Consider the following 57,671-nt stretch of genomic DNA (forward strand, 5'->3'; position numbering starts at 1 on the left):
GATCGATCTTCACTGCGAATAGATTCGGATCGAAGCTGGGACGCGAGACCATCGCCAGAATCTCGCCATTGCGTGGATCCATCGCGACGACTGCGCCGTTGCGATCGCCAAGCGCGAGTTCCGCCGCTCTCTGCAGGTCGTTGTCGATCGTGAGCTTCAAATCCTGGCCCGGAACGGCGTGCTGGATGCCGAGGAAGCCAACTTCGCGGCCATGGCTATCGACGATGACGTCGCGTGAGCCGTCCTGCCCGCGCAGAACCTGGTCGTACATCTCCTCGACGCCACCCTTGCCGACAACATCGCCAGGCTCGTACGCGGCGTAACGCGTCTGGTTGAGGTCTTCTTCGCTGACTTCGCCAACATACCCGATCAAGTGCGATGCGTAGCCATCTCGCGGATAGAGGCGGCGCTCGCCTTCAATGGTTTCGAGTTCTGGCAGTTCGTTGCGGTGAGCTTCGATGAAAGCCTGCTCGTCCGCGGTCACGTCTTCCTTGATAGGAATCGGCTGATATCCCGGCGCCTGCCGGTAGTGATGCAGCGTTGCCTTGAGCTGATCGAGGTCGAGATGAAGGCCGCGGGCGATCATCGGCAGGTCGGCATCGACGTTGCGGTTCTGCTCGCGAACGAGGAAGCAGGACACTGATGGATAGTTGTCGACGACCGGCCGGTTCTCGCGATCGAAGAGCTTGCCGCGGGGGGCAAGAATCGGCACCTTGCGGATGCGGTTCTGCTCGGCGAGCATGCGGAAGTTCTGCGCGCCAAGAATCTGCAGACGCCAAAGCCCGGCCGAGAGCGCCAGGATGAGCGCAAGAATGGCGTACTGGACCACCGCGAGCTTGAGGGTGGAGAGCTTTTCGCCGCGTGTGACCTTGTCAAAAGCCATGGGAAGCTACTACTAGGATACCCCTATCCTGAATTGTTCTCTGGATGTGTTGCCGGCGCCAGCCCCGTTCTTTTCGACCCTGAACCAACGTACTCAACCAAGGATCGGCGGAACGAACCCCGGCGTCTCAGTCCCGGATTTTCGCTCGATCGAGAATGGGGAAGAGCACCAACGCGATCACCGAGTTGCCGATGGCTTTGTAAAGCTCCGCCATCCAGTTTGTGTCAACCGACATGCCCAGAAGAAAGCGCACGACAAAAAAGTAGGTTGCGCTGCCGACCAGGGACAGAACGAAGGTCATGATCAGCCGCACCGCGTGATTCTCAACGTTAACGAGAATGCCGACAGTGGCCGCGAGATAGCCGACCAGGGTCTTCGCGATGCCGTTGATGCCGATCGGGTGCCCGGTCAGCGCGTCTTCAAAGATGCCGAGGATGCCGCCAAGAATCGAACCTTGAATCGGGTTGCGGCGGCTTAGCCCAAAGAACACGGTGACAACCAGGGGCAAGTCGAAAGCCGCATACCGGTGCAACAGCCGCGGCAGCCATGCCTGCAGGACTACGGCGAGCACAGGCACCAGGGCGTAGATCAACACCGGGTAGCGGTGGATCTCGTAGTCCCGACGCGCATCGGCAGATAGCACTGACATGGCTATTGCTTATCCCCCTGCGGCGCGGGTGCTGGTCTGGAGTGATCGGGCGGCTTCCCGGTCGTCTTCGGGGAAGACTGGAGGTCCTGCGCCGGCGGGGCCGCTGGCGCCGTGTTGGCCGGCGTGAAGCGATCCGGATGCAGGGGAGCGGTCGGCCGGCTCGGGAACCCGGGGTTGGACGTGTCGTTCAGCGGCTGCTGGTCTGGCGGAAGCTTGGGATCGATGAGCCCGGGGAGTTTCTCAGCCATGCCCTCCGAGGTCTTCTGCTTTTCAGCCTCTGCGCCCTTCAGGGTCTCGCTCGTCGCGATGTCCTGCTGCTGCTCTTGCGAGAACTGCGGTTCGGTCGCGGTGATGACCAGGACCTCATCAAGCTGGTCGAGATGCGCGGCCGGCTTGAGGACAACATCGACAAACCCATCGCGCTCAGGATCGTTGACAACCTTGTCGACCACGCCAACCGGAAGCCCGCGGGGGAAGATCTGATCTCCGCCGGCGGTCAGAACGCTGTCGCCTGGCCTGATGCGCTGGTCGCTGATGACGTCGACGATTTCAGGACGGCCCTGTGCGTTGCCGCGGAGGACGCCGCGGATGCGCGTCGACTCCATAATGACCCCGGCCCCGCTGGACTGATCGTTGATGGCGAGCACCTGGGCGGTGTGGCCGAAGACATCGCGTACCTTGCCGACGATCCCGTCTGGTGTAATGACGGCCATGTCGCGATCAATGCCGTCTTTCTTTCCCTTGTTGATGGTGAAGACGCGCGACTGCTCGGTGCCGCTGGTGCCGATGACCTCGGCCGTGACGGTCTTGTAGATGTACTTCTGCTGGAAGTTGAGCAGCGCCTGCAGACGCTGGCCTTGCTTCGCATCTTCGAGCAGCGCGGCCTGTTCGAGGCGCAGCCGGTCGATCGTCTTTTGCAGATCAGCATTCTGCTCGCGGACGTGGCGAAGGTAGAAATAGTTGTTCCAGATCCACGAAATTCCAGAGCCGGTGTTGTGCAGGGCTTTCTCGGGCGGGCTGACGATGCCGTTCGCCCATAGCCGAATCAGCCGAACTTCCTGCCCATCGCCCTGACCGGTGTTCGCACGCCGCACCTGCATGGCAAGACCCAGAATCTGCGCCACAAGCAGGGCCAGCAGCACGAGCAGATTTCGGTAGCGAACGACGAAGGATTCCATGGGGAGTACAGTTTCCAGTCATCAGTTGCCAGTCGCCAGTAAGCTCATCAGCTGACAGCTGGTAACTGGAAACTGGCGACTGCTTCAGTCGATTTTGATTTTTCTCAGCAGGCGGAAGTCGGACAGCATCTTTCCGGTTCCGAGCACGACGGAGGCCAGCGGGTCGTCGGCGACGGAAACGGGCAGGCCGGTTTCTTCACGGATCCGCTTGTCGAGGTTCTTGATCAGCGCGCCGCCGCCTGTCAGCACGATTCCGCGATCGGAGATGTCGGCGGAGAGTTCCGGAGGCGTCCGCTCTAGCGCTACGCGAATCGCGTTCATGATGACTGCGATGCACTCGCCCAGCGACTCGCGGATTTCGCTGTCATCGATCGTGATGGTCTTCGGCACGCCTTCGATGAGGTTGCGGCCTTTGATCTCCATCGTGAGCGGCTTATCCAGCGGGTAGGCCGAGCCGATTTCAATCTTGATCTGCTCTGCGGTCCGCTCGCCGATCAGCAGGTTGTACTTGCGCTTCAGGTAGTTGGTGATGGACTCGTCCATCTGGTTGCCGGCCATGCGGACCGAACGCGAATAGACGATTCCGGAGAGCGAGATGACTGCGATGTCGGTGGTGCCGCCGCCGATGTCGACGACCATGTTGCCGCCGGGCTCGGTGATGGGCAGGCCGGCGCCGATAGCCGCCACCATGGCCTGCTCGACGAGGTAGACCTCACTGGCCTTGGCGCGATAGGCGGAGTCTTCAACGGCGCGCTTTTCAACCTGCGTGATCTCAGAGGGCACCCCGATGACGATGCGGGGGTGGACGAGCATCTTGCGATTGTGGGCCTTCTGGATGAAGTAGTTCAGCATCTTCTCGGTGACTTTGAAGTCAGCGATGACGCCGTCCTTCATCGGCTTGATGGCCACGATGTTGCCCGGGGTACGGCCCAGCATGTCCTTGGCTTCCTTGCCGACGGCCTCCACCTCACCGGTGTTTTTGTTGATCGCCACGATCGAGGGCTCGTTGACCACGATGCCCTTGCCGGCGGCGTAGACCAGTGTGTTGGCGGTGCCCAAATCAATGGCGAGATCGCTCGAAAACATCGAGAAGAGTGAGCGCAGGCCATGCGACCGCGAAGTGCGCGAAGGATAACCGTTCTGGGACATTTAAAAGGTACTCTACCTCAAAAACATTGTACGGTGACTCTTCCTGCTAATAACAAACACCGCAGGTAATAGGAAGCGGGGGGACATTTGTAAATACCCCGTTCGCATCACGGTGAGAGGGGAAAACCGGAAGCCGATAAGGTCATTCTAAGGCAGCTCTGGCTGTCTGTACGTGACGCTTGGCCATCAGACGCGCGTTAACCCAGATAGGCTAAAATCAGGGGGCTTCGAGAAGAGAAAACCCCTCTATCCGGCCACCCTGCTGCGAATACTGTCCCAGGCCGAGTTTTATAACTGATAACTGGCAACTGATAACTGAGCACTGACTATGACCTACCCCACGTATCACAATCTGATCGGCGGTGAGTGGATGCCCGCTGCGAGCGGGAAAACCACCCTCAACGTGAACCCCGCAGACCACGATGACGTCGTCGGCTCATTCCCGTCTTCAGGTCCCGAGGACGTAGCCAAGGCCGTCGCCGCCGCAAAGAAGGCCTTCGCGACCTGGCGCTTGGTGCCCGCGCCCAAGCGGGCGGAGATCCTCGTCCGCGCCGGAAACCTGCTGCAGCAGCGCAAGGAGCAGTTTGCCCGCGACATGACGCGCGAGATGGGCAAGGTGCTGGCCGAAACACGCGGCGACGTCCAGGAAGCGATCGACGAAGCGTTTTATGTCGCAGGGGAGGGTCGGCGGCTCTTCGGTCAGACGACTCCGTCGGAGTTGCAGAACAAGTTCGCGATGTCTATCCGGATGCCCGTCGGGGTGGTAGGCCTGATCACGCCGTGGAACTTCCCCATGGCGATTCCCAGCTGGAAGCTCTTTCCTGCCCTCGTCGGCGGCAACACCTGCGTCATCAAGCCCGCGACCGATACGCCGCTCTCGACCTACAACCTGGTGCAGACGCTGGTGGATGCCGGCCTGCCCGACGGGGTGGTCAACATTGTGAGTGGCAGCGGCGGCTCAACCGGCAACGCCCTCATCGAGCATCCCGATGTTCGGGCCATCAGCTTCACCGGCTCGAGCGAGGTTGGCTCGCACGTGGCGCAGCGAGCGGCAGCGACCTTCAAGCCCGTGTCATTGGAAATGGGCGGCAAGAATGCGCAGATAGTGCTGGATGACGCAAACCTCGAGCTCGCGCTGGAAGGCGCTCTGTGGGGTGCATTCGGCACGACGGGCCAGCGCTGCACGGCGACCAGCCGAATTCTCTTGCAGAAGGGAATCGCAAAGAAGTTCACCGACGAATTCGTGGCCCGTGCCAAAGCGCTGAAGATCGGCAACGGGCTCGACGAGTCGGTGCAGGTGGGCCCGCAGGTAAACAAAGGCCAGATCGAGACATCGACGCAGTATGTGGAGATCGCCACAAAGGAGGGCGGCAAGCTCCTCTGTGGCGGACACGCGCTCACTGCGGGCGACTACGCCAAGGGGACGTTTTTCGAGCCGACCATCTTTGCCGGCATCACGCCCAACATGCGCCTGGCGCGCGAAGAAGTCTTCGGCCCGGTTGTCGCGATTCTCGAGTTCGATACCTTCGAGCAGGGGATCGAGATCGCGAATTCGATTGAGTACGGGCTCTCGAGTTCGATGTATACGAAGGACCTGAACCGCGCCTTCGCCGCTATTCGCGACCTCGAAGCCGGCATCACCTACATCAACGCCCCGACGATCGGCGCTGAAGTGCATCTGCCCTTCGGCGGAGTCAAAGCCACCGGCAACGGCCATCGCGAAGGAAACGGCGCCATCGACTTCTTCACGACGTGGAAGGCGGTCTATGTCGATTACAGCGACAAGTTGCAGCGTGCACAGATCGACAACGCAGAGTGACAATCCTCAGCACGCAAAAATCGGGGTGCCCCAGGTCTCGATTCTGAGACCTGGGATTCAACCCTCGTCTTCCGCCTCATCGTTTCGATGCTCAAACGACACATGCCGCGGAATCAGCCGGTACTCGTATACTTCCCGCTCCAGCCCCTCACGAAAATCCGGATGCGCCAGCTCAATAATGCCCTTCGCCCGCTCTGCGACTGATTTTCCCTTAAGGTTCACCATTCCATATTCGGTGACGAGGTACATCACGTCTGATCGCGGAGTGGTCACGATGTTGCCAGGGGTCAGACTGAACACGATCCTGCTCTTGCGCTCGCCGTGCTTTTCGTATGTGGATGAGAGGCAGATGAACGACTTGCCGCCTTTCGATGCGTAGGCTCCACGCACAAACTGCAGCTGCCCGCCAGTTCCGCTCAGATGCCGCTGCCCATCCGACTCCGAGGCCACCTGTCCCTGCAGGTCGACCTGTGTCGTGTTGTTGATCGAGACGGCCTTCTCGTTCTGCATGATGATGTACGGCGAGTTGGTGTAGTCGACCTGGTGGCAATACATGTCCGGGTTGCGATTCATCGTCGCGTAGAGCGCGTGCGATCCCAGCGCAAAGGTGTACGCCACCTTACCCGGATCGAGGGTTTTGCGCGATCCGGTTACGCGTCCTGACCGGTAGAGCAGCCCGATGCCATCCGTCATCATCTCGGTGTGGATTCCGAGGTCTTTCACGCCGGTTTCAAGCAGCAAGCTGCAAACAGCATTCGGCATCCCTCCGATCCCGATCTGCAGGCAGCTACCGTCTTCGATCTCGGCTGCTATGCGCCGCGCTACGGTCTTATCGATTTCGCTCGGGTCGGGGTTGGGCAGTTCGGCGCCGGACTGGTCGTCGCCTTCGATCACGTAATCCACGTCGCGCAGATGCACGCCGTTCTCTTTGCCGAAGGCGTACGGCATCTCGCGATTCGTCTCGACGATCACCATCTTCGAGCGCTCGACCACCGCGCGCAGCCAGAGGTTCGTCGGGCCGAAATTGAAATAGCCGCCCTCATCCATACGGCAGGTCTTCAGAATGGCCACATCCGGCGCTTCGAGAAATCGGCGATAGTAGTCGGGCACCTCGCCGAGATTCAGGGGCACGTAGTTGCACCGACCCGCGTCGTGCTTGCGGCGGTCGTAGCCGGAGAAGTGCCAGCTGAACATGTGAAAGTGCCGGCCCTCGCGATCCTCTTCGATCACCGCGCGAGGCCGCATCGACAGGCACGAGCGGATCTTCACATTCTCCAGCTCTTCTTTGCGCGCTGCCAGGGCCCGGTCGAAGACATCAGGCTGGCAGAGCGCTGCGCCGTAGTCCAGCCACATTCTGGACTTGATGAGGCCGGCAGCGTGCTCGGCAGAAACGGTTTCCGGCATGGTGACCACCTGGGAACGGGGTTGGAGGCTCGCAAGGAGTCTACAACGAGGGTTGAGAGACCGCGGCCGGATTCTGCCCGGTTTCCTTGATCTTCATGATCTGATCCACCGCGGGCTGCTCGACACGCTGCACGATTCTGCTGGGCCACCGAATCTCGACGTAGCTGATCTTGCTCTCCGCTCCAAGCCCGAAATGCACGCGGCGATCGCTTGACGACATGAAGCCGACGCTCGTGGTGACGTGGTTGTAGAGCTTGCGGCCGGTGGCAGTCACGAGTTCGATCAGCGCCCCGATTCCGTCCCGATTGCTCTTGGTTCCTTCGAGATCAAGCATGAGCCAGTGATTCTTTGTGAGCGCGTTGTTCATCAGGATGCGCGGCTTTTCGTTGAGCGATGTAACGACCAGATCCATGAAGCCGTCGTTGTTCAGGTCAACAAAAGCCGACCCGCGCTGATAGCCGAGATGTGCGAAGTCAGGCCCCATCTCGTCCGAAACATCCGCCAAAGTCTTTCCATCCAGATTGCGAAACATCGTGTCATGCTGCTTCGCGTTGATGGTGAGGTTGTCCACGTCTCCGTTCGCGGAATACAGGTCTTTCCAGCCATTGTTGTCGTAATCCACAAAGCCGACGCTCCAGCCCGAGAGCCTTCTGCTCAGTGTGCCGAGCTTCGAGGTCCACGTCACATCCGAGAACGCCTTGCCGCCCTCGTTCTTCAGCAGCCCGAAGAGCTGGCCCGACAGATCGTTGTAGACGATGTCCACCCAACCGTCGTTGTCGAAATCCTTCGGGTCAGAGCCCATGCCGGACACACTGTCGCCCTGCATGTTGTAGGCGACGCCAACCTCCAGCCCGCGCTCCTTGAACGTACCGTCGTGCTGATTCATGAACAGGAAATTCGGCTCCGTGTCGTTCGCAACGAAAATGTCCATCCAGCCATCGCGATCGAAGTCGGCAATCGATACGCCCATTCCCTTGCCGAGAGCCTTGCCGATCCCGCTTGCATCGGTCACATCTTCAAACTTGCCGCCGCCGAGATTTCGATACAGACGCGAAGCAACGCTCTTGTAGAGCGTAGGCGTGCAGTACTCTTCGTGTTCGGGATCGCGTAGGCACCTCTGATCCGTCTGCGGAGTCCACACCGTGTAATTGGTCACGAACAGATCGAGCCGACCGTCGTTGTCGTAGTCGAACCAGGCCGCTCCCACGCTCAGCAGGTTCTCCGGCTTGCGATCGAGACCAGATCCAGCCGTTACATCAGTAAAAGTGCCGTCGCCATTGTTGTGGTACAGCGCATTGCAGCCGGCGTTGCAGATGAAGATGTCCTGATAACCATCGTTGTCGTAATCGCCGACTGCAGTTCCAAAGCAGAAGCCAAGATCCGCGCCGAGGAGCCCGGCCCGTTCGGTGACATCGGTGAACGTGCCATCGCGATTGTTACGCAGCAGACAGTTGTAATACTCAGGCCCGGTCTTCTTTAATTCCGGCAGCTTCGCGCCATTGGTAAAGAAGAGATCTATCCATCCGTCGTTGTTGTAGTCGATTGCGGCCACACCGCCGCACATCGGCTGTGGGAAGTACTTCCTGCCCGTGAAGTTGTTGTTGCTTTGATAAGAAAAACTCGAGCGTACCGACACGTTGGTGAACCAGGGTCGCTGGGCTTCTTGCCCGGAGAAAGCAGCGAAGGCCCTCGCCGCGCGGGAGGCAGCGGGCAGCGCTGCTGTCAAGGCAGCCAGCAGGGCTCTTCGAGTGACCAGAGGCATTTGGCTAGGATCGTAGCAGGCTCGAGCCCGCCGGGTGTAGCCACCGAAGCAAGGCTCTGTGCCGGAACAGGTCCCAATTTAATTGACGCGCGCGTGCAGCACAGCAGATCCACCGGGAGCGGTCAGCGCGCAGTTTGCCTGCTGATCGCAGCGGTAGTGAATGAGCGTATTGCTATTCGCCCACGCCATCGCTGTCGCCTGCCCGACCATGCGGTCAATCCGGAACGTCCTGCCCTGCGTCCATAGTTGTCCGCTCGCGGCGTCATACTCCGTTACGCGTTCGTCGCCCTGGAAGACAAAGCCTGTCTGAGGCTTGTTCGACGTGCGTTTGGCGGCATGCGCAGCGGGTTCAGATCCTTTCGCCTTGAGCGCCGCCGCCTTCGGGTCCAGCAGCGCAGCCTGCTCATCCAGCGTGGGGAAGTTCGTGTTCATATCCCAGTAGCTGGCCTTCTGGTATTGGTCGGGAGAGCAGGGAAGGGAGCCCTGCACATTCACCGCCGAGACAAGCCCGTCGGGTCCGATCTGATTTTGAAAAACGTCTTTGCCCTGTTCGCGCACCGCCGCTGCGGCCTGCATCTGCGCAATCGCGCTCTGCTTTGCTGCCTGATATGTGGCGTTGCGTTCGGAAGCCGAGAGCTTCTTCCCGTTTGCGCCCACAGTCGGCATGGGTACCTGCACCTGTGCGTTCTGCGCGTCGAAGTGGAACGGAATCTCTTTTCCGCAAAGCGCAAAGCCTGTCGCATCGAGGAGGCGGATGTTCATGGACAGAGGCTGCGGTGGATTGAGAACCGCTCTCGAGAATCCTGCCTGCCAGCGCTCCTCCATCGACTCGACATGCAGTTGATATACAAGCCTGCCGGCTTTCCGGCTTCCATCCCAACGTGTGTTCAAGTGACCTCGCAGCCCGGCGGCCTGAACGACTCCAGGACCAAGGTCGCCTGGTGGCGGCGCGTTGTCTTTCGGCCTCGTCGCTGTGTAAACCACGAAGATGGCGAAACCGATCAGCACCGCGAATCCACCGATCATCCAGATGGGAATCTGCCGCTTCGGCGGCTGGGGCGGAATGGGCGGTTCGAGTGCGTGCTCCGCAGGATCGGTGAATTCCTCTGGTTCATGCTCCTGCTGCTGGTCGTAGTTGTACTCGTCCTCTTCCTCGTCTTCCTCTTCTTCTTCCTCTTCGATTGCAGGCGGCTCCGCTACTGCCACGGAAGCGGCATTCGCCTCAGCAGACGCACTCGCTGCCGCCCCCGAGATGGGCGAGGGCTGCGACTTGAGCATGGCTCGCAGTTCATCGGCTGTGCTCTGGTCCTGCGAAGGGACTGGAACAGCTGCCTGAGGAGCTGCTGGTTTAGCAAGAGGAGGAGGTGGGGCGACGTGGCCTAACTCGTCGTACCCTTCGTCAAATTCGTGTTGATCGGACTCAAACATAAACTACGCCTTTTCGCCGGGTGCCGGACTGCAGATGCTCAACATGGGCCGAGGCCATTGGGAATTGTCCCACGTTGGTAACTTAAGGGCAAAGTACGGGCGTAACCCCACTTTACAGCTGGATTGCCCTTCTTCAGCTACTTACAAATTGACTAACAAGGTTCGCTGCTAGCTCCGGCTTTCATCGAGCACATCGCGCAGGGCGAAGCTTGTCTCCAGCCGCGTCACTCCCGGCAGCCGCGACAGCTCGTTCTGATGAAGGCGGCCGTAGTCGTCGATTCCCGCGACGCGCGCTACAAGCATGTAGTCGTACTGGCCCGCCATCAGGTGGCAGCTCACGACATCGTGGCAATGCCGCACTGCGGTTTCAAACGCGCTCAGCACGGGCGCCGACTGCCGCTCGAGTGTCACGCGGATATAGACGGTCATCCGCTTGCCCAGCACGCGCTCATCGATCATCGCGCGATAACCGCGGATTACGCCTGCCGCTTCGAGAGACTGGATCCGGCGCGAAGCTGCTGAGGCGGACAGCCCCACGGCCTCACCCACTTCGAAGTTGGTAGCGCGTCCATTCCTTTGCAGGAAGCGGAGGATCGAAGTGTCGAGATCATCGACCTCGGCTTCCCCGGCTTTCAGCCTGACGGCAGAAGATTCTTGCGCAGTGTCGGACCCTTTTTCATCTTTCGTGCTCATGCAAGCGTTTTAACACGATGTTTGCACACATTGGAACTCAATTGCGCCGTAGGATGTTTTTCATCAGGAAACGTGCGATGAGCCGCAGCGCCGGATCAGCCCTCCCCCAACATCACCCGGAGATCCGGCGCACCCGTTTCCAGCCCTCCCCCGCATTCATCCGCATCAGAGAGTCTGAGCCAGGAGCCAGTCATGATCATCGGCGTTCCCAAAGAGATTAAAGACAACGAAGCGCGAGTCGGTGTCACCCCCGCTGGGGTTCGAGCGCTCACTGAAGCCGGTCACAAAGTGCTGGTGGAAACCCACGCCGGCGAACTCTCAGGGTTCACCGATGATGACTACCAGAACGCTGGCGCAGAGATCGTTGGCGATCGAGGCTACGTCTGGGGCAAATCCGAGACCGTGGTCAAGGTGAAAGAGCCGATCGAGCCCGAGTACGCCTATTTCCGCGAGGGCCTGGTCCTGTTCACCTATCTCCACCTCGCTCCCATCCCCGACCTGACCAACAAGCTGCTCGAGGCCAAAGTCACGGGAATCGCTTATGAGACTGTTCGCGACCGCCAGGGCACGCTGCCTCTGCTTACGCCGATGAGCGAGGTTGCCGGCCGCATGAGCGTCCAGGTGGGTGCTGCCTATTTGGAAAAGGAACACGGCGGTCGCGGCATTCTGCTTGGTGGCGTACCCGGAGTTCCGCCTGCGCATGTAACGATCATCGGCGGTGGAATCGTGGGCACCAACGCCGCCAAGATCGCGCTGGGCTTCGGCGCAAAGGTCACGCTGGTGGATCTCAACCTGAACCGTCTTCGCGAACTTGACGATTTGTATCAGGGCCGTCTTTACACGCTTGCTTCGAACAGCTACAACCTGGCCAACGCTACGCGCGAAGCCGACCTCGTGATTGGCGCGGTCCTCATCCCCGGCGCCACTGCTCCCAAACTCGTTACGCGCACGATGGTTTCGCAGATGAAGAAAGGTTCGGTCATTGTCGACGTCGCCATCGACCAGGGTGGCTGCGTCGAAACCGCCAAGCCGACATCGCACTCCAATCCCAGCTATGTTGTCGATGGCGTCGTGCACTACTGCGTCACCAACATGCCTGGCGCCGTGCCGCATACGTCGACTCTGGCCCTGACCAATTCGACATTCCCCTACCTGATGCGCATTGCAAACCTGGGCGCACGAGAAGCCCTGAAGAAGGACCCGGGCCTCGCCGAAGGCCTTAACACCTACCAGGGCAAGGTGACCTACCGCGGGGTGGCCGAGAGTCAGCAGCGCGAGTGGACACCCGCCGCCGACCTGATCTCGTGACATCAGCGGCCGGGGAATCGCCTCTTCCGGCCGCCGTTGATTCGGCTCCCTATCCGGCCAGACGAAGTCGTTCGAACCGTTTGTTCGCTCGTCCCCTTCTATAATCCCCCCATGCTCTTTGAAGGCGACTCGCGGCGCAGAACCGTACTCCTGCTTGCTGCCGGCGTGTTGCTTTTCTTCCTCCTGCTGGGCGGGTTGAACGCCTTCAACACCTCCAAAGTTCCGTTTCTGAACCCCGAAACCTCTGGGGAGACGCTGGCCTTCACTGGGCTTACCGTTGTCGTCTTCCTTCTGCTGCTCGTGCTGTTGCTGCTGCTGCTGCGCAACATCCTGAAAATCTACGCAGACCAGAGCAGCACGGCGCTGGGAACCCGGCTGCGCACGCGCATGGTGGTGGGAGCTGCGCTGATCGCCGTCACTCCTGCAGTGTTCATGTTTCTCTTCAGCTTCGAACTGATGAACCGCTCGATTGATCGCTGGTTCTCTCCCAACACAACGGAGTTGCGAGAAGACTCGACCAAGGTGGTGCTGGAACTCGCCGAGTACGTCACCAGCAACGCGCGCGGCGAAGCGGAATCGATTGCCGCCAGCGGCGCCTTTGAGGGCAATCCCGGAGATTTGCAGAAAGTCTTTGCATCGCATCGCGTCACGCTTCAAGGCGGCTTCGTGCTCATATACGACCGCGATCATCGCGTGGAGGCCAGCTTCGGAGCGCCGCCGGAGAGCAGCGCAGCGAGCCTGATTCCCTGGCTCCCGGAAAGATCTGGTGACACCCGGCTCCAGTCCGTGACCCCTTTGCAAGGACCGCTCTCAGCCAGCATCTTCGCATCGGCGCAGCGCAACGATGAGCCAGTAATCCGGATCATGGGGCAGGACTATGCACTGGGCAAAGCCAAGGCGGATTCCGGTGAGTGGGTCATTGCAGCGCTCCCCATGCCTCAGGGCCTTAGCCAGACGATGGCACGCATCCGCGCCGGCGCCACCGAGTACTGGAATCTGTTCCGCTCGCGCCGCAGCATCCGAAACACCTTCTTCCTGATGCTGCTGCTGATCACGACTGTCGTATTCTTTTCGAGCGTGTGGCTCGCGCTCTTTCTCTCCAAGCAGATCACGCGCCCGGTCGAGGCGCTTGCCGACGCCATGGATGAGATCGCAGCGGGAAAGTACGAACATCGCGTTGCGCAGGTATCCACCGGAGAGATGGCCGAGCTCGTTCGCTCGTTCAACCACATGGCGGAAGACCTTGATGCCAGCCGCAAACTCGCCGAGACATCGTCAGCCCAACTCACCGCGGCGAATCAGTCGATCGAAGAGCGGCGGCGCGAACTCGAAATTATCCTCGAGACAATTCCTTCAGGAGTCGTCACGCTGGATTCATCAGGTCTTGTTCTCCAGGCGAACCGCGCCTTTGCAGTCCTCATCGGTCAGGAAGACAACGCGCGCGTGCGCGGTCAGAAGCTCGACTCTCTTCTGCCGCCTGAAATGCTCGATGACTTATCGCGCCTGATTCGCCGCGGTCAGCGCATGGGCGCGGCATCCACCGAGGTCGAAGCCCATCTTCGCGGACGCAATGTGCATCTCGCCGTGACCAGCGCGCGCCTGGAGCTTGCCAGAAAGCGCCCGGGCAATGTGCTCGTGGTGGAAGACACCTCCGAACTGCTTCGCGCCCAGCGCCAGCTGGCGTGGAAGGAAGTGGCGCAGCGGGTAGCCCACGAGATCAAGAACCCGCTCACTCCGATTGCGCTCTCAGCGGAGCGCATTGGGCGCCATTTGGATCGCAGCCAGCCGGATTCTCCTTCTGTCATTCGCAAATGCAGCGAGGTGATCCTGACCTGCGTGGGAACCTTGCGTAACCTGGTGGATCAGTTCTCGGCGCTCGCGCAGTTTCCCGCGCCGCAGCCCCGGTTGTGCGACATGAATCAGATCACCGACGAGGCGCTGGCTCTCTTCGCGGGCCGCCTTGATGCCATCACCGTGAAGCGCAACCTTGAGCCCTCTCTCCCCCCCGTTCTGGCCGATCGCGAGGCAATCCGGCGAGCGCTCGCCAACCTCATCGACAATGCCGCTGAAGCCATGCAGGGCAGTCTGCTTCGGGTCCTCTCAGTGGAAACTTCGCTCAGCGATGACGGAGCCGGGGTTGAAGTGCAGGTATCCGATACGGGTCACGGACTCACCGAAGAGATCCGCGAGCGACTCTTCCTGCCGTTTTACTCGACAAAACAACGTGGCACCGGGCTTGGGCTCTCCATCGCAGCCAAGATCGTACAGGAGGCCGGAGGCACTCTGCGCGCGGAGAGCAACGCGCCCAAGGGAGCGCGCTTTGTCATGCGGCTTCCCATCAGCGAGCACGCCGAATCCGCAAGCCACGATAACGCCGTCGCAACCGCCGTACCCGAGGTGCGTTCTTGAATCATGTACTCGTGGTCGATGACGAAGCGGAGATCCGCTCCTCCCTCGAAGAGATTCTTGCGGAGGAGGGCTACGGCGTGGCAACCGCGGCAAGCGCTGCCGAAGCTAAAGTGCTAATTGAAGACGCTCCGTATGACGTGGTGCTCCTCGATATCTGGCTCCCCGATCGCGACGGTCTCGATGTGCTCGCGGACGTGCACGCACTCGAGCCTGAGAAGCGCCCAGAGGTTGTGATCATCTCTGGTCACGGCACCATCGAAGCGGCTGTGAAGGCAACGAAGCTGGGCGCGTACGATTTCCTCGAAAAGCCGCTCTCACTCGACCGGACACTCATCGTTCTGAAGAACGCTGTGGAAGCGCGCCGGCTCCGCAATGAGAACCTGGAGTTCAAGCGCCAGTTCAGCCTCAGCGCGGTGCTCACCGGAGAGAGCGTGCCGGTGAAAGCTCTTCGCCAGCAGATCAGGCTGATGGCGCCCACCAACGGCCGCGTGCTCATCTATGGCGAGTCCGGCACCGGCAAGGAACTTATCGCGAGAGCCATCCATGCAGAAAGCCTCCGCCGCGATGGCATCTTCATTGAGCTCAACTGCGCTGCGATTCCAGAAGACCACATCGAGTCGGAGCTGTTTGGCTACCGGCATGGCGCGCAGCCCGGCGGTCCGCCGGAACAGCGCGGAACCCTCGAGCGCGCCGATGGCGGCTCGCTCTTTCTGGATGAAGTCGGCGACATGAGCCTCAAGACGCAGGCCAAGATGCTCAGCGCTCTCGACGACCAGATGTTCACGCCGGTGGGCGGAACGCAATCGATTCGCGTCGACGTGCGGTTGATCGCGTCCACGAACAAGGACCTTGAAGAGGAGATCGCGAAAGGCAACTTCCGCGAAGACCTCTTCTATCGCCTGAACGTGGTGCCGTTCTTTGTACCGCCGCTGCGCGAACGCAAGCAGGATATTCCGCTGCTTGTCCGCGAATTCCTCTCCGAGTTCGGAAGACAGTACGGCCGCCCGCGCATGGAAATCAGCGAAGAGGCGATCGAGCTTCTGCAGCAGTACCACTGGCCGGGCAATGTACGCGAATTGAAGAACGTGATCGAGCGCGTGCTCATCTTGAACCCGCGGACGCTGCGCATCGAGCGCAAGCAGCTTCCGCCGTTGACGCACAAAAGCGCAGCGCGGGCCAAGGAGGAGTTCTCCACTCTGCAGCAGGCCCGCGATGCGTACGAGCGCGAGTACATCCTTAAGAAGATCGAGGAAGCCCGCAACAACGTCAGCCGCGCGGCTGAACTCCTCGGCCTCGAGCGCAGCCACCTCTATCGCAAGATGAAGGCGCTCGGTATCAGCGTGCGCGAATAGGCTGGGAGTCCAGTTCCGCGACGATAAGCCCCGTTAGTGCAGCAGAGCTGGATTCACGGCGCGAGCGATCCGATGGTATGTCTCCACAATCGGCTTCGTGTCGCCGGTGAGGGCAAAGACCAAATCCACATCGGGCGGATCGACCAGTGGAACCTTTCCGCTCGCCACCCAGTTGATGCCCGTCCATGGCGTACCGGGCTTCCATATCTGTGAACCGAAGTAAAGCCCGTAGAACGGAATCGTGTTTGTCAGAGAATTACAGTCAATCATTTCTACGGAGAACGATCCTGCCGCAATGTCCGGAAGATTCTGATACGGCGGAGCACCCGTATAAGCCGGATCTTGCGTATTGAGAGCCATCAGGGTGCCTTCGAATTTGTTGCCGGACTTCGTCATCTCGCCGGCATACATGGTGGTCAATACACTGTTCTTGTACATCCCCTCCGCCAGAGTCACGTAGTGTCCAGCCGGGCCGGCGGGCATGATGGTCATGCGGTAAGCCACGACGCTGCCGCCGTACCAAACGCCTGCCGGTGTGCATTCGTTGCCCTTGCCTTGCTGAGCGGAGGACATGATCCCAGCTGATATGAGAAGTGCACTTATGAGCCAGTTTCTTGAAGCAAACATACGAACTCCTTTCGTGTTCAGGTTGTGGAGTCTGCCTGCAGGGAGGAAGTGTGCAACGTATTCAGCGGAACCTGCGGGACTGCAGTCGGCCGCTACGGTGGGATCGCCGCAGCGAAAGGTAGCACAGCTCCGGATCAGAGTCTGTGATTAACCGCCGAATTCTTCTTGCAACAAATTTTGGTGTGAGCAGCTCGTCACGGAGAAGCTTCCCTTGAAAACTGCAGCAAGCGAAAACCGTAGAACCTGCATCACAGGAAGCGCTGAGGTACTCACCGTTTTCCGATCCTGATCGCTAGCGGTGTTTCACCGGTGCAAGCTCCCGCACCCCAAGCCTGACAGGGTTCGGCCGACCAGCGTACGGAAGGGGCCCTGATCGTGCGGAGAAAACTCCGCAGCCAACATCAAGCAATCGTCGAACGGTTCTTTAACTGAAAACCGTACCGGAGAGGTCTTGCCCTGCGGCGCAATCGGTTGTGCAGCGACAAGCCCAAGCTCATGAGTATGTCTGCACTCTCCTTCCCAGGGAGTGCCAATTTGAGGAGTCCATCCATGCAAGGGAATATCTTTCGTGCGCCATCGCACCGTTCAGCCATTCATCAACTCAGCGTTCCTCTCCTGTGCGTGCTCATGGCCATCGCCATGCTGCCGGCTTCGTCTCGCGCTCAATACGCCGCGAGTCTCTCGGGCACGGTTGCCGATCCCACCGGAGCCGTTATTCCAGACGCGACCGTTACCCTGACGGATAAGGAAACCAATCGTACGTTGACCGCGCAGAGTAACGGATCCGGCACGTACACCATTGGCGCGCTGCAGCCGAGCACATACAAGGTCTCCGTCGCGCGGAGCGGCTTCAAAAGTCAGGTGGTCGATAACGTACGCATCCTCGCCAATCAGTCGAACTCGTTGAATGTGACCTTGCAAGTGGGCACCACAAGCACGGAGACAGTAACTGTGAATGCGGCGACACAGCCGGTGATCGACACCGCCACGGGCCAGTTAGGATCGACGATCTCGCAAAACGAGATCGGAAACCTGCCCTCATACGGACGAGATCCGTATCAGCTGGTGCAGCTCGCGCCCGGCATGTTCGGCGACCAGAGCCAGGCGGGCGGCGGCGGTACCAACAACCTTCCGGGCAATCAGGGACCCGGCGGATCGAGCGCGACGTCAGGCATCTTCAGTACGGAAAATCGGCCTCAGGCATTCGCGAGCGGCGGTCGCAACGACACCAACAACATTACCCTCGACGGGGTCGGCGTCACCAGCGTCACCTGGGGCGGAGCAGCCGTGATCACGCCCAATGAGGACTCCGTGAAGGAGATCAAAATCGTCTCCAACAGCTACGACGCGGAGTGGGGCCGGTCGAGCGGAGCTCAGGTTCAGGTCACATCGCAGAACGGCACCAACGCGCTGCATGGGTCCGCGTTCATCCAGGGCGAGCGTCCGGGCCTGAACGCCTATCAGCGCTGGGACCCGAACAACAATCCGCAGCGCAACAACTCGCGTTTCAATCAGATCGGCGGCAGCCTCGGCGGCCCCATCATCCACAACAAGCTCTTCGCGTTCTTTGCATACGAGACGATCAGGAATAACTCGACCACGACCGGAGGCGGATGGTACGAGACCCCGCAGTTCGACAAGGCCGCGGGAGCTGCTCCGATTGCCAGCCAGTATCTGACGCTACCCGGCGCAGGCGCCGTGTACACCAACGTCCTTGAAGGCCCGTCCGATCCGCACCAGTGCGCGGATATAGGGCTGGTGCAAGGTGTGAACTGCAACTTCATCGCCGGCCAGGGGCTCGACATCGGAAGTCCGCTTACCATCGGCGCCGGCCGTCCCGACCCGTCATTCAAGCCGCCGGCGGGCAGCACCTATACGCCGGGCCTTGGCGGAAATGGCACCGGCAGTCCTGCAAACCTCGACGGCATACCCGACATTATGTTCGTCGCTACGCGCGGACCGAGCGATCAAGTCAACGAACAGTACAACGGCCGTCTCGACTTCCAGGCGACCAGTAGCGATCTGATCGCCTACAGCATCTACTACGTGCCGGTCACGCAGACTTCGTTCAACGGCCCGTCGCGGCAGTCGAACTTCTTCCACCACAACGCTCTCAATTACTCAACCGGGCTCATGTGGGATCACACCTTCAGCCCCAGCGTGCTGAACCAGGCGCGCGCCGATCTGGCCGGCTGGAAGTGGAACGAGCTTACCTCAAACCCGCAGACCCCGTTCGGTCTGCCCGTTGACAAGATCTTCTCCGTGAATTCTCAGCCGACGTTTTCCAGTATCAGCGGCGACGCGACCGGCGATCTCGCGCAATTCGGCCCGAATGTCGGCAGCGTCTTCGACCAGTGGACTCTCAATATTCGCGACACTGTCACCAAGGTCGCGGGCGCACACAATATGCGGTTCGGTGGAGAAGCAACACGGCTGGCATACCTCGACGAGCCCACGTGGAACGGACAGCCAACCTACTACTTCAACAACCTCTGGGACTTCCTGAATGACGCTCCCAATGCAGAGAGCGCCACTGTCGATCCCCGCACCGGCATCCCGTCCAGTTTTCGAAAGGACGATCGCGAACAGCTTTGGGCTGCCTACTTCCAGGACGACTGGAAGGTGCGCCCGAACCTGACCGTCAACCTCGGGATGCGCTACGAGTACTTCGGCGGCATGACAGAGAAGAACGGGCACCTTGCCAATCTCCGTCTCGGCTCCGGCCCCAATACGCTTACCGGAATTCACTTTCAGCTGGGTGGATCGGAGTTCAATCCTTCCAAATTCAACTTCGGCCCGCAGGTAGGATTCGCCTGGACGATGCCTCACGATCCGCGATTGGTTTTACGCGGCGGCTTCGGCATCGGCTACACCGCGCTAGAAATGGCGATCACGACGAACACGCGCAACAATCCGCCATACCTTGCGCAGGCTTCCACGCTCACCGGATCGCAGGTCGTCTACGGGACTGGCAGCAACATCTACCAGTACGGCACCTTTCCCTCCAATCCGAACCTGATCACGAGCTTCGGACCCGATAACCTGCCGACTGCCAACGTGCAGTTGAATGTGACAGGTCTGCCGGGCAATCTTCCCACTGCTCGCCTCGCACGCTACTCGCTTGAAGCGCAGTACGATCTGGGACACCGGTGGGTCGCCACGGTGGGCTATGACGGCAGCACAGGACGCCATCTGCCTTTGCAATACAACCTCAACAACAAGCTGGCGCCCGCTGTGCTCGCCGGGCAGATCGCCTATAACCCCAAGCTGAGCTTCATCGACTGGTATGAAGACAGCGGCGTCTCCAACTTCAACGCGCTGCAGACCGAGTTGCAACACCAGTTTGCGCAGCACTACGAGATCGACATTCAGTACCGCTGGTCCAAGTCGCTCGACAACGGTTCAGGACCTTACGCCATAGCGGACTACCAGTTCCTGCCCGGCAGCAACTGGGGTCCGTCAGACTACGACGTTCGCAACATGTTCAAGGTCTGGGGGCAATGGTCGCCGGTTCTCTTCCGTGGAAACCACAACTTCCTGGAGAAGCTCGCGGGAGGGTGGACGTTCAGCGGCATCATGAACCTGCACTCTGGATTCCCGTTCAATCCTGTGTACAACGACGCGTGCTCGATCACCAGCACGAGCGGCGCGTGCAGCTACCGGCCCACGGCGTATCTCCATCACGTAATCCAGTCACAGAGCACCGATACCTTCAAGCAGACGCGAGGCTACTTCAACAATCCTGATCCTACTTACTATTTCGACATTCCCGCAGAGCCTGTGGGAACAACTTGGCCACCGGACGGTACGGCGCCTGCTCCCGGGCTGCTCCCCACCGCTCCGGGAATTCGGCGCAACGCATTCTTCGGCCCGCGCTACTTCAGCACCGACTTCACGGGCGTGAAGGGTTTCGGACTGCCGAAGATGAGAGTGCTCGGCGAGAGTGCACGCCTGGAGCTTCGCGCCAACGCCTACAACGTTTTCAACCAGCTCAACCTCTTCGCCCCCGTGAATACCATTACCGATCCGCACTTCGGCCGGGCGGGCAGCGTACTCAGTGGCAGAACGATAGAACTGGAGGCTCATTTCAAGTTCTAGCTTCTGCAACTCTCGCAGCAAAACAGAAGGCCCGGATGCAGAGTCCGGGCCTTTTACTTTTGCGGTCTTCGAATTTTGGCGTCGGGTTTGACACAATCTATACGGACGAGTTGCACTTCAGGGAGATATCAGGGACATGGTTGAAGCGCCGGTAATCGCAAAAGGGACTGACGAGATCTCACTTCTGCCAGGCATGGCCAATCGGCACGGCCTGGTTGCAGGAGCCACGGGCACGGGAAAGACCGTTACGCTGCAGGTGATGGCGGAGGCGATGAGCGCTATCGGGGTTCCAGTGTTCGCCGCTGACGTCAAAGGCGACCTCTCCGGCATCAGTCAGGCAGGGAAGAGCTCTCCGAAACTCGATGAGCGGCTCAAGAGTCTCGGGCTCGGCGACTGGCAGTTCTCTGGCTGCCCGGTCGTCTTCTGGGACGTCTTTGGCAAGCAGGGACATCCGGTGCGCGCCACCGTGAGCGAGATGGGACCGCTTCTTCTCAGCCGCATCCTGAACCTGAACGATACCCAGACGGGCGTGCTCACTCTGGTCTTCAAGATCGCGGACGATCAGGGACTTCTTCTGCTCGACATGAAAGACCTGCAGGCGATGCTGCAACACGTGGCGAACAGCGCGAAGGACTATCAGACCGAGTACGGAAACATCTCTGCAGCCAGCGTCGGATCCATCCAGCGCGGCCTGGTTGCGCTTCAGCAGCAGGGAGGCGACCAGTTTTTCGGCGAGCCGGCGCTCAACATCGAGGACCTTCTCCAGGTGGATAGCCGCGGCCGAGGTGTGGTGAACATTCTTGCCGCCGACCAGCTGCTTCAGTCGCCGCAGCTCTACGCCACCTTTCTGCTATGGCTCATGAGCGAGCTCTTCGAAAAACTTCCTGAAGTTGGCGATCCCGAGAAGCCTAAGCTCGTCTTCTTCTTTGACGAGGCGCATCTGCTCTTCAACGATCTGCCGGCTGTCCTGCAGTCGCGCATCGAGCAGGTAGTGCGCTTGATCCGCTCCAAGGGCGTCGGCGTCTTTTTCGTCACGCAGAACCCGATCGACGTACCCGAAACTGTGCTCGGCCAGCTCGGCAATCGCGTTCAGCACGCGCTGCGTGCCTTTTCCCCACGCGATCAGAAGGCGGTGAAGGCGGCCGCGCAAACGTTCCGGTCCAATCCGAATTTCGATGTCGAGCAGGTGATCACGCAGCTTGCCGTCGGCGAAGGCCTGGTTTCGTTCCTGGACGAGAAGGGAATTCCCGGCGTCGTCGAGCGGGCGATGATCTACCCGCCGCACAGCCAGATTGGCCCGATCACGCCCGACCAGCGCGCGGAGATCATCCGCACCTCGGTGGTCGCGGGAGTGTATGAGCAGGTTATCGATCGCGAATCGGCCTACGAGAAGCTCAAGGGCAAAGTCGCGGCATCCCCGGCTCCATCGAGCCCGCCACCCACTGCCCCAGAGGCCGCACCCCCACCCGTCGTAACCGGACAAGCTGTCCAGGCCGCAAGCCACACCGATTGGGTGCAGGAGGCAGGGTCGGTCTTGAGTAACGTGCTTGGGCCGGGCACAGGCCGGCGCGAGACGGTGGCGCAGGCGATGGTGAAAAGCGCAGCCCGTTCGATCGGCAGCACCGTGGGCCGGCAGATTATTCGCGGCGTACTGGGATCGCTGCTCGGAGGCAGTTCGCGCAGGTAGTTCGCTGAACCGAAGCAGTCGCTAATTCCGATCTATTCCCGGTCACGGATACGAAGGTTCACAAAGCCCAAGTCGTCGTGTCCGGGCTTTAGAAACCGCTCGTAACCCTTGCTGCCGAGCCAAAGCAGAAGAAGGACCGCTCCGACTTTTTGCGTCGCGATTCCGAATGCACGTGGAATGACATGCCACAAGAAGTGGTCGGCAAGTTCGCCCATCATGATGCAGGTAATCATGAAAGCGATGACGTTAGCAGTTTCTACCCAGCTGTGAGTTCGGTCTTCCATTCTGAACGCAGGAGCCTTGAACCAGCTCTACTGAATCGTGCCGGTATTCATAATCGCGTACGCGCGCCGATCCTGCTTGCTCTGACGCCGATCGCCCACGTTGACGCGACGATCGCGCGATCCGGTTCGCCGGTCAGCCGCCGAGACTAGTGTTGAATCGACAACTCTGCGACGCCGGTCGCCGCCGTTCTGGCGGCGATCGAGCCATACCGTCCCTGAGTTCGGCAGGATGATCGGCTTCTTTGACCCCGCAACTCCGTTTCCGTTCGCATCGGCGCTTTGCTTCTTCGCTACGGCCGTAAGCATGCCGCTCCCATCTGTCAGCAGCTTGTTGAGCACCGGCAGATTCGCCCTCTGCGATTCGATGAAATCCACGCCCTCGGCCGTAAGCGAAAAATCCGAGTTGTCAGCCCTCGAGACGTACCCCTTCTTCGTCAGGTACCAGGTCGTAAAGTCGAGGTAGTCACGCGGGAACCCCATGCGGCGCTCGATTTCAGCCAGAGACACCTCGGGAAACCGCGGGTTGGCGCGACGCTTGTAGTAGAGCACTGCGAGCAGTGCGATGCGCCGGTTTTGCTCGCCCTCGACGTGATCGAGAAAGTCGATGGAGTTCGCCATCGGCGGCTCTTCTTTCGCTTCCCTGCGAAAAGCCGCGTCGTATTCGGAGCGCCGCGAAGGATTGGACAGCGTGTCGTAGGCGGCCTTCAACATCCGGAACATCTCGGGATCCCCCGACTCCGGATTGTCTGGATGAAGGCGTCCGGCGAGATACCGGTAAACGCGGTGAATGGTCTCGGCGTCGGCGTGCGGACTGATTTGGAGAAACTCGTAGTAGTCGATCATGGTTGTCAGTTTTGGGGTCTGGGTCAGTCCTTGATGCCGGTGCTTTTACCCGTGGGGTCAACGAATTGTAGCAATCTTGTTTCCTGGCAGGAATACATTCATTCGTAATCAAAGCGCGGGAATCGGTGCACACCACGGTCAGGTGTTTCCTTGTTCATTCCCGGACATCAATTCGCAAAAGCGGTCAGCTTTCGACCGCTGTGCATCGGATGGTCAGAATACAAGTCATTGCGAATCAACGTACTTTCATCGCTTCCGCGCGGAGTCCGCGGCCACCAAATTGCTCCAGCCTCGACAGTGCAGTGTCTTCGGAGGCTCCCATGGCGTACTTCGAGCGCATTCGTGATGTGGTTTCCGAGCCATTCAGCTCGGACGTGATCCGGCAGCGCACCTCGGCCGGATGGCAGATGGTGTCGATCGAGTGGCGGCGCGAGCTGCCCGACTCGGAAATGCCCTCAGAGGGCGCGTACTCCGAGGACATCCCTTATGGCCTCTGCATTTCGGCCGATTGCAAGCGCCTCGAGGTTGATCCGCATGAGAACAAAGTCCTGCTGCTCATGATGGACCTTTTGGCCCAGGACTTCTCCTACTCGGCGATTGTGAGCGATCTGAATGAGAAGGGCTTCCGGACGCGGGAAGGGAAGCCGTGGAACCGGGTTGCGGTGTTCAACATGATGCCGCGACTCATCGAGGTCGGCCCGCGCATCTTCTCGAGCGAAGAATGGGAACAGCGCCGGGCGAAGCTGTCGCGCCGCGAAGCTCCATAAAGCCGCAGCGGCCCTGAGCCGCTTACTTGAGAATCGGCCCCAGCGAACCGGGATTGTCGCCCGTCCGCGGGTCTACGCGAAAATCCCAAACCGCCTGGCTGATGTCAGACGGCGAGATGATCTCCACCAGCGCGTACTCGCCCATCTTCAGCGTCGCTTCGGGCTTGAGCTTGAGCCAGTGCTTGCCCGGCAGAACCTCGACTTTGGCAGGGATGACGTCTTCGCTCTGCGTTACGGTTCCCTTCGGGCTCACCTGGATGGCGCCGATTACCCTCACCGCGCGGCGCTCGTCCACCTTTACGATGGCAAACCCTGAGTCCGGCGAGTGCGCACCGTGCTTGCGGTGCGAGGGGTCCTGCACGCCCACTGTCTTCACCGTCATTGCATGCGACACGACCTGCTCCACGTCATCGCGCCCTTCCAGCGACACATAGAACTCCGGATCATTGACATGGAGGTGTGCGCGGGCATGTGCGCCTGCCAGTTCGATCGACGCCTTGGAGCCCGCCATCGGATTCAAGGTCGCGAGCCCCTTGCGGCTGTGCTGGTTCAGGTCCAGGTCTGACGGTTTCAGCTCAACCAGCTCCGGCGTTCCCTGGTACGTGTCGAGCACGAACACCCCGTCCTCATCGGGAAGCTCCAGGCCTTTCGCCACCTCCGGCATACGCGACTTCTGATCTTCGCGCTCGGCGGCCTCTTCCTTGTCCAGTTCCGCAGCCTGCTTCATGGCATCGGAGGAGGAAATGCCGGACGTATCGAATGGGCCGGTATGGTGCTCCTCCCACTTCTTCGTGGCGTCCCAGTCCACAAGATCGTAGGGAAGCTCTTCCCACTCGCCCCCGCGCTCCATCGACATGTACCGTACGCGATTGCCGACGATCTGATACTTCCTAACCACCTGGTAGCTGCCGTCTTTGAGGACCAAGCGATGATTGTGCGCCAGTCCCGGCGCATCGGGCGTGATCACCTTGCTGTGCTCCCGGTCGCGCTCCTGGCCGCTCTCCTGCGCCGGCGCACTTGCCGCGATCGATCCTGCTGTCAGAATTGCCAGTACCGCCACCCAAAGCTGTCTCATATACCCGGAATCCCTCTTCGCCCAACAGTTTAGACGGCGCTCCAGTCGGCTCGTTGGCGTCGATTACCTCGGTCGCAGCTGCCCGGTGACATCTCGGGTCCTCATGCATCCAATATGTGTATTCTTGATGTAGGTCCTTCCAGTAAGGAAGCTTATCGGTTTGACAGCACTTCACACATGGATGCGCAGCACCCGACGCGTGAGGCCAACAGCCTACGTTGTGGTGTTGGTGTGCCTGGCCCTGCTGGCCTTGCTCACCTTTGTCCAGGTGGCGCACGTACACTCGGTCAACACCGACGCCGACCACTGCCCTATCTGCGTCGTCCTTCACACGGCGGCTCCGCTGGCCATCGCGGCCGCAATCATCGTTCTCGTCTCGATGCAGGCGTTTGTGGCGCCGATCGAGGTGCGCCCCATCCGCTCTCAGGGTCAGCGGCAGCTATTCATCCGTCCTCCGCCCTCCCGTTAATCCGGCATCGTTCTGATCCAGGTTCAGCCGCGTCTCATCGTACCCTTTATCGCGCATTCATAACTCAGTTAGGCCTGAACCGCTTCGCATCGATGCCTCGTTGCACTGATGACCCGCGCGCACGCGCGTTTTTCTCGAGCTCAGTCAACCGTTGGAGGCTTTTTACTTCATGCCGTTGTTTTCAGGCAGGTTTTTCCGGATCCTTTCCCTCGCGGGACTTTTGATCGCGAGTATCGCCGCGCACGCCGCGCAGAATGGTAACTCGGCCACAGTTCGCGGAACGGTGACCGACCCATCGAGCGCCGTCATCCCCGGCGCCACCGTCACCATATCCAATACGGTAAGCGGGCTTAACCGGACGGTGCAGTCCGACCCTGCCGGCCAGTTTCAGATCGATAACCTGCCCTTCAATACCTACAACGTCACTGCATCCGCTCCGGGCTTTGCCGCTCTGAAGCAGAACATCACCCTTCGTTCGGCCGTGGGACTCAGCCTCGACTTGGTGCTGCATGTGGAGGCAGCCGCCTCTACCGTCACCGTCGAAGCCAACAGCAGCGACGCTGTCGAGACCGACCCCACCTTCCACACCGATGTCGATCGCGACATGTTCGCAAAAGTGCCGCTGGAGAGCGCGACGTCGTCCCTCAGTTCGCTGGTGACGGCTACAACGCCCGGCGTCTCGGCCGACTCGAACGGGCAGGCGCATGGACTCGGCGATCACGCCTCGAACTCCTTCTCGGTGGACGGGCAGTCCATTACCGACCAGCAGAGCAAGACCTTCTCGAACCAGCTTCCGTCCAACTCCATCCAGTCAATCGAAGTGATCGCCGGCGCGCCTCCTGCCGAGTATGGCGACAAGACCAGCCTCGTGATTGTGGCCACCACCCGCTCCGGCCAGGGCGTGACCAAGCCCACGGGAAGCTTCTACACCTCGTACGGCGCATTCGGGACCGGCACCGCCGGCTTTGACTTTTCCTACGGAGGCAAGAAGTGGGGCAACTTCTTCGAGATCGATGGCCTGAACACCGGCCGCTTCCTCGACCCTCCGGAGTTCTCGGTCTTCCACGACAAGGGAAACGAAGAGAATGTCTTCGACCGCGTCGACTACAGCTTCTCTGCATCCGATTCGGTTCACCTGGATCTGAACTACAGCCGGTCTTGGTTCCAGAACCCGAACGCCTACGACAACCTCAACGTCCGCAACGTGGTCTCCGGCGGCACTACGGCCAACCCCCTCTTCGGCAGCGTGGGCGACACCGACCAACGTTCCAAGATCGGCACCTACAACATCGCGCCGACCTACACGCGCATCATCAACAACGACTCGGTCTTCAACTTTGGCGCCTACGTTCGTCACGACGACTACAACTACTACCCCAGCAGCAATCCGCTCGCTGACCTCGGACCTCCGAACCTGCAAACATCGTCCATTGCGCAGAACCGCACGTTGACCAATGCCGGTCTGCACACCGACATCTCCTATGCGCACGGCATCCACACGCTCAAGGCGGGCCTCCAGTTTTCGCACACATTCCTGCGCGAGAACGACCGTCTGGGAGTCGTCGAAGCGACCTACAATTCACCCTGCGTAAGTGCCGATGGCACTCCGCTGCCGGGCTACAGCGATCCATCGCAGTGCACGGCGGGCGGTGCTGCTGCGAATCCGGACTACCTGCCAGTCCTCGCGGCTTACGACTTCACTCGAGGAGCAAGCTACTACGGATATCGCGGCCGCGCCGACGTAAAGGAAACCTCGCTGTACGTCGAAGACCAGATCAAGGCAGGGCAATGGCAGTGGAACCTAGGCATTCGCGGCGATATCTACAACGGCCTCACTAGCGCCACGCAGGTTGAGCCTCGACTCGGCGGGGCGTACACCGTGAAGCCCACCGGCACTGTGCTTCGCCTCTCCTACGCGCGCACGCTCGAGACGCCGTTCAACGAGAACCTGGTTCTCTCCAGCGAAGGCTGCGCGAACAGCGTGCTGGCGCCGCTGCTTTCCTGCACCGCTGGCGTCTCCACAGCAGAGGTCCCCGGCTTCCGCAATGAGTTTCACGCGGGCCTCGAACAGGCGCTCGGCAAGCATTTCATCTTTAGCGGCGAGTACATCTGGAAGTACACGCACAACGCGTTCGACTTCAGCGTGCTCGGCAACACGCCGATCACGTTCCCCATTGACTGGCACAACTCGAAGATCCCCGGCTACGCGCTGCACCTGAACATGCCGAACTTTCACAACCTCACTGCGTATTCCGTGATGTCGTCGGTCTCTGCGCGCGTTTACCCGCCGCAGGTGGCCGGAGCAGGTGCTACCGTAGGCCACACTGGTTTTCCGTTCCGTCTCGATCACGACGAGCGGTTCAACCAGACCACGCACGTGCAGTACACGCTGGCTCGCGGCAAGGTGCTCAACGACCTCTGGGGTGGATTCAACTGGCGCTACGACTCGGGCCAGGTCGCAGGTCAGGCGCCGTGCTACAACCCGGTCTCGAACGATCCCAACAGCGCGTGCAATGCGACTTCGGTCACGATCGGTGGACAGTCCTATGTCAATCTGGCATCGCTCACCGCCGACGAGCAGTTCCAGGCCGGGCTCATCTGCAACGGGCAGAGGGCGACTCCCGGAAATCCGCTGCCCGCGGTCTGCCCAGCCGGACAATTCAGTTCATCGCTGCTCCGAATTCCCAAGCCCGGCACCGGCAACAACGACCTGAATCCGCCCCGCATCGCTCCGCGCAACCTCTTCGATGTCTCACTGGGGAAGAACAACATCTTCAATGGCGACCGCTACAGAGTCGATCTCGACCTTACAGCTGTGAACGTGGCGAATGAGTACGCGCTGTACAACTTCCTCTCGACGTTCAGCGGCACGCACTATGTAACGCCGCGCGCAATGACCGGAAAGGTCACGTTCAACTTCTGAGCGATGCGAGATCGGTTGTACGATGATCCGCGATTGTCGTACAACCGAATCGTTGCGATTCACCTTTCATTTGGACACCTCGATCAGTTCGCCCTCTGCTGTATCCACCCGACGCGTTGGTGAATCGCTTTAGCGACGATCATTTCTGCCGAAAGCGTTTTCATCGGCCTAAATGTGAGTCGTTCCGCGCATCACGCGAGTGGTTGCCTCGCTGACCTCTCAAATACTTCGTGCAACAAATTCCACCGATATGCAACGATCCGCGCCTAGCTTCGCATCAGATTGGACAGGTGTACATATATGCAGCTCTTCAAATTAAAAGTCATTTGCATACTCAGTGGAAGCAACGCCAACGGGTCCGCTCGCTCTGAAGTTCTCCGCGATGGGTGGGGAACGCCGCGCAATCAGCCCCAGCTGGTCGCCATCGATGGCGGCCGCGCGTTCGGTAAGGACGAACCGCCGCAGGCCGCGTAAGCATTCAGCGAAGACAGCGATACCAAGGCAACCGCGTATCACAAGTTTTCTGGGCAGGCTTCGGGCCTGCCCTTTTCGCTTTCAGGGCCAATCTTCATTTCGTCCACACCGCCTCGAAGTTCAATACATCGCCCCGGCTCTGGAACTTCCTCCCCCTGAGGTAATCACCCCCGTCACCTATCGTTTCGCCCCGAGGGTACGGGGGATAGAGCCCCGCTCCAGTCTCTTCTTACGCCGGGCCGCTCCGGTCCTCTAGAGTTGCATCCATCTCGGAGACGATCCATCCGGGAGGAACGAGCAGACAGAATGACCGAACTCAAGGTTCTGCGCCTTTGTTTCATGTATGCCGCATTCATCTTCGGCATGCTCTCCTTTGCAGTTCTCCCCGCGTTCATCAGAACTCCGTTTCCTCATGCGACTCCGTACTTTCACCTCGATCCGCTTGGTGCCCTTCTCATCGCCATGCGCGAACTCATCCTGATGCTCCCGCCGGCTCTCGCCATCGTCAGCGCGTGTGCCTGGTGGACGTTGAAGAAGGGCCGTGCGTCAAGCCGCCGCTGGGCAATGGCAGCGAGCAGTCTCTTCCTCATTTACAGCCTCCCGTTTTTCGTTGCGTTGATCGCGATCGTCGAGTTCTCGCTCGCGGGCGCCTTCGCCATCGCTGGTGTTTTCGTCTCCGGGGTATTCTTTTCGGCCTTCGGTGTGATGGGCCTCGCCTACTTCAGCCGCTATCAGGCGCTCGCCACAGCTGCTGTAGCTCTCCGCCATTCCTGAAACGGTCCATCCGCGTTCGATCGCAAGCTGCATATGCCTCGATAACTCAAAGCCCGCTTGCCATGACCCAGCTGACAGCTAGAAGCTAGAAGCCAGCTGTGAAGCCCAAGTCATCTCTCAACGAATCCGGCCTGTACGACTATGCCGTCAAGGCACTCAGCCGCCGCATGCGCACGGAAGCTGAACTTCGCCGCCTCATGCGTGCGCGAGTCGAGCCGGGGCCCGGCGGAGATGAGATTGTTCAGACCGTAATCGGCCGGCTCAGAGAGCAGCGCTATCTCGACGACCGCTCCTACGCCGAGACGTTCTCCCGTCTTCGTCGCGAAAACGACAAGTTCGGCCAGCGCCGCGTGCGCCAGGCACTCGGACAGCGCGGCGTCTCTTCAAAGATCGTCGACCAGGTCGTAACGGAGAGCTACGCCAAAACCGACGAGGAGACCCTCGCGCGGCAATACCTCGAGCGCAAGCGCCTGCGCAAACCAGCCGACGACAAGGAAACTGCCCGCGTCATGCGCCGGCTCGTCGCCGCCGGATTCTCAACCGGCGTCATCTACCGCATCCTGCGCCAATGGGATGTACCCGACGAGTCGCTCACTGCGCTGGACAACATCGACGCACCAGAGCAGGGGGAATGAGGACTCCCGAGCGCTTCGTTGCCGTGGACTGGTCCGGAAGCGCGCATCCCGCAGGGCAGCGTAAACATATCTGGACCTCGGTCGCCGGCGAGGGAGCCTTCTCCGGATTCACGCGCGCAGAGTTGTCCAGATGGATTGTTGAGACCTTCGCCGGCCAGCCGGCGGTGATCGGCCTGGATTTCGCTTTCAGCTTCCCCGTAGCATTCTTCCGGGATCGCCATCTCTCAACGGTAGGCGAACTCTGGCGCGCGGCTGAGGTGCACGGCGAAACCTGGCTGCGGCAATGCGAGCCGCCCTTCTGGGGACGGCCCGGAAGAAAGTGCCCTCCCGGCCATGCAGGCGAGGGCTTTCGCAGGACCGACCGAGAGATTCGCGTCGCGGGAATCTCGCCGAAGTCACCACTGCAGATCGGCGGCGCTGGCGCAGTGGGGACCGGCTCGATCCGCGGCATGCCCGTGCTGCGTCAGCTACGAAGTGCCGGGTTTTCGATCTGGCCCTTCGATCCGCCGAGCTTGCCGCTGATATTAGAAATCTATCCCCGCCTCCTCACCGGTCCGGTCAACAAGAGCCACCAGTCCGCGCGTGCTGCGTACCTCAACCGCAGCGAGTTCCAGAGCCTGAGCGCGGAGGACAGGCTCGCGGCCGAGGGCTCCGAAGACGCCTTCGACGCGATTGTCTCGGCTCTCCGGATGCGTGCGTGTGCAGCGCAATTCCCGAAGCTGAGGCAGGCTGACGACGCCACAGAATTGTTGGAAGGCAGAATCTGGACTCCCGAACTCGCAGTCTAGTGAGCAATGGCTTCGCGAACCTGCGCCAGCGGCGCGTCCTTCACGAACTCAATCTCGTCGCCATTCGGCTTGACGCCAAGTTCCGACCACAGCCTGGGCAGGTCAACCGTGACCGGCGCATCTTTCCACTTCGCGTATTGCTCGCTGAGCACGTGCGTGCCCGTTGCCGTATCCCCGATCGCCAGCGCCTTCGGCAAATCCCAATTCTGGTCGATGGAGCCGCCATGCTCCACGATGGCGCGCAACGCGTCGCGCAGCCCCTTGCGATTGTGAGTCTCGCGGCGGATCGCGACGTCCGCCACCAGGCAGAACAGCGCGCCGCCCCAGTACGTCCGTCCCCACGTGTGCGTGTGGTCGATCCCCGCATCGCCCGTCTGCGGCTCGCCTTGGTGCATGTCCCGCACCATGTCATGCCACACTTGCTTCGCCGTGAGTTCGCCCGTCATTACCCGGGCCAGCGGCTCCACGTATGTTGCGAGGCCCTCCTCCATCCAGTGCTGGTCATCCGGCAGGCTGGGGAAGCCCGTGTGCACTAGCTCATGCGTCATCATCCAGTCTTCTTTCAGGTCCTGCTCGGTCGCGTGCTGGCCGATATGGATTCGGGTCATCGCGGGATAGCCGGCCATGTCGCCCCACGTCGTTCCATGCCCAATTCCATGTCCGTCAGCATCCGGCACGATCAGGATTCGATCGCGGGAGACTGGAAAGCGGCCGTAGTACGCAGCAACGGCGTCCGCTGCCCTCTGCACGTGCGCCAGCACGGAATCTTGAGAGAGGTCGAGGGCGCCCGCCGCGAAATCCACCTGCAACGTGGCTCCGGCCGCCTTCAAAACATGCGAAGCCACGATCTGCAGGTTGTGGCCGGGCTGCGCAAATGCGGACAGCCCGCCCAGCGCCACTTGGAATAAGGCGGTGCGAGCGGGCCGGAGCCATCGACGAGCGTTCATGCCTTGTTGGACGGCGAACTATGTCGGAAAGACCGCTAGGATCGGGGAGCCTTCGATGCCAGGATCTCCAGCTTCTCAATCTGAGGAGCCTTGGCGAGCAGTTCGCCCGCGTTTGCCATGAGCGCCTTGGCGATCTCGCCGGAGAGATGCGCCTCCCGCCCAGCCTCATCCCTGAAGGTATCGAAGATGCCGAAACGCGACGGGCCCAGTTTCACCGCATACCAGGTGCTGGTTCCGGGCTCCTGCGCGGCCATCGCCTCCGCAGACTTCAAGAATGCTTCTACCTCTGTTTCCTTGCCGGGCTTGGCCTCGAGCAGCGCAAGTAATGCGAACCTGTCCATCAGCTTCTCCTTGTACGTCTCCTGCATGAGATGTGGGTTCTCGCCGCACCGTTACGGCTACGGATGCAAGCTCTGCACCCTATACACTGGTAAAGTCATGCAATTCCGTACGGGTAACGACATTCGCGAGCTATTTCTGCGCTTTTTTGAGACCAAGGGGCACCGCAGGGTGCACTCTTCGTCGCTGGTTCCGGCCAACGATCCGACGCTGCTTTTTACCAACGCCGGAATGAATCAGTTCAAAGACGTTTTCCTTGGGGCAGAGAAGCGCGAGTACTCGCGCGCGACCACTTCGCAGAAGTGCGTCCGGGCCGGCGGCAAGCACAACGATCTCGAGAACGTCGGCTTCACCCGCCGCCATCACACCTTCTTCGAGATGCTCGGCAACTTCTCCTTCGGCGACTACTTCAAGCGCGACGCCATCGCCTACGCCTGGGAACTGGTCACCAGCCCCGAATGGATGGGGATTCCCAAGGACCGTCTCTACGTCACTATCTTTGAGGGCGACGCTGAGGTTCCGCGCGACGACGAGGCCGAGCAGTACTGGATCGAGACTGGCGTACCGAAGGAGCGCATCTTCACCTACGGCCGCAAGGACAACTTCTGGCAGATGGGCGAAACCGGCCCCTGCGGCCCCTGCTCCGAACTCTTCTACGACATGGGCATCGAAGCCGCTGAAACGCCCGCCGTTGATAAGCCATTCGGCCAGGACGATGCGCGCTACGTCGAGATCTGGAACTTAGTCTTCATGCAGTTCGATCGGTCCGCAATCGGTGCCGCCGGCAACGTCACGTATAAGCTGACCCCGCTACCCAAGCCCTCAATCGACACCGGCATGGGGCTTGAGCGTGTGGCCGCAGTTCTTCAGGGCAAGCTCAGCAACTTCGAGACCGATCTGTTCACGCCGCTGATTGAGCAGGCTGCGGAGCTGACCGGCTTCAGGTGTGTCGAATCTCAGAGCAAGGCCAAAGCATTAGCGCCGAATGTGCCACAAGAAGAAGATTGGCAGGCATGGACCAAGAAAGAAAAGCTCCAGTCGGCCAGCCTCCGCATCATCGCTGATCACGCACGCGCCTCCACATTCCTCATCAACGACGGCGTTCTGCCCTCCAACGAAGGCCGTGGTTATGTTCTCCGCAAGATCATGCGCCGCGCCATCCGCCATGGTCGTCTGCTCGGTCAGGACAAACCGTTCCTCAATCAGATGGTCTACGCTGTTCGCGACCTGATGCAGGGCGCCTATCCCGAGCTGATTGATTCCGCGCCTCGCATCGCCAAGGTCATCGAAGCTGAAGAGAAGCAGTTCGACCGCGTGCTTAAGGTTGGCCTTACTCGTCTCGATGAAGAGCTCAAGGGCGACTTCACGGGAGCCAAGGCTTTCCATCTCTACGAGACCTTTGGCCTGCCTCTCGACTTTATGACCGACGCCGCTCGCGATGCCGGTGTCCGGTTCGACCAGGCTGGTTTCGACAAGGCCCGTGAAGAAGAGCAAGCCCGAGCCCGCGCATCCTGGAAGGGCGGCAGCCAGAAGACCGCCAGCCCCGTCTTCCGTGATCTCGCCCGCACTGACTTCCTCGGCTATAAGCAGCTGAGCGCCACGAACGCCGAAGTCCTCGCTATCGTGAAGGAGGGCGCCGGAGTTCCATCGGCAAAGTCCGGCGAGCAAGTCGAGGTTGTCCTCGACCACACCAGCTTCTACGCCGATTCCGGCGGCCAGGTCGGCGACACCGGCTGGTTCACCTCGAGCGACGGCAACACAACCGTGGCCGAGATCACCGGCTGCGTCATGCCCGTTCAAGGAGTGCGCGCCCACAAGGCTTTGCTCAAGCAGGACCTCGCTGTCGGCGACCACATCAACACCGTTGTCGACCTTGCCCGCCGCGACAGCATTCGCCGCAATCACACCGGCACCCACCTCCTGCACGCCGCTCTGCGCCAGGTCCTCGGCACGCACGTCAAGCAGGCTGGCTCCGCCGTTGAGCCCACGCGCCTGCGCTTCGACTTCTCCCACTTTGCCCAGGTCGCCGACGAAGAGCTTCAGGAGATCGAAGACATCGTCAACCGCGAGATTCTGGCCAACGCCAAGGTCGAGACCCTCGAGGACGTGCCCATCGACGTTGCCGTGAACGAGTACCATGCCATGGCGCTGTTTGGCGAAAAGTACGGAGACAAGGTCCGCGTCGTGAAGCTCTCTGACGGCTTCTCCACCGAGCTTTGCGGCGGCACGCACACCTCCGCCACCGGCGAAATCGGTCTGCTCAAGCTCACCAGCGAAGGCGCCGTCTCTTCAGGGGTGCGACGTGTAGAAGCCATCAGCGGCCTCGGTTCTCTCGACACCTTCCGGCGCGACTTCGAACTTGCCAAGCTTGCCGGCCAGTATGTCCCATCGGTCGACAACCTCGCCGACGGCCTGCGGGCAAAGTTTGCCGCACAGGAAGACGAACTGAAGCGACTCCGCCGAGAGTTGGAAGAAGTCCGCATGAAATCGGCAGCAGGCGCGCTTGGCGAGGCCGTGCAGCGGGCGATTGAGGTCAAGGGAGTGAAGGTTCTTACCCATCGCGCCGACAACCTCGAACGCGGCCAGCTTCGCACGCTGGTCGATAACCTCAAGGCCAAGCTAGGTGAAGGCGTGGTGGTGCTCGGGTCCGCTCAGCCGGAGGGAAAAGTAGCCATCATCGCCGGCATCACTTCAGAGCTCGCCAAAAGGGTCCCGGCCGGCAAGCTCGTAGGGGCGGTTGCCAAACTAGTCGGCGGATCCGGCGGAGGCAAATCCGAAATTGCCGAAGCAGGCGGTAAAGACCAGTCGCAGATTGATGCAGCTCTCGAGGCTGCGCCCAGGATCGTCGGGGATCTGCTCGGCTGAGCGGTCCCCCGGCGCCGTACTTTGGTTTCCACCGATCTTGATGAGGATCAGGGTTTTTACTGGTATTCTGGGTCCACCGGCGAGGTACTCACGATCCCCTCGCAGCGAGCATCTGGATGAGAGCTTGAGCATCATCCTCCCCGAGACCCCTTGCACCGGATACCTGGCGCTTCAACGGTTTAACCCTGAGTCGCCCGCACCAATGAGCCAGGGCGAACGGTTTCGATTCACGATGGATTGCAGTCACCGGATCACTCTGGCGCTTCTTCTCGACCGCACCGCCAGACGCACGAAAGCCCATAATCAACGAAAGAATTAGCCGCTCAATCAGCGAATGGATTCTCAATTGATGTCGTTTGAACGACAGATCCTCGGAATCAACTTCTACGTTGGTGACGTCCAGGGCGTCTTCGACCGCCTCTCCCGTGGAGGCCTCCTGGTTGTCCCTGCCGCACCCGCTCTGAAAGACATGGCTCACAACGAGGAGTACCGGGACGCGCTGCTCAATGCCGATGTCGCCATCGCCGACTCGGCATTCATGGTCATCCTGTGGAACTGGATGCAGAGGGACTCCATCCCACGGCTCTCCGGCCTGAAATACCTTCGCGCTCTCCTCCAACTTGAGGACGTGCGGCGGCCCGGCAATACCTTCTGGATCATGGCCGGGGCCGAGAGCGCCAGCAAGAACTTGGCCTGGCTTCGGTCGCAGGGCATCGAAGTGCCCGCGGAATGCGTTTACAACGCGCCGATGTACGGCAAGACCATTGAAGACTGCCAGTTGCTTGACACTCTCGGGGCATTGCGACCCAGGCACATTGTGGTTACCGTGGGTGGAGGAACACAGGAACGGCTGGGGCTCTACCTGAAGCGCAATCTGGGGTATCTTCCGGCAATTCATTGCATTGGCGCCGCAATCGCGTTCTTGAGCGGAGACCAGGTCAGAATCCCGAACTGGGCGGACCGGCTGTATCTGGGCTGGCTTTTCCGCTGCATCTCGTCCCCGCGCAAGTTCGTCCCTCGGTACCTCGCCGCACCCCGCCTGATACCGCTCCTGTGGAGGTATCGGACCGAACTTCCGGCCCCGCAAGCTGGCGCGATCCGATAACTGCAAAAATTGATGATCCGGTGGTGCACGCTGCTGCACACCAGATGGGAGTATGACTAAGTGGACGCGAAAAGGAATTCAGCGACGATCGCAGTAGTCGGATCCGGCTACGTCGGGCTGGTAGCATCCGCGTGCTTTGCGGAGATCGGCCATCGTGTAGTGTGCGTCGATAACGACGAAGCCAAGGTGCGCATGTTACAGGAGGGCGGCGTCCCCATCCACGAGGAGCACCTGCCTGAACTGCTCGCGCGCTATCGCGGCAAGACGCTCGAATTCACTACCGATCTGCGCGCCGCTACCCAATCGGCCCAGGCCGTTTTCATCGCCGTGGGCACGCCCCAGAGCGAGACGGGCAGCGCCGACCTCTCGTATGTCGATGCCGTCGCCAGTGAGATTGCGCGCTCCATTGACTCCTACAAGGTCATCGTCGAAAAAAGCACCGTACCGGTCTACACGAACGAGTGGATCCGTCGCGTGGTTGAGCGCAATGGCGTGCCAAAAGATCTCTTCGATGTGACCTCCAACCCCGAGTTTCTGCGCGAAGGCACTGCGGTCGTGGACTTCCTGCACGCCGACCGTATCGTTCTTGGCGCGCCGTCCGATCGCTCCGCCGAGATTCTGCGGAACATCTACGAGCCGCTGACCAGCGGGTCTTATTACAACGTTCCGGGATCCGTTCCAGGGCCTCGAACGGCTCTCGATCCGCCCCCGGTTCTGCAAACCTCGACCAAAGCGGCCGAGATCATCAAGCACGCCTCGAACGCATTTCTCGCCGCCAAGATCTCCTTCATCAACGTTGTGGCCAACATCTGCGAGGCTGCGGGCGCTGACGTGGAAGAAGTAGCGCGCGGCATCGGTATGGATTCGCGCATCGGCCCAAAGTTTCTCCGCGCCGGCGTTGGATACGGCGGTTCCTGCTTCCCCAAAGACGTCGCAGCTTTCCGCCACGTTGCCGAACAGGTGGGAGTCGACTTTGCCATGCTGCACGAAGTTGAGAAGATCAATGAAGAGCAGAAACAGCGATTCTTTCAAAAGATTCGTTCCGCGCTGTGGACCTTCCGCGGCAAGAAGATCGGCGTTCTTGGGCTGGCCTTCAAGGGCGGCACGGACGATATTCGCGAATCCCCCGCAGTCGACATCGTCAAGAAACTGCTGACCGAGGGCAGCAACGTCTACGCGTACGATCCCGCCGCCGCGAAGCGCTGCCAGGAGATCATTCCTGAGTCAGCGAGGATGCACTACGTCGACGATCCCTACGTAGCCGCGCAGGATGCCGACGCTCTGCTGATTCTCAACGACTGGCAGGAGTTTGCCGAGCTCGACCTAGCCAAGCTCCACTACACCTTGCGTTACCCAATCGTGATCGACGGGCGAAATCTTTACGACGCGGCGACCATGAGCAAGGCCGGGTTTACCTATCTGAGCATGGGACGACCGGGGCTGGCGCAACCGCTTGATCCTGTCGGCGCGTTCTTCTTGCCGCGACGGCGCGAAAACGGCAAGGGGTAATCGCAATACGTGAGTCTCCGGCATCAAAAGCAGCAGGCTGAATCTTCTTGAGCAGTGCGTGTTATCGCGGATTCGGATGGCTGAAAGCTTTGCGGAAGGGAAAGTTTAGGCGATGCGCGTGCTGATCACCGGAGCTGCAGGCTTCCTCGGCTCTCACCTCACGGATGCCGTTCTGGCCGAGGGACATGAGGTGCTCGGCGTTGACAACCTGTGCACCGGCTCTCTGGACAACCTCGCGCACCTCGAGCACGAACCCCGCTTCGAGTTCCTGGAGCAGGACATCTGCCAGCCGTTCGACCCCGGTAAAGTCGACTACGTATTCAACTTTGCGTCTCCTGCGAGCCCGGCCGACTACATGCGCCTGGGCATCGAGACCCTCATGGTCGGTTCCGCTGGTACCCGCAACATCCTGGAGATCGCGGCGAAATACCAGGCCCGGTTCCTGCACGCGTCCACATCGGAGTGCTACGGCGACCCCGACGAACATCCCCAGACAGAAGCCTACTGGGGCAATGTAAACCCCATCGGGCCGCGTTCCGTGTACGACGAGGCTAAGCGCTTTTCCGAGGCCCTGGTTACCGCGTACTGCCGCTATCGCAACGTGGACACGAGGCTGGTCAGAATCTTCAACACCTACGGCCCGCGCCTGCAGGCCAACGACGGCCGGGTGATCTCCAACTTCATGACCCAGGCTCTGCGCGGCGACGATCTCACCATCTACGGAGATGGCGGCCAGACGCGGAGCTTCTGCTACGTCTCCGATGAGATCGATGGCATCCTTACGCTCTCGCGCAGCGACGAGCACACCCCGGTCAACATCGGCAATCCATCGGAGTGGACGATCCTCGATTGCGCAAACGCGGTGAAGAAAGTGACAGGATCGAGCAGCAAGATCGTGTTCCACCCCTTGCCGCAGGACGATCCCACGCAGCGCCAGCCGGACATTACGAAGGCGAGAACCCTCCTGGGCTGGGAGCCGAAGATCGATCTCGAGACAGGTCTGAAACTGAGCCTGGATTATTTCAGGTCTTCAATCGAAGCCGTGGCGTGACCGCCAACGTCCTCGGTACAAAGAAAAGCGCGCCGACAGGGCGCGCTTTCTGTTTGTCTCAATGGAAGAGCTAGTCTTTCGTCAGGAAGTACGACTCGATCGCGCGCATCACGGTGCGGTGATTGATCTGCGGCTCCCGCCCTTCGTACTTCGCTGCCCAGCAAATCTGGTTCACGATATCGCGCGGGTAGCATGAACGCAATTCCTGCTTCAGAGTGCCATGCACAAAGTCGATCAGCGTGTGCGCAACGGAGTCGTCGCACTCGATTTTCTTCTCCGACGCCACCCTACGGAAGATCTCGCAGAACTCCTCATCGCTGACCTCGCCGATGAAGATCTTTGTTTGAATTCTGCGCAGAAACGCCGCGTCGAGCAACTGCGCGGGATCGAGGTTCGACGCGAAGACGACCAGCATCTCGAACGGCATTTCGATCTTGCGCCCGCCGGCAAGCGTGAGAAAGTCGATTTTGCGGTCCAGCGGAACCACCCAGCGATTGAGCAGCTCGTCCGGCCGCACCCTCTGCCGTCCGAAGTCGTCGATGATCAGCACGCCGTTGTTGGCCTTCATCTGCACCGGGCCTGTGTAGAACTTCGATCCCGGATTGTACTGAAGGTCGAGCATGTCGATGGTCAGCTCGCCGCCAACCATCACCGAGGGCCGCTGGCACAACACCCAGCGCTCGTCATGATTCGGAGGCTCCATGTGCGCCATGCGCTGATGGAGCGTCGGGTCGTAGACGGTAATGATCTGGCCGTCGATCTCAATCGAGTAAGGAATCCAGACCGCGTCTTCTGAGAGCGCTTTCGAAAGCAACTCCGCAATCGTCGTCTTGCCGACGCCCGACGGGCCGTACAGGAAGATCGCTGCTCCTGAATTGAGCGCGGTTCCCAGCTGCCACAGAATCCTGTCGTCGAGCACCATGCTCGTGAACACCCGCTGCACGTCCGAAGGGTGCACTTCCACGTGCGACACGCTCTGCAGCTTCACTTGGTTGACGTAGGTCGTCAGCGGGACGGGCGCCGCACCGGTGTACTGGCTCTGCGCCAGCAGCTCCTGCGCACGCGTTCTGCCCTGCGAGGTGATTGCCAGGTTAGGAATCTGCCCGCTGAGACCGGTCACCTGGCAAAGCTGCTCGGTACGCAGTCGCTTCAGCAGTTCGCTCGCTACCTCGAAGCTGATCTTCATGTGCTTTGCCATGTCCAGCGTCGAGAAAGGGCCGGAGAGGTAGAGATGCTTCAGCGCGAGGTCTTCGAGAACGGCCTGGCGAAGCCCCAGTTCCCCAATGTTGAGAGGCTTGTGCGTCGGCCCCGCGGACGGGGAGGTCTTCATGAATTCCTGAAGATTCAGCAGAGGTTCCATCGCGTTATCCCACGACATAGGTACTACTATATGTCTCATTCGTCAGGGCTATTTGGAAATACAAAACTGGTTGTCTGCTCGGCACGGCGGTAATCACTTCGGCTACACCTCTGTGCGGATCGGCCCGTAGCCGCATACGGCGCCAGCTTGCCCTCTGATAACGCGGTACTTAGGACGGCTCGGGCATTGCGGCACAGCCGGACCGGCGGCCGCTCAACGTTTACGCTTCGTTGAACTCGCCCAGAGGCAGAGGGTGGCTGAACAGGAACCCCTGGAACGAGTGGCAGCCAAGCTTCGCCAGAAACGCCCGCTGCTCTTCCGTCTCCACGCCCTCGGCAATGACCGACAGTCCCATAGCTTTGCCAAAGGAGATGATCGCCTGCGCCACAGCGCTGCTGATCGGATCCTTCAGGATTTCGCCGACAAACGTCCGATCGATTTTGATCTGGTCCAGCGGCAGGCGCTTCAGGTACGTCATCGACGAGTACCCGGTGCCGAAGTCCTCGAGCGAGAAGCTGATCCCGTGCTGCTTCAGCTTGTTCATCTTCGCAATCACTTCTTCGACGTTCTCGCCGAACATGTTCTCGCTGAGCTCAATCTTCAACTTCTTCGGATTGGCCCCGGTGCGGTCGAGCGCCGCTAGGACGTGGTCAACGAACTTGGGCTGCCTGAATTCCCGCGCGCTTACATTCACCGCGATGGAGAGATGTTCACCCTCCTTGCGTTCCGCCCAGTGCGCCAGCTGCATGCAGGCCGTCTCGAGTACCCAGCTGCCGAGCGGGAAAATCAGCCCGGTCTCCTCGGCCAGCGGTACGAACTCATGAGGCGCGATCAGCCCGCGTGACGGGTGCCGCCAGCGCAGAAGAGCTTCGGCGCCTGTCAGCAAGCCGCGATCGAGCTGCGGCTGATAAAAGAGCGAGAACTGATTCTCGCGGATCGCCTGCCGCAGATCGCGCTCCAGCGCCACGCGTGCGTCGACTGAAGCCTGCAGCGCCGGGGCGAAAAAGAACATCGCGTTCCGTCCCGCCGCCTTGGCCTGGTACATCGCAATGTCGGCCTGCTGCAGCACCTCATTCGTGCTCTCGTTTTGATTGCCGAATACCGTGATGCCCATGCTGGAGGTGGTGTGGCACTCCCGTCCGTCCAGCAGGAACGGCTGATCGATTGCCCCGAGGATCTTGCCGCCCACCGTTCGCGCCTGCGCAGCGGCAATCTCTGGAATCTGGCTGAGGTCCTCGAGAATAATGACGAACTCGTCACCGCCGAGCCGCGCAACCGTGTCAACCTCACGGACGCAGTTCTGAATACGGCGCGCGGTCTCCTGCAGAAGCAGGTCGCCGATGTGGTGGCCCAGCGTGTCGTTCAGCGACTTGAAGCCGTCGAGATCGACGAAAAGTAGCGCATGTTTGCTGCCGCTGCGGATGCTCGAAACCAGCGCCTGGCGCAGCCGCTCCCACAGCAGCCTGCGGTTGGGCAGTCCGGTCAGCGTGTCATAGAACGCAAGGCTGCGTATCTTCTCTTCATCGGCCTTCGCTTCCGAAACGTCCCGGATGTACGAGATGACACACGGCTCGCCCTCAACCTCGGCGAACGATGCGGAAAGCTCAGCCCAGAAGATCTCGCCCTTCTTCCGGCGCAGACGCACTTCCAGATCGCGAGCCGCCTCTTCTTCCTGGAGGGCCTCCGCGACTTTCTTGCTGTCTTCCCCGTCGGCCCACATGTCGAGTTCCACCGACGTGCGCCCGACGACCTCCTCAAGATTGAAGTTCATGATCTGGAGGAACGAAGGATTGGCATCGACGATCTTGCCGTCTTCTGCGCGCGCAATCAATACGCCATCGGGACTGGTTTCAAACGCGCTGCGATAGCGGTTCTCTTTGATCGGCTCGTGCACCGCTGCAGCAGCTTCCACCGCCTGCGCCTCCGTTGCTTTGCCGATGCCCTCAACGTGAGCCAGCAGATGCGAGGGCCATCCCTCGCGATCGCGCAGTAGCGACACCGTAAACCGCGTCCGCGTGAGACTGCCATCTTTGCGGATAAGCCTTATCTCGAGACTCAATGCGTCGGTTGCGCCGGTCCAGAGCTTCTGAAAAGAGCCGATGGCCTGTTTGCCGTCCTCGTCAGGAGTAATCTCCTGAAACATCAGGCCGCGGACTTCCTCGCGCGGGTATCCGATGAGCTCCGCGAACTCCACGTTGCAGCGGAGAATGTGCCCCTCCGGCGTGGCGTGAACGATCCCCACCGGAGCCTGCTCAAGGAATCCCCGACTTTCTAAAGTAGGCTTGTCCGACATTAAATTTGGCCGATCTTGCAGCTTTGTTGTGCTCGAATTCTATCGTCCACATGCGTATTTTCAATGACTTGAGAGTTGTAGTCGCGAGGAAAAACGGAGTAAATCGTCACCTTGGCGAAACACCACCGTAATCACATTCGTGCACTCGCAGAGAATTCAATCTTCGGGGAATTTGATCGCTCCGGATCCCACTTTTGTGTGAGTCTCAAGACGCTCGAAGCCATTCAGGGAATGCCAGGGCTGGTCAAATTTCCGATGCGCTTGCAGGGTCCATGCTTTTCCACTGCAGCGGAATCGCATTCTGCGCGAGAGCTTCGTTGAGAATGCAGGGATTGCTCCGCTCAACACTGCGCGACACTTGAGAACGAAGCTGCGCTTTCACGCTCTCATATCAATTCGAATGCTTTCGAGCAGGCACGCATGTACCTTCGGGTGGCCAGCCAAACTTTAGTGACCCTGGGCGCTCATCGACAAAGTGCCTCGCACGCATCGAAGAAAGTAACTACTCGCTCCGGTACTGCAGATGGCTTCAGGAGGTTTCTTGCTCGGTACCGATGTGCGGTGGAGTGATCAGGGCAGGGTGATCGGGTTCCCCTGAAGTTTAGCTTGCGACAAGCGCTTCGCCGCTGGTGATCAGGATCACTCCGAATTCTGTCTGAACCGTGGATCCGGGAGTATGCTGGCGACATGCTCGCCCGGTCAGCAAGATTACGGTGCGTGCCGCTGTTCTTCCTGCTCGCTGCCGCAGCCGCTCCTGGTGCGGAGTCGCGACCCGTTCCGCCAATTTGCCTGGACGGAGTCGTAACGGGAGCCATCGCCCTGATCGGTCCCTGGAAGTTCCAGGTGGGCGACGATCCGCGCTGGGCATCCCCATCCTTCGACGACTCGGAGTGGAGCACGATCAGAGGTGATCTGCCCTGGGGTCGGCAGGGATTTGAGCGCTACACAGGCTACGGCTGGTACCGAATCCATCTTTTCGCCTCTTGCGCCCCGGAGAACGCGCAGCGATTCTCCCTCCTCGTGCCGCAGATCCATGACGTCTACGAGATCTTCTGGAACGGGAACCCGGTGGGTGGCGATGGCAAGATGCCGCCCTGGCCGCAGTGGAGGGTCTCACAGCAGCCAAGGGTTTTCGCGATAGAACAGGGAACCAGCGGACTGCTCGCATTTCGGGTCTGGAAAGCTCCGCTCTTTTCAGACGATTCAGGCGAGCAGGGAGGCTTTGACAGCGCGCCGGTAATCGGCAGCCCCAACTCAATAACGGCCGCGAAGGCAGTCATCGACTACGATTGGCTGCAAAGCCGGCAGCTCCGCTTCGGCGAGTCTTTGACCTTCGGGCTCATCGCTTTACTCAGTTTCCTGGCATGGTGGCGCAATCGCGCACAATGGCTGGTACTCTGGATGGCTTGCTATGCTCTGACGCCTGTGTTGGCCGGCATATTGCGCGATGCGCATCTTGCATGGCCCTACTCTGTTGCGATGGGCCTGCTGCAGCCCGTGCACTCCCTGCACGACGTATCGTTGTGGCTGCTGCTGCTCTGGCTGATGCGCCTGAACGAAGATCGCGCCGTTTTCCGCGTTGTGATTTCGCTTTCGATCATCAGCATCGTCATCACCTCAATTGATGGCATCCTTCTTTCGTTGGCGTGGAATCCTGCATGGCTGTTTCCGGTGCAAGCCGGCGATGCCGCGATCACAACGGTTTCAACGCTCATTCAGATCCTGCCTGTTCTGCTGGTCAGCCTTGCCATTTATCGCAGGAAGCATCTCAAACCCGCATCGTGGATCGTGGCAGCTCTCGCATTCTCCGACGGCATGTTCATCGCGATTCAGCAGGCGCTGAAACAAGGGCAGCGATTCACAGGCTGGACCATTGGCGATCAGCTTGAACGCCCGTTCCTGCTGATCGATGGCAACGCCGTCTCGGCAGCGACACTTGCTCGCGCGTTACTCCTGATCGCCATCGTTTCAGCCGTGTACATAAGCTATCGCGATGAACAGCGGCACGAGTTGCTGCTTGAGAACGAATTCAGCAGTGCCCGCGAATTGCAGCGAATCCTCATTCCGGAGAATCAGCACAGAACGCCCGGGTTCGATATTTCCAGCTCTTATAAACCTGCTCTTCAGGTTGGCGGTGATTTCTTTCAGCTCATTCCGAGTGTCCAGGACCCGAATGGCTCGACGCTCCTGCTGCTCGGGGACGTGAGCGGGCACGGGCTCAAGGCTGCGCTGAGCGTTTCCTATGTCATTGCTACATTGCGCATACTGGCAGATCTCTTCGCCGATCCCGGTCCGCTGCTTACTGAATTGAATCGGAGGCTTTGCGGGCAGATGGACCACGGCTTTGTTACCTGCATTGCGGTGCGCATAGACAGACTTGGCGAATGTACGATGTCGAGTGCAGGCCATCCGCCTCCTTTCCTGAACTGGCGCTCGCTGGAGATTCCGGGCGCGCTCCCGCTCGGTCTCGATCCAGCGGCCCACTACGATCAGAGGACTATGCACTTCAGCCCTGGTGATCACCTGGCGCTGTATACAGACGGACTCCTCGAAGCTCGCAACAAAGCCGGCGAACTCTATGGGTTCAGCCGGCTTCAGAAGCTCTTTGCTGCCACTCCAAGCGCTTCTGAAGCGGCGGAGGAGGCTGTACGGTTCGGTCAAGATGATGACGTCACTGTGGTGACGCTCGCCTATGTCGGGGAGAGCAAACAAGCAGATGTGAAAGACGAGATCACGCCGGAACTTGCTCCTCAGTAGGGATGCACGCGGTCTCCTCTAGCAGTTGTCCCTTTTTTGCGAATACCTCACACCTTGCCTTCTGGAGGCCCTCAATGATCTTGACCCAAGTCGGGTTCAATGGGCGCGTAGTGACGTCGTCTCCTAAGATCAGGGTCTCCTTCATCACAGCCTTGTAAGCTGCATTAATGACGACACCGATATCGTCTTCCAGTCCCTTTGGAACTGCCGGGTAAACCTTCTCTTTGTTTTCGTCGATCCAGCGAAAGGCGATTCGAAGAACGACTTCGCTCACCCAACGCTCGTAGATCATCAGATCTTCGATGGCGGCGTAAAGAGATGGGTGTTGATCATCGATTTCAAAAGGGTGGCTTAACGGCGCCGCGAGTGGTTTCTGCATCGCCATAATGAGGCGGCGATTGTCGTCTACCAATGGGTATTGGCAACCTGTCTTTCTGGGCATACCTTTTCCTCCACTCTAGAGAAGCTTTGAAGCTGGTCTCAAATTTGCGTGGAGAACAAGAACAACGCGAGCGGGGCCCTGAGATCAACTTCGTTGATTTGGGCACGCGGATACAGACCGCAGGAAGAGCGGAAACATCTCAATCCAGAATTGATTCTGTGTCAATCAGGATCACAATGCGATGTGACGAAGCTGCGGTTCTCGAACGTTCCGCGCAAAGGGACTAGTTCCCCTCGCCGTACCCGCCGATCACGGCAACCTTGGCCCGCTTGCCCAGCCGCACCACCAACCTCGCGGGAAGAGAATCGAGAGGGATCGCTGAATTGGTGACGACCTCGCCCTCAATCTTCACGGCCTTCTCTACCAGTTTCCGGCTGGCCTCGGCTCCGCTCGCTGCCAGTCCAATCTGCACGAGTAGCTTGGGCACGCGAATCTGCAGGTCCCCCGGAGCGCTCGCCGGCCCCACCAGGTCGGCATAGGCGATGTGGACTTCTTCGAGGTCTTCGGCTGCCTCTTTCTGCTGGAACATGCGCGCCCAGTTCTCGTCCGCATGCTGTGCCGCGTCTTCCCCGTGAAATCCAGCCGTGATGGTCCGCGCCAGCCGCTTCTTGACCTCCATCGGGTGAACCTTGCCGGCCGCGACCTCCGCCTGCAGCGCATCCACCTCCGACTGCTTCAGGTCCGAGAGGAAGACCCAGTACTTCCACATCAGCTCGTCGGAGATCGACATCAGCTTCCCGTACATCTCCGCCGGAGGCTCGTTGATCCCAATTGCGTTGTTGAGCGACTTGCTCATCTTCTGCACGCCGTCCGTGCCTTCGAGGATCGGCGTCATCAGAATGATCTGCGGCTTCTGCCCGTAGTGGCGCTGTAACTCGCGGCCACAACCGAGGTTGAAGCGCTGATCGGTACCGCCCAACTCCACATCGCATTCCAGTGCGACTGAGTCGTAACCCTGCATAACCGGGTACAGCAGCTCATGCAGGCTGATGGGCTGTTCGGCCTGGAAGCGCTTGTGGAACTCGTCGCGCTCGAGCATCTGCGAGACAGTGAAGTGCGCTGTGAGCCGGATCGTTCCTTCGTAGTCCAGCTTGCCCAGCCACTCGGAGTTGTAGCGAACTTCAGTCTTCTCCGGGTCCAGAATCTTGAAAACCTGTTCCTTGTACGTCTCCGCGTTCTCGTTGATCTGCTCGCGGGTCAGCGGCTTGCGCGTGACGTTACGACCCGTCGGGTCGCCGATCAGCGACGTGAAATCGCCGACAAGGAAGATCACCTGGTGTCCGAGCTGCTGAAAGTGGCGCAGCTTCCGCATCAGCACTGTATGACCGAGGTGCAGGTCCGGGGCAGTCGGGTCGAAGCCGGCTTTCACTCGAAGGGGGCGGCCCGTCTTGCGGCTCTCTTCAAGGCGCTCGCGGAGGTCGGAGACACGGATAATCTCGGCTGCGCCCTTCTGCAGCAGATCCATCTGCTCATCAACAGGAAGAAACGTACTCATCTCGTCCAGTATAAAGATTGAAGAGTCCCCACCGAGTTCAAGCCGGATCAAAAACCGGGGATGAAGAATCTGTCATCACTCCTCTCAAATGCATCAGGATCAGATACTTTTGCATCAGAGCGGTCAAGTAGCCGAAGCAATTCAGTCGGACATACCGGTAGTCGAGTTTCATCATCCCAGGGGAGCACCGTAGATGCGTCGAGGCCTGTTTCTAGCGTTGTCAGCTGTCATGCTGCTGGCTACGACCTCGCTCGCCCTCTCCGCGCAGACGCTGGTGTACACACGCAAACCCGATGCCAAGAACGGAAAGACAATCTACGAAGGCGGCTGCATTGCCTGCCACGGCGCTGACGGAAAAGGCGCCGATGAGAAGCTGACCGAATTCAAACGGCCCGACACTTGGCCTGACTTCACCCGTTGCGATCAAACGACCCCCGAGCCGAATTCTGCGTGGAAAGCCGTCATCGTGAATGGCGGTCCGTATCTCGGCTTCTCGACCATCATGCCGCGCTTCAGAGACCTGCTCTCCAACGACCAGATCGATGACGTGGTCGCCTACATCCGCACATTCTGTACGAACCAGCACTGGCCTCGAGGCGAGCTGAATCTACCGCGTGCGATCGTGACCGAGAAGGCTTTCCCTGAAGACGAAGTCGTATGGTCGACCGGCGTGAACGGTAGCGGCGCGCCGGGGTTTGAGACGCACGTAATCCACGAACAGGCCTTCGGTACCAAGGGCCAGCTCGAAGTCGATGTCCCTTGGCAATTCCAAAATTCGAATCACGCCTGGGACAATCACATCGGCGATATTACCCTCGGCTGGAAGCAGGTGATGTACTCGAACCTGCACTCGGGGTCGATCTTCGCCCTGCAAGGCGGAATCCTGCCGCCAACCGGCAGCACAAGGCTTGGCGGCGCCGGCACAACGACCTTTGAACCATTCGCGTCGGTCGACCAGCTCTTCAAAACCAACACCTGGATTCAGTTCCAGATGGGCGCCGATCTGCCCGTCGACACGAAGAAGAGTCCGCAGAGCCTCTTCTGGTACACGGCTCTTGGACAGACGCTATCGCCGGACAATCGCCTCGGCCGCCAATGGTCGCCAATGGTCGAGTTCCTCGCCACGCGCGATCTGGTTGATGGCGCCAAAACCGATTGGGACATCATGCCCGAAATGCAGGTCACAGCCAGCAAACGGCAGCATGTCCGTGTCAACGTAGGCGTGCGCACTCCGGTTACCGATACTGCGGGCCGTTCACCGCAGGTCTACTTCTACGTGCTGTGGGACTGGGCCGAAGGCCACTTCTGGAACGGATGGTGATGGAGATGCGCCGGTCTCTTCCCGTCATCCTCGGCGTTGCCGCCGTAACTCTGGCGCTTGCCGGCCTGCGCGGCAGAGAAGTGCGCGCTGCCTCGCATCCCGATGCCCACAAGGACTTCCATACGGCCGATCGCTGCGTGGCCTGCCACAACAACCTGAAAACCCCGAAGGGCGAAGACGTCTCCATCGGGCTGCAGTGGCGCGCCAGCGTGATGGCCAACTCCTCGCGCGACCCTTACTGGCAGGGCAGCGTGCGGCGAGAGTCCCTCGACCATCCGGAACTCAGCGCCGATGTGCAGGACGAGTGCGCGAGCTGCCACATGGCTGCGCAGCACCTCATCGACAAGGCTGAAGGCAGAAAGACCGACGTCTTCTCGCGTTTGCCGCTGCTCAGAAAGCACGACAAGGATGCATTCGCCGAAGACGGCGTCAACTGCTCGGTCTGCCACCAGATCGAACGCAAAGGCCTCGGTACGCCGCAGACCTACAACGGCAACGTTGAAGTCGCCGGCGTGACGAACCAGAACCATCGCGACCAGGATCACCGCGAGGAGTACGGTCCATTCCTGCCCGACGCCGGGCACAAGACGATCATGCAGTCGTCCACCAAGGGATTCATCCCGCAGCAGGCCGTCCATATTCGCGACTCGGCGCTCTGCGGCAGTTGCCACACGCTGATCACCACCGTGCGCGGCCCCGGCGGCAAGGCGATGGGCGAGTTCCCCGAGCAGATGCCCTACCAGGAGTGGCAGCACAGCGACTACAACAAGAAGCAAAGCTGCCAGAACTGCCACATGCCCGCAGTCCAGGGCGAGATGCCCATCACCGCGCTCTACGGCGTGAAGCGCGTGGGCATGCACCGCCACGTCTTCCTCGGCGGCAACTTCCTCCTGCCCGCGCTCCTCAACGAGCATCGAGACGAACTCGACACCGCCGCCCAGCCCGAAGAACTCCAGGCCGCCATCAATCGCACCTCCGAGTTCCTGCGCACGCAGTCAGCGAAACTCGAGGTGCTGGACCTGAAGAAGAGCGATGACGGAGTCTCCTTCATGGTGAAGGTCCAGAACCTGACCGGGCACAAGATGCCGACCGCCTATCCCTCACGGCGCGCCTGGCTGCACGTGACGGTGAAGGACAACGCCGGCCGTACCGTGTTCGAATCCGGAGCGCTCAATCCCGATGGCTCGATCGTTGGCAACGACAACGATGCCGATCCGCTGAAATTCGAGCCGCACTACAGTGAGATCACCAGTCCCGATCAGGTCGAAATCTTCGAGCCCATCCTCGGAGATACGAACGGGCACGTCACGACCGGCCTGTTGAGCGCCGTCAGATACCTCAAGGACAACCGCATTCTGCCCACCGGTTTCGACAAGGTCACCGCCGACCCGAACATTGCGGTGGTCGGCGGCGCGCATGACGATCCCGGCTTCGTCGGCGGAGCGGCGCAGATCCGCTACGCGATCCGAGCCAGCCAGGGCGGCGGCCCTTATCAGGTGAAGGCCGAGCTGTGGTATCAGCCCATCGGATTCCGCTGGGCACACAATCTCGAGCCCTACAAGGCAGCCGAGCCGCAGCGCTTCATCTCGTATTACAAAGCTGACTCGAAGAAGACGGCCATCGTGCTCGCGGAAGCCGAAGGCAAGTTTTAGCCCTGAGCCCGCAAGAGTTCACGCGGCATTCACAAAATACCTGCAACTTACCCTTCAGGCCGCCATCCAAGGCCGCAGGAGAATACCTGAGCTATGCCAAGTGTGAAAGGTCGCGCGATGCAGGTGCCCGCTGCGGGCGGAGCATTCCAACTTATCGAGAAAGAATTCCCCGAACCCGGACCGGGACAAGTCCGCATCCGTGTTCATGCGTGCGGCGTGTGCCACTCGGATTCGCTGACCAAAGAAGGTCAGTGGCCCGGCGTGCAATTTCCGCGCGTGCCCGGGCATGAGATCGCAGGCGTGGTCGATGCAGTCGCTGCCGACGTGCCTCTGTTCAAGCCCGGCCAGCGTGTCGGGCTGGGCTGGCACGGCGGCCATTGCAACTTCTGCGATCCCTGTCGGCGCGGCGACTTCATCCTCTGCCAGAACCAGCCCATCAGCGGCATCAGCTACGACGGCGGCTATGCCGACTACGTCATCGCGCCCGCCAACGCCCTCGCATTGATGGCTCCGGAACTGAGCGACACAGATGCCGCTCCGCTGCTCTGCGCCGGGATCACCACCTTTAACGCGCTGCGCAACTCCGGCGCGCGTCCCGGCGACACGGTCGTCATCCTCGGTATCGGCGGCCTCGGGCACCTGGCGATCCAGTACGCTGCCAAGTCCGGTTACCGCACCGTTGCCGTCGCCCGCGGCCAGGACAAGGCGCCGCTGGCGAAGCAGCTTGGCGCACACGTCTACATCGACTCGACCACGCAGGATCCGGCCAAGGAACTCCAGAAGATCGGCGGAGCCAACATCATCCTCTCCACCATCACCAGTTCCAAGGCTTTCGACTGGGTGCTGGACGGACTGGCTCCAGCCGGCAAGTTCATTGTCGTCGGCGCGCCCGAAGACGGGCCGATCACCATCAATCCCTTCCCGCTGCTCCTCGGCCGCCGCACTGTCGCCGGCTGGCCCTCGGGAACCGGCATGGATTCGGAAGACACGCTCAAGTTCAGCGCGCTCCAGGGTGTGAAGCCGATGAACGAGGTCTACCCGCTCGAGAAGGCCGAAGAAGCCTACCAGCGTATGATGTCCGGCAAAGCGCGCTTTCGGGTAGTGCTGAACGTTAGCGGTCAGTGATCAGTGGTCAGTTCTGAGTGATCAGGGATCAGGCGTAATCGCAAACCTCAGACCGACAGACAACGGGAATTGTGCCCCATTCATTTCGCGGCTTCATCGCGAAATGAATGGGAGCGTCCGCTGGGTCTGTCGCTCGCAGCCACGGTATAATCGCGTCATGCAGCAAATCTTCACCTCCGTCGCAATTGCTCGCTTCTCCAGCGCGGCTGCGGCGCGTGCTGCGGCGGCTCCGGCCGCCTAGACTCGTTACCCCTCAGAAAAACAGTTCTCAGTCATCAGTCTTCAGCGGAAGAGCTCGTCTGCCCGTTACCGAAGGCTGCTGGGTGATCCTCTACTGACAACTGAAAACTGGTAACGGGCAACTTCTCACGTCGTATTCTGGAGAGAACCATGGAAGAGTTCAGCCGTATTCAGCGCCTGCCACCTTATGTCTTCAACATCACCGGTGAGATGAAGGTCGCCGCGCGCCGCCGCGGAGAAGACATCATCGACTTCGGCATGGGCAATCCCGACGGAGCCACGCCCAAGCACATCGTCGACAAGATGATTGAGGCCGCGCAGAAGTCGGTGACGCACCGCTACTCCGTCTCCAAGGGCATTCCGCGGCTGCGCAAGGCCATCTCCAACTGGTACCGCACGCGCTACGCCGTCGACATCGATCCCGACTCCGAAGCCATCGTCACCATCGGCTCGAAGGAGGGCATCGCGCATCTCTGCCTCGCCATTCTCGACTCGCGCGACACGGTGCTGGTGCCAAACCCGAGTTACCCGATCCACATCTACGGTCCTGTCATCGCCGGGGCTCACGTGGTCAGCGTCCCCGTGCAGGACCAGGATCAATTCCTCGCTCAGCTGGAAGAGCTGATTCCGCGCATGACGCCGCGGCCCAAGGCGCTGATCGTCAACTTCCCGGCGAACCCGACGACGCAGACCGTCGAGCTGCCCTTCTTCGCGCGCCTGGTCGAGATGGCCCGCGAATACGGCTTCCACCTCATTCACGACCTCGCCTACGCCGATCTCGGCTTCGACGGGTACAAGCCGCCGAGCGTGCTGCAGGTTCCGGGCGCGAAGGATGTGGCGGTCGAGTTCTTCACGCTTTCGAAAAGCTACAACATGCCCGGCTGGCGCGTTGGATTCATGGTCGGCAACCCGGTGCTGGTCAGCGCGCTGGCGCGGCTCAAGAGCTACTTCGATTATGGGACGTTCACGCCCATCCAGGTCGCGTCGATCCTCGCGCTCGAAGGTCCGCAGGAGTGCGTCGCCGAAATCCGCGACACCTACCAGCGCCGCCGCGATGTTCTCATCGAAGGCCTCAACCGCGCCGGATGGCCGGTGCCATCGCCCAAGGCGACGATGTTTGTCTGGGCGCAGATTCCCGAGGCCTATCGCAAGCTCGGATCACTGGAATTCTCGAAACAGCTTCTCAACGAAGCGAAGGTAGCCGTCTCTCCCGGAATCGGCTTCGGCGACTACGGCGACGGCCACGTGCGCTTCTCGCTGATCGAAAACGAAGAGCGAACCAGACAGGCGATTCGCGGGATCAAGGCGATGCTGGGGAAGAATGTGACTGTGGGAGTTTAATCTTCGACTACCGCTCTAGCTTAGAAAATAGTCGGGTGCCCCCGGTCCCTCGCACTTGGGGACCGGGGCGTAATCCCCATCACCGCTGACAATGTCCGGCCCCCAGTATGTTAGCGGTAAGTGAAAGACCAGCGACTTCGTTACCATCACACCGGCGGTTTTCATTTCCTCACCTGGAGTTGTTATCAGCGCCGTCCCTACCTCTCTACAGTCGGCGCAATGGAGCTCTTCGAAGACGCGCTCGAACGCGCTCGCCTGCGTTATCGTTTCGTTCTCGCAGGCTACGTGGTCATGCCGGAACACGTGCATCTGCTCATCAACGAGCCCGCGCGGGCGCATCTGTCTGACGCTGTCAAAGCTGTGAAGTTGTCCGTCACCCTGCGCCGCCGTGAACGCCCCTTCTGGCAGGCTCACTACTACGACTTCAACATCTCCTCACATCAGAAATTCGTAGAGAAGCTCCGGTATATCCATCGCAATCCCGTGAAACGAGGGCTCGCTCTCACACCCGAACACTATCCATGGAGCAGCTTCCGCCACTACGTGACGGGAGAGCGCGGCGTGGTTGAAATCGAGTCCGAATGGACCGCCCGCGAACGACACTGGCGGATGCCCGCGTGGATGCGCGACCAAATGCTCGAATCACCGACAACCCCGGTCCCCAAATGCGAGGGACCGGGGGCACCCACGCTTTAGTCAGGCAGCGGCCGTGATGCGGCGCTCTTCTGTCAAGTTTCCCTTCCTACATCCGTTCCCCTAAATACCTCATTCCAGATCAGAAAGGGCCCACTCCGCAAGTTTGCAGTCTAATTCGCATTTTTCGTCACAATGGAATTAGCTCAAGGTTTTGGACCGGGTGCCCCCGGTCCCTCGCATTTGGGGACCGGGGAGCAGTTACGAAGCTCAAAGGCCGCGAAGCCTCTCCTCCTCCAAATTCAACGGAGAGAGGCACTTACAGCTAACTTCAATGTTGAGATACACATGGCGCTACATCCCTCCTGCAAGCTTCAGCAACCAAGGAACTTGTTCACAAGGTGTATGGGGGTAGGGCCTAAGGAGAATCAATGTACTACGAATGTCGTCATATTCTGCTCAGTGGTCACAAGTGTCGAGCAGCTGCCGTAAGAGGCAAGGCGTTCTGCTATCACCATATGGCATCGCGCCGTCTCGCGCGCACAACCCTCACAGCAACCGACCCGCTCATGTTGCCTTCAGTCGAAGACCCAGCCGGTCTTATAGCCGCAGTTAACCAGGTGATACGTCACTACGGCGACAGCCATATCGACCGCGATAAGGCTGGCACGCTCTTCTACGGCCTCCAGGTCGCCACGTCTATCCTTAAGGCCTCGCTGCGCAGCCAGCCCCCAGGTCAGACCGTTCGCGATGTCATCGAAGATGAGGAAGAAGGCCTGATTGCTCCGGAGTCCACCTCCTGCGAGCCTCCGCAGGACTGTGAAGACTGCGAGAGGCGCAATACCTGTAAGACGCGCCTCGTCTCCGAGTCCGAGTTTCCAGGAGATTTCTTCTCGCCTCCGCCCAACTACACCGCCAAAGCCGCGCGCAACCGCCTGGGCCGCGACATCGCCAAAGATCTGCGCCTCGATGAGGAACGACGCGAGATCTTCCGCAGGGCCTATGGCGATGACAAAGAAAAAGGAAAATGATGCAGGACATGTAGGAAAGCAGCCACTCCGGCTGTTTTCCGACTAGGCACAGCCTGCCCTAGACGGATTCGGCGAAGCGGATGGAGAGCTTGGAGAGGTAGGCGAGCCAGAGATTGACGATCTTGTAGCTCGGTTCGCCGGATTCGACCTGGCGCTGAAGCTGGTTGAGGACGGTGCTGTACTCCGCGAGCTGGGCCGTGTTGAGGTTCAGCTTCTCGATCTCGGAGGCGTATCTGTCGACGATTTTGTAGAGGGAGTAGGCCGACTGCATGAACCCATCTTGCCCGAGAATGTCCGGAAATGGGTCAGGTAACCGCTGGGGTGAATAAAGGTAATCACGTTACCTTGTTCAAGGGACTAGGGACTAGGGACTAGGGACTAGGGACTAGGGATCAGGGATCAGGGATCAGGGATGGGGAAAGTTGTTGAGCGACAAATAATTACGGCCGGGACGCTGGTCCCGGCCGTAAGTGCTTCAGCCATGCTTACTGCAGGAGAATACTAAGCTTTCGCGGTGATGGCTTTGAGGCGGGCGTTGAGCCGGGCCTTGTAGCGGGAGACAGTGTTCTTGTGGAGGACGCCCTTCTGGACGCTCTTGTCGAGGGCGGAGACGGTCTCGCGGAACTGGGTGTGAGCGGTATTGGCGTCGCCCTTGGCGATGGCCTCGCGGAGGGCGCGGAGGCTGGTGCGCACGCGGGTACGGTTGTTGCGGTTGACCGCGGTGCGGCTCTCGGTCTGACGGGCGCGCTTCAGCGCTGATACGTGGTTTGCCATTGTGCTTCCTTCGTCGTAAGCCCTGAGTTGTCAGGGAGAAAGTGTCGGGCCAGTGTGCCCGGGTGCTGATCTGGATGCGGGACGGAATGCAGACACACCGCATCGCTCGCAGGTTTCCAGTCTACGGGAAAGCGGGTTGTGGGTCAACGGGTTAACCGGGGGAAGGCGTCCGGGGCTGATGAGCCAGCTGAAAAACTCGTTAACAGCAGAGCCTTTCCCTCAGGGGCTAAAGCCCTGCACATTTGGGCAGTTTAGCGGCACGACTAAAGTCGTGACCTATTCACAAGTCGTGCCCTTCCAAACCCATTCAGATGATCAGGCTGCTTCGGCCGTGGGATCTGGGTCGTCGGTGACGGGGATTTCTTCGGCGTCGTCTGCGGCTGCAGCGGCGGAGATCGCGTAGCGCGGCGCGAGGTCGGGTGCGTAGCGGGCGATGTCGGCGCGGAGGCGGAGCAGGGAAAGGTCCTTGGCCTTGGACTCAAGCATGATGTCGGTGTCGAGGTGGGCGATGGAGCGCAGGAAGGGAATGGTTTCGAAGGGATTGTTGTAGTCGGCGTGGCCGGTCCAGACCGGCGGCTGCAGGACGGTTTCGAGGAGGCCGGTCTTGCGGTTCTTGCGTTTGATCTCGCGCATCTCGGTGCGCGCGCAGGAGTAGTGGATTTTTGGGCGGACGCCGGAGGGCCAGGTGCGAAGGAAGCGCTCGAGCGTGGGCAGCAGCGGCAGGCCCTCGGGGTTGAAGCACCAGTGGTGCTGGTAGTCGAAGACGCAGCGGACGCCGGTGCGCTCGTGGATGGAGAGCACGTCGGCCGCGGAGAAGCGGATGTCGTCGTTCTCGAGAACGAGACGGCGCTTCACGCGTTCGGAGAGTCGGGACCATGTGGCGCACCAGCGGTCGCAGCCGGAGGCGCGGTCGCCGTAGGCTCCGCCGACGTGGATGACCAGGACCGCTTCAGGGCCGCACTCCATGAGGTCGAGCATCTCGGACTGCGACTCGAGGTCGGCGATGGACTTTTGCGTGAGCTGCTCGTTGTCGCTGTTGAGCACAATGTACTGCGATGGATGGAAGGAGAGGCGCAGATCCTGCTGACGCGCGAGGCGGCCGATCAATGCGAGTTCGTCGCGCGACTCGTTGATCATGTTGTGAAACTGCGGCATGTCGGGGTGCGTCTGGTAGGGCGCGATGTCGGACGACATGCGGTACATGTGGATGTCGTGCTTGCGGAGATACTCGAAGATTTCGCAGAGATAGCCGAGGGAGACTTTGAGGTGTGGGTTCTGCTGCCAGCGGCGCGTGTCGTTGGACTTGAGGCCGGGCTGTCCCATCACCTTGACGGCGAAGCCGAGACGCATGGCTTCGCGCGGAAAGGTGGCTGCGGGAAGGGAATCGAGATCGGGGCAGCGGAAGAGCGGATTGTTGGCGCGCGCTTCGGCGGCTGCGGCTGCTTCTTCTTTGAGGCGTGCGCGGGCGTCGCGCTTTTTCTGCGCCTTGAGTTTGGCTGGGTCGGCGGGTTTCTTCGCTGGGGTCATCACCTGGGAATCTCGTTGGGGATGATTGGTGCAACTGGATGAGATTCGCGGGCGTGGCGCGATGTTGTGTTGCGGGGAGCTATTTTGCGGAGTCGGAGCGCCAGTTCTGGATGAGGTTGAGCGACGAGGTGCCCTCGGAGTTGTCGCTGACGATGAGGAAGCGCTTGCCGTCGGGCGCGATGTCCCAGCTCATGGGCCCGGTGCGGATGCCGGTGTCGACCATGTGGGTGTCGAAGAGCGCGTGCGGCTCGCCGGAGTGGAAGGTGGGATGCGTGGAGACGTCGACGGCCATCATCTTCCAGTCGGGCGAGATGTAGAAGAGCTCTTTGCCGTCGCGGCGCCAGCGGGGCTGAACGCCGCCGCCGCGGGAGACCATCCAGCGGCCC

General features: G+C 60.3%; 46 protein-coding genes (2 of these 46 cut by a window edge). 24 read left to right on the plus strand and 22 right to left on the minus strand.

Annotated features, from left to right (window positions below; all coding sequences use genetic code 11):
* The 4 genes from mrdA to DHV10_RS25110 form a co-directional block, all read right to left on the minus strand.
* Positions 1-883, minus strand: the start of a protein-coding gene (gene mrdA, locus DHV10_RS25095) for a penicillin-binding protein 2 (protein ID WP_109489175.1). Its footprint begins 1,316 nt before the window's first position; the window shows 883 of its 2,199 coding nt (coding positions 1-883); the start codon lies at positions 881-883; its stop codon lies off the left edge, out of view.
* A 127-nt stretch (positions 884-1,010) separates the two neighbouring features.
* The gene (gene mreD / locus DHV10_RS25100) at positions 1,011-1,532 is read right to left on the minus strand and encodes a rod shape-determining protein MreD (RefSeq protein ID WP_109489176.1); all 522 of its coding nucleotides are present in this window, start codon (positions 1,530-1,532) and stop codon (positions 1,011-1,013) included.
* A 2-nt stretch (positions 1,533-1,534) separates the two neighbouring features.
* Entirely contained in the window at positions 1,535-2,710 is a 1,176-nt protein-coding gene (gene mreC / locus DHV10_RS25105; protein ID WP_109489177.1) for a rod shape-determining protein MreC, read from the minus strand.
* Between the two features lie 84 nt (positions 2,711-2,794).
* Positions 2,795-3,859 (minus strand): rod shape-determining protein, encoded by a 1,065-nt coding sequence (locus DHV10_RS25110; RefSeq protein ID WP_109489178.1) that lies wholly within the window; start codon positions 3,857-3,859, stop codon positions 2,795-2,797.
* A gap of 328 nt (positions 3,860-4,187) precedes the next feature.
* Here DHV10_RS25110 and DHV10_RS25115 point away from each other — a divergent pair, with 328 nt between their 5' ends.
* On the plus strand, positions 4,188-5,678 hold the full coding sequence (locus DHV10_RS25115; RefSeq protein ID WP_109489179.1) for an aldehyde dehydrogenase family protein: 1,491 nt from the start codon (positions 4,188-4,190) through the stop codon (positions 5,676-5,678).
* Positions 5,679-5,735: 57 nt separating this feature from the next.
* Here the strand turns inward: DHV10_RS25115 and DHV10_RS25120 are convergent, their stop codons facing one another.
* From DHV10_RS25120 to DHV10_RS25135, 4 genes are all read right to left on the minus strand, one after another.
* Complete coding sequence (locus tag DHV10_RS25120) at positions 5,736-7,082, minus strand: acetyl-CoA hydrolase/transferase family protein (protein WP_109489180.1); 1,347 nt, start codon at positions 7,080-7,082, stop codon at positions 5,736-5,738.
* A 40-nt stretch (positions 7,083-7,122) separates the two neighbouring features.
* The gene (locus DHV10_RS25125) at positions 7,123-8,844 is read right to left on the minus strand and encodes a CRTAC1 family protein (RefSeq protein ID WP_109489181.1); all 1,722 of its coding nucleotides are present in this window, start codon (positions 8,842-8,844) and stop codon (positions 7,123-7,125) included.
* Between the two features lie 78 nt (positions 8,845-8,922).
* On the minus strand, positions 8,923-10,272 hold the full coding sequence (locus DHV10_RS25130; protein WP_109489182.1) for a hypothetical protein: 1,350 nt from the start codon (positions 10,270-10,272) through the stop codon (positions 8,923-8,925).
* A 168-nt stretch (positions 10,273-10,440) separates the two neighbouring features.
* Positions 10,441-10,965, minus strand: coding sequence for an Lrp/AsnC family transcriptional regulator (locus tag DHV10_RS25135; RefSeq protein WP_109489183.1), 525 nt, complete (start codon positions 10,963-10,965; stop codon positions 10,441-10,443).
* Positions 10,966-11,157: 192 nt separating this feature from the next.
* On the opposite strand from DHV10_RS25135, the gene ald reads away from it, so the two are divergent.
* The 3 genes from ald to DHV10_RS25150 all read left to right on the plus strand — a co-directional run bounded on the left by ald (position 11,158) and on the right by DHV10_RS25150 (position 16,034).
* Entirely contained in the window at positions 11,158-12,273 is a 1,116-nt protein-coding gene (gene ald / locus DHV10_RS25140; protein ID WP_109489184.1) for an alanine dehydrogenase, read from the plus strand.
* Between the two features lie 111 nt (positions 12,274-12,384).
* Positions 12,385-14,682: a sensor histidine kinase gene (locus DHV10_RS25145; RefSeq protein ID WP_109489185.1), complete on the plus strand. Its 2,298-nt coding sequence runs from the start codon at positions 12,385-12,387 to the stop codon at positions 14,680-14,682.
* On the plus strand, positions 14,679-16,034 hold the full coding sequence (locus DHV10_RS25150; protein WP_109489186.1) for a sigma-54-dependent transcriptional regulator: 1,356 nt from the start codon (positions 14,679-14,681) through the stop codon (positions 16,032-16,034). Before DHV10_RS25145 ends, DHV10_RS25150 begins: the two co-directional genes overlap by 4 nt.
* Before the next feature lie 33 nt (positions 16,035-16,067).
* Here the strand turns inward: DHV10_RS25150 and DHV10_RS25155 are convergent, their stop codons facing one another.
* A complete protein-coding gene (locus DHV10_RS25155) occupies positions 16,068-16,607 on the minus strand; it encodes a hypothetical protein (protein WP_109489187.1) in 540 nt (179 codons plus the stop codon).
* 603 nt (positions 16,608-17,210) lie between these two features.
* Here DHV10_RS25155 and DHV10_RS25160 point away from each other — a divergent pair.
* Together DHV10_RS25160 and DHV10_RS25165 are read left to right on the plus strand one after the other, a co-directional pair.
* Positions 17,211-20,759 carry a TonB-dependent receptor gene (locus DHV10_RS25160; protein WP_162601875.1) on the plus strand — a complete coding sequence of 1,183 codons (3,549 nt, stop codon included), beginning with the start codon at positions 17,211-17,213 and terminating at the stop codon, positions 20,757-20,759.
* Between the two features lie 136 nt (positions 20,760-20,895).
* Entirely contained in the window at positions 20,896-22,446 is a 1,551-nt protein-coding gene (locus tag DHV10_RS25165; RefSeq protein WP_109489189.1) for a helicase HerA-like C-terminal domain-containing protein, read from the plus strand.
* A 32-nt stretch (positions 22,447-22,478) separates the two neighbouring features.
* Here the strand turns inward: DHV10_RS25165 and DHV10_RS25170 are convergent, their stop codons facing one another.
* Both DHV10_RS25170 and DHV10_RS25175 read right to left on the minus strand, forming a co-directional pair.
* On the minus strand, positions 22,479-22,730 hold the full coding sequence (locus tag DHV10_RS25170; protein ID WP_109489190.1) for a hypothetical protein: 252 nt from the start codon (positions 22,728-22,730) through the stop codon (positions 22,479-22,481).
* Between the two features lie 27 nt (positions 22,731-22,757).
* Positions 22,758-23,573, minus strand: coding sequence for a J domain-containing protein (locus DHV10_RS25175; RefSeq protein WP_109489191.1), 816 nt, complete (start codon positions 23,571-23,573; stop codon positions 22,758-22,760).
* A gap of 320 nt (positions 23,574-23,893) precedes the next feature.
* Here DHV10_RS25175 and DHV10_RS25180 point away from each other — a divergent pair, with 320 nt between their 5' ends.
* Positions 23,894-24,340 (plus strand): recombinase family protein, encoded by a 447-nt coding sequence (locus DHV10_RS25180; protein ID WP_109489192.1) that lies wholly within the window; start codon positions 23,894-23,896, stop codon positions 24,338-24,340.
* A 22-nt stretch (positions 24,341-24,362) separates the two neighbouring features.
* Here the strand turns inward: DHV10_RS25180 and DHV10_RS25185 are convergent, their stop codons facing one another.
* Complete coding sequence (locus tag DHV10_RS25185; RefSeq protein ID WP_162601876.1) at positions 24,363-25,415, minus strand: hypothetical protein; 1,053 nt, start codon at positions 25,413-25,415, stop codon at positions 24,363-24,365.
* Positions 25,416-25,575: 160 nt separating this feature from the next.
* On the opposite strand from DHV10_RS25185, the gene DHV10_RS25190 reads away from it, so the two are divergent.
* The 6 genes from DHV10_RS25190 to DHV10_RS25210 all read left to right on the plus strand — a co-directional run bounded on the left by DHV10_RS25190 (position 25,576) and on the right by DHV10_RS25210 (position 31,478).
* Positions 25,576-25,884: a hypothetical protein gene (locus DHV10_RS25190; RefSeq protein WP_162601877.1), complete on the plus strand. Its 309-nt coding sequence runs from the start codon at positions 25,576-25,578 to the stop codon at positions 25,882-25,884.
* Positions 25,885-26,053: 169 nt separating this feature from the next.
* Positions 26,054-28,807, plus strand: coding sequence for a TonB-dependent receptor (locus DHV10_RS25195; protein ID WP_109489195.1), 2,754 nt, complete (start codon positions 26,054-26,056; stop codon positions 28,805-28,807).
* A gap of 300 nt (positions 28,808-29,107) precedes the next feature.
* Entirely contained in the window at positions 29,108-29,281 is a 174-nt protein-coding gene (locus tag DHV10_RS27405) for a hypothetical protein (RefSeq protein ID WP_162601878.1), read from the plus strand.
* 306 nt (positions 29,282-29,587) lie between these two features.
* Positions 29,588-30,055, plus strand: a complete 468-nt coding sequence (locus tag DHV10_RS25200) for a hypothetical protein (protein WP_109489196.1) — start codon at positions 29,588-29,590, stop codon at positions 30,053-30,055.
* Positions 30,056-30,153: 98 nt separating this feature from the next.
* Positions 30,154-30,690, plus strand: a complete 537-nt coding sequence (locus tag DHV10_RS25205; RefSeq protein ID WP_239462038.1) for a regulatory protein RecX — start codon at positions 30,154-30,156, stop codon at positions 30,688-30,690.
* A complete protein-coding gene (locus DHV10_RS25210; protein WP_109489197.1) occupies positions 30,687-31,478 on the plus strand; it encodes a DUF429 domain-containing protein in 792 nt (263 codons plus the stop codon). The genes DHV10_RS25205 and DHV10_RS25210 overlap by 4 nt, the downstream gene beginning before the upstream one ends.
* On the opposite strand, the gene DHV10_RS25215 is transcribed toward DHV10_RS25210, so the two are convergent.
* Both DHV10_RS25215 and DHV10_RS25220 read right to left on the minus strand, forming a co-directional pair.
* Positions 31,475-32,425 (minus strand): hypothetical protein, encoded by a 951-nt coding sequence (locus DHV10_RS25215; RefSeq protein WP_109489198.1) that lies wholly within the window; start codon positions 32,423-32,425, stop codon positions 31,475-31,477. The two genes, DHV10_RS25210 and DHV10_RS25215, sit on opposite strands and share 4 nt — an antisense overlap.
* Before the next feature lie 35 nt (positions 32,426-32,460).
* Positions 32,461-32,766: a putative quinol monooxygenase gene (locus tag DHV10_RS25220; protein ID WP_109489299.1), complete on the minus strand. Its 306-nt coding sequence runs from the start codon at positions 32,764-32,766 to the stop codon at positions 32,461-32,463.
* 97 nt (positions 32,767-32,863) lie between these two features.
* Between DHV10_RS25220 and alaS the strand changes: the two genes are divergently transcribed.
* From alaS to DHV10_RS25245, 4 genes are all read left to right on the plus strand, one after another.
* The gene (alaS, locus tag DHV10_RS25225) at positions 32,864-35,629 is read left to right on the plus strand and encodes an alanine--tRNA ligase (RefSeq protein ID WP_109489199.1); all 2,766 of its coding nucleotides are present in this window, start codon (positions 32,864-32,866) and stop codon (positions 35,627-35,629) included.
* Positions 35,630-35,978: 349 nt separating this feature from the next.
* Positions 35,979-36,734: a WecB/TagA/CpsF family glycosyltransferase gene (locus DHV10_RS25235; protein WP_239462039.1), complete on the plus strand. Its 756-nt coding sequence runs from the start codon at positions 35,979-35,981 to the stop codon at positions 36,732-36,734.
* Positions 36,735-36,794: 60 nt separating this feature from the next.
* Entirely contained in the window at positions 36,795-38,243 is a 1,449-nt protein-coding gene (locus tag DHV10_RS25240) for a UDP-glucose dehydrogenase family protein (protein ID WP_109489202.1), read from the plus strand.
* A gap of 112 nt (positions 38,244-38,355) precedes the next feature.
* Positions 38,356-39,294 carry a UDP-glucuronic acid decarboxylase family protein gene (locus DHV10_RS25245; RefSeq protein WP_109489203.1) on the plus strand — a complete coding sequence of 313 codons (939 nt, stop codon included), beginning with the start codon at positions 38,356-38,358 and terminating at the stop codon, positions 39,292-39,294.
* A 70-nt stretch (positions 39,295-39,364) separates the two neighbouring features.
* Here the strand turns inward: DHV10_RS25245 and DHV10_RS25250 are convergent, their stop codons facing one another.
* Positions 39,365-40,654 (minus strand): ATP-binding protein, encoded by a 1,290-nt coding sequence (locus tag DHV10_RS25250; protein ID WP_109489204.1) that lies wholly within the window; start codon positions 40,652-40,654, stop codon positions 39,365-39,367.
* Positions 40,655-40,874: 220 nt separating this feature from the next.
* Positions 40,875-42,947 (minus strand): bifunctional diguanylate cyclase/phosphodiesterase, encoded by a 2,073-nt coding sequence (locus tag DHV10_RS25255; protein ID WP_109489205.1) that lies wholly within the window; start codon positions 42,945-42,947, stop codon positions 40,875-40,877.
* A 717-nt stretch (positions 42,948-43,664) separates the two neighbouring features.
* On the opposite strand from DHV10_RS25255, the gene DHV10_RS25260 reads away from it, so the two are divergent.
* Positions 43,665-45,704 (plus strand): PP2C family protein-serine/threonine phosphatase, encoded by a 2,040-nt coding sequence (locus tag DHV10_RS25260; RefSeq protein WP_162601880.1) that lies wholly within the window; start codon positions 43,665-43,667, stop codon positions 45,702-45,704.
* Here the strand turns inward: DHV10_RS25260 and DHV10_RS25265 are convergent.
* Positions 45,679-46,146, minus strand: a complete 468-nt coding sequence (locus DHV10_RS25265; protein ID WP_109489207.1) for a hypothetical protein — start codon at positions 46,144-46,146, stop codon at positions 45,679-45,681. The genes DHV10_RS25260 and DHV10_RS25265 overlap by 26 nt on opposite strands.
* A gap of 223 nt (positions 46,147-46,369) precedes the next feature.
* A complete protein-coding gene (tyrS, locus tag DHV10_RS25270) occupies positions 46,370-47,641 on the minus strand; it encodes a tyrosine--tRNA ligase (RefSeq protein ID WP_109489300.1) in 1,272 nt (423 codons plus the stop codon).
* A gap of 193 nt (positions 47,642-47,834) precedes the next feature.
* Here tyrS and DHV10_RS25275 point away from each other — a divergent pair, with 193 nt between their 5' ends.
* The 6 genes from DHV10_RS25275 (at position 47,835) to DHV10_RS25300 (ending at position 54,984) form a co-directional block, all read left to right on the plus strand.
* Positions 47,835-48,962 (plus strand): c-type cytochrome, encoded by a 1,128-nt coding sequence (locus DHV10_RS25275; RefSeq protein ID WP_109489208.1) that lies wholly within the window; start codon positions 47,835-47,837, stop codon positions 48,960-48,962.
* 5 nt (positions 48,963-48,967) lie between these two features.
* Positions 48,968-50,614, plus strand: coding sequence for a hypothetical protein (locus DHV10_RS25280; protein ID WP_162601881.1), 1,647 nt, complete (start codon positions 48,968-48,970; stop codon positions 50,612-50,614).
* 93 nt (positions 50,615-50,707) lie between these two features.
* Complete coding sequence (locus DHV10_RS25285; RefSeq protein WP_109489210.1) at positions 50,708-51,739, plus strand: alcohol dehydrogenase; 1,032 nt, start codon at positions 50,708-50,710, stop codon at positions 51,737-51,739.
* 390 nt (positions 51,740-52,129) lie between these two features.
* Entirely contained in the window at positions 52,130-53,320 is a 1,191-nt protein-coding gene (gene alaC, locus DHV10_RS25290) for an alanine transaminase (RefSeq protein WP_109489211.1), read from the plus strand.
* A gap of 120 nt (positions 53,321-53,440) precedes the next feature.
* Positions 53,441-54,016, plus strand: a complete 576-nt coding sequence (locus tag DHV10_RS25295; RefSeq protein ID WP_239462040.1) for an REP-associated tyrosine transposase — start codon at positions 53,441-53,443, stop codon at positions 54,014-54,016.
* 368 nt (positions 54,017-54,384) lie between these two features.
* Positions 54,385-54,984: a hypothetical protein gene (locus DHV10_RS25300; RefSeq protein ID WP_162601882.1), complete on the plus strand. Its 600-nt coding sequence runs from the start codon at positions 54,385-54,387 to the stop codon at positions 54,982-54,984.
* Between the two features lie 58 nt (positions 54,985-55,042).
* Here DHV10_RS25300 and DHV10_RS25305 read toward each other — a convergent pair whose 3' ends face one another.
* The 4 genes from DHV10_RS25305 to DHV10_RS25320 form a co-directional block, all read right to left on the minus strand.
* A complete protein-coding gene (locus DHV10_RS25305; RefSeq protein WP_109489213.1) occupies positions 55,043-55,255 on the minus strand; it encodes a hypothetical protein in 213 nt (70 codons plus the stop codon).
* Positions 55,256-55,485: 230 nt separating this feature from the next.
* Positions 55,486-55,758: a 30S ribosomal protein S20 gene (gene rpsT / locus DHV10_RS25310; RefSeq protein ID WP_109489214.1), complete on the minus strand. Its 273-nt coding sequence runs from the start codon at positions 55,756-55,758 to the stop codon at positions 55,486-55,488.
* 315 nt (positions 55,759-56,073) lie between these two features.
* Positions 56,074-57,285: a UV DNA damage repair endonuclease UvsE gene (gene uvsE / locus DHV10_RS25315; protein WP_204101526.1), complete on the minus strand. Its 1,212-nt coding sequence runs from the start codon at positions 57,283-57,285 to the stop codon at positions 56,074-56,076.
* 79 nt (positions 57,286-57,364) lie between these two features.
* On the minus strand, positions 57,365-57,671 hold the 3' portion of the coding sequence (locus DHV10_RS25320) for a TolB family protein (RefSeq protein ID WP_162601883.1). 266 nt of this gene lie beyond the right edge of the window; 307 of the gene's 573 nt are visible here — the last part of the coding sequence; the start codon falls outside the window, past its right edge; its stop codon occupies positions 57,365-57,367.

The organism is Occallatibacter savannae, assembly GCF_003131205.1.
GTDB lineage: Bacteria > Acidobacteriota > Terriglobia > Terriglobales > Acidobacteriaceae > Telmatobacter > Telmatobacter savannae.

Excerpts from the sequence above, each read along its gene's own strand:
- mreD (WP_109489176.1), bottom strand. The coding sequence starts at position 1,532 with ATGTCAGTGCTATCTGCCGATGCGCGTCGGGACTACGAGATCCACCGC.
- mreC (WP_109489177.1), bottom strand. The coding sequence starts at position 2,710 with ATGGAATCCTTCGTCGTTCGCTACCGAAATCTGCTCGTGCTGCTGGCC.
- DHV10_RS25110 (WP_109489178.1), bottom strand. The coding sequence starts at position 3,859 with ATGTCCCAGAACGGTTATCCTTCGCGCACTTCGCGGTCGCATGGCCTG.
- DHV10_RS25115 (WP_109489179.1), top strand. The coding sequence starts at position 4,188 with ATGACCTACCCCACGTATCACAATCTGATCGGCGGTGAGTGGATGCCC.
- DHV10_RS25120 (WP_109489180.1), bottom strand. The coding sequence starts at position 7,082 with ATGCCGGAAACCGTTTCTGCCGAGCACGCTGCCGGCCTCATCAAGTCC.
- DHV10_RS25125 (WP_109489181.1), bottom strand. The coding sequence starts at position 8,844 with ATGCCTCTGGTCACTCGAAGAGCCCTGCTGGCTGCCTTGACAGCAGCG.
- DHV10_RS25130 (WP_109489182.1), bottom strand. The coding sequence starts at position 10,272 with ATGTTTGAGTCCGATCAACACGAATTTGACGAAGGGTACGACGAGTTA.
- DHV10_RS25135 (WP_109489183.1), bottom strand. The coding sequence starts at position 10,965 with ATGAGCACGAAAGATGAAAAAGGGTCCGACACTGCGCAAGAATCTTCT.
- ald (WP_109489184.1), top strand. The coding sequence starts at position 11,158 with ATGATCATCGGCGTTCCCAAAGAGATTAAAGACAACGAAGCGCGAGTC.
- DHV10_RS25145 (WP_109489185.1), top strand. The coding sequence starts at position 12,385 with ATGCTCTTTGAAGGCGACTCGCGGCGCAGAACCGTACTCCTGCTTGCT.
- DHV10_RS25155 (WP_109489187.1), bottom strand. The coding sequence starts at position 16,607 with ATGTCCTCCGCTCAGCAAGGCAAGGGCAACGAATGCACACCGGCAGGC.
- DHV10_RS25160 (WP_162601875.1), top strand. The coding sequence starts at position 17,211 with ATGCAAGGGAATATCTTTCGTGCGCCATCGCACCGTTCAGCCATTCAT.
- DHV10_RS25165 (WP_109489189.1), top strand. The coding sequence starts at position 20,896 with ATGGTTGAAGCGCCGGTAATCGCAAAAGGGACTGACGAGATCTCACTT.
- DHV10_RS25170 (WP_109489190.1), bottom strand. The coding sequence starts at position 22,730 with ATGGAAGACCGAACTCACAGCTGGGTAGAAACTGCTAACGTCATCGCT.
- DHV10_RS25175 (WP_109489191.1), bottom strand. The coding sequence starts at position 23,573 with ATGATCGACTACTACGAGTTTCTCCAAATCAGTCCGCACGCCGACGCC.
- DHV10_RS25180 (WP_109489192.1), top strand. The coding sequence starts at position 23,894 with ATGGCGTACTTCGAGCGCATTCGTGATGTGGTTTCCGAGCCATTCAGC.
- DHV10_RS25185 (WP_162601876.1), bottom strand. The coding sequence starts at position 25,415 with ATGAGACAGCTTTGGGTGGCGGTACTGGCAATTCTGACAGCAGGATCG.
- DHV10_RS25195 (WP_109489195.1), top strand. The coding sequence starts at position 26,054 with ATGCCGTTGTTTTCAGGCAGGTTTTTCCGGATCCTTTCCCTCGCGGGA.
- DHV10_RS27405 (WP_162601878.1), top strand. The coding sequence starts at position 29,108 with ATGCAGCTCTTCAAATTAAAAGTCATTTGCATACTCAGTGGAAGCAAC.
- DHV10_RS25200 (WP_109489196.1), top strand. The coding sequence starts at position 29,588 with ATGACCGAACTCAAGGTTCTGCGCCTTTGTTTCATGTATGCCGCATTC.
- DHV10_RS25210 (WP_109489197.1), top strand. The coding sequence starts at position 30,687 with ATGAGGACTCCCGAGCGCTTCGTTGCCGTGGACTGGTCCGGAAGCGCG.
- DHV10_RS25215 (WP_109489198.1), bottom strand. The coding sequence starts at position 32,425 with ATGAACGCTCGTCGATGGCTCCGGCCCGCTCGCACCGCCTTATTCCAA.
- DHV10_RS25220 (WP_109489299.1), bottom strand. The coding sequence starts at position 32,766 with ATGGACAGGTTCGCATTACTTGCGCTGCTCGAGGCCAAGCCCGGCAAG.
- alaS (WP_109489199.1), top strand. The coding sequence starts at position 32,864 with ATGCAATTCCGTACGGGTAACGACATTCGCGAGCTATTTCTGCGCTTT.
- DHV10_RS25235 (WP_239462039.1), top strand. The coding sequence starts at position 35,979 with ATGTCGTTTGAACGACAGATCCTCGGAATCAACTTCTACGTTGGTGAC.
- DHV10_RS25245 (WP_109489203.1), top strand. The coding sequence starts at position 38,356 with ATGCGCGTGCTGATCACCGGAGCTGCAGGCTTCCTCGGCTCTCACCTC.
- DHV10_RS25250 (WP_109489204.1), bottom strand. The coding sequence starts at position 40,654 with ATGGAACCTCTGCTGAATCTTCAGGAATTCATGAAGACCTCCCCGTCC.
- DHV10_RS25255 (WP_109489205.1), bottom strand. The coding sequence starts at position 42,947 with ATGTCGGACAAGCCTACTTTAGAAAGTCGGGGATTCCTTGAGCAGGCT.
- DHV10_RS25265 (WP_109489207.1), bottom strand. The coding sequence starts at position 46,146 with ATGCCCAGAAAGACAGGTTGCCAATACCCATTGGTAGACGACAATCGC.
- tyrS (WP_109489300.1), bottom strand. The coding sequence starts at position 47,641 with ATGAGTACGTTTCTTCCTGTTGATGAGCAGATGGATCTGCTGCAGAAG.
- DHV10_RS25275 (WP_109489208.1), top strand. The coding sequence starts at position 47,835 with ATGCGTCGAGGCCTGTTTCTAGCGTTGTCAGCTGTCATGCTGCTGGCT.
- DHV10_RS25280 (WP_162601881.1), top strand. The coding sequence starts at position 48,968 with ATGCGCCGGTCTCTTCCCGTCATCCTCGGCGTTGCCGCCGTAACTCTG.
- DHV10_RS25285 (WP_109489210.1), top strand. The coding sequence starts at position 50,708 with ATGCCAAGTGTGAAAGGTCGCGCGATGCAGGTGCCCGCTGCGGGCGGA.
- alaC (WP_109489211.1), top strand. The coding sequence starts at position 52,130 with ATGGAAGAGTTCAGCCGTATTCAGCGCCTGCCACCTTATGTCTTCAAC.
- DHV10_RS25300 (WP_162601882.1), top strand. The coding sequence starts at position 54,385 with ATGTACTACGAATGTCGTCATATTCTGCTCAGTGGTCACAAGTGTCGA.
- DHV10_RS25305 (WP_109489213.1), bottom strand. The coding sequence starts at position 55,255 with ATGCAGTCGGCCTACTCCCTCTACAAAATCGTCGACAGATACGCCTCC.
- rpsT (WP_109489214.1), bottom strand. The coding sequence starts at position 55,758 with ATGGCAAACCACGTATCAGCGCTGAAGCGCGCCCGTCAGACCGAGAGC.
- uvsE (WP_204101526.1), bottom strand. The coding sequence starts at position 57,285 with ATGACCCCAGCGAAGAAACCCGCCGACCCAGCCAAACTCAAGGCGCAG.